This is a genomic window from Rubripirellula obstinata, assembly GCF_001642955.1.
GTDB classification, from domain to species: domain Bacteria; phylum Planctomycetota; class Planctomycetia; order Pirellulales; family Pirellulaceae; genus Rubripirellula; species Rubripirellula obstinata.
This window is the reverse complement of the sequence record NZ_LWSK01000025.1, coordinates 1-57,671: the sequence shown is the minus strand read 5'-3', so window position 1 is coordinate 57,671 and position 57,671 is coordinate 1. Positions and strand designations below refer to the sequence as shown.

24 protein-coding genes (1 of these 24 running past the window's edge) are annotated in these 57,671 nt (G+C 55.3%); 11 read left to right on the top strand and 13 right to left on the bottom strand.

Features of this window, described 5'->3' with window-relative positions; all coding sequences use genetic code 11:
• The 5 genes from RC85_RS09200 to RC85_RS09180 form a co-directional block, all read right to left on the bottom strand.
• Nucleotides 1–1,204 carry the 5' end (the start) of a type I restriction endonuclease subunit R gene (locus tag RC85_RS09200; RefSeq protein WP_068261533.1) on the bottom strand. It extends 2,084 nt beyond the left edge of the window, so 1,204 of the gene's 3,288 nt are visible here — the first part of the coding sequence; it begins with the start codon at nucleotides 1,202–1,204; its stop codon lies beyond the left edge, outside the window.
• A 197-nt stretch (nucleotides 1,205–1,401) separates the two neighbouring features.
• Nucleotides 1,402–2,241: a DUF3800 domain-containing protein gene (locus tag RC85_RS09195; RefSeq protein WP_068261530.1), complete on the bottom strand. Its 840-nt coding sequence runs from the start codon at nucleotides 2,239–2,241 to the stop codon at nucleotides 1,402–1,404.
• Between the two features lie 349 nt (nucleotides 2,242–2,590).
• Nucleotides 2,591–3,487, bottom strand: coding sequence for a restriction endonuclease subunit S (locus RC85_RS26135; protein ID WP_068261536.1), 897 nt, complete (start codon nucleotides 3,485–3,487; stop codon nucleotides 2,591–2,593).
• 512 nt (nucleotides 3,488–3,999) lie between these two features.
• Nucleotides 4,000–4,833 carry a hypothetical protein gene (locus tag RC85_RS09185; protein WP_202907965.1) on the bottom strand — a complete coding sequence of 278 codons (834 nt, stop codon included), beginning with the start codon at nucleotides 4,831–4,833 and terminating at the stop codon, nucleotides 4,000–4,002.
• A 482-nt stretch (nucleotides 4,834–5,315) separates the two neighbouring features.
• Nucleotides 5,316–24,236 (bottom strand): PKD domain-containing protein, encoded by an 18,921-nt coding sequence (locus tag RC85_RS09180; protein WP_068261528.1) that lies wholly within the window; start codon nucleotides 24,234–24,236, stop codon nucleotides 5,316–5,318.
• A 405-nt stretch (nucleotides 24,237–24,641) separates the two neighbouring features.
• On the opposite strand from RC85_RS09180, the gene RC85_RS09175 reads away from it, so the two are divergent.
• Together RC85_RS09175 and RC85_RS09170 are read left to right on the top strand one after the other, a co-directional pair.
• A complete protein-coding gene (locus RC85_RS09175; protein WP_068261526.1) occupies nucleotides 24,642–25,247 on the top strand; it encodes an ECF-type sigma factor in 606 nt (201 codons plus the stop codon).
• Entirely contained in the window at nucleotides 25,244–29,272 is a 4,029-nt protein-coding gene (locus RC85_RS09170) for a protein kinase domain-containing protein (RefSeq protein ID WP_068261523.1), read from the top strand. Before RC85_RS09175 ends, RC85_RS09170 begins: the two co-directional genes overlap by 4 nt.
• Nucleotides 29,273–29,439: 167 nt before the next feature.
• Here RC85_RS09170 and sdhB read toward each other — a convergent pair whose 3' ends face one another.
• From sdhB to RC85_RS09140, 6 genes are all read right to left on the bottom strand, one after another.
• Nucleotides 29,440–30,294, bottom strand: a complete 855-nt coding sequence (gene sdhB / locus RC85_RS09165) for a succinate dehydrogenase iron-sulfur subunit (protein ID WP_068261520.1) — start codon at nucleotides 30,292–30,294, stop codon at nucleotides 29,440–29,442.
• 78 nt (nucleotides 30,295–30,372) lie between these two features.
• Nucleotides 30,373–32,367 carry a succinate dehydrogenase flavoprotein subunit gene (gene sdhA, locus RC85_RS09160; RefSeq protein ID WP_068261517.1) on the bottom strand — a complete coding sequence of 665 codons (1,995 nt, stop codon included), beginning with the start codon at nucleotides 32,365–32,367 and terminating at the stop codon, nucleotides 30,373–30,375.
• A gap of 62 nt (nucleotides 32,368–32,429) precedes the next feature.
• On the bottom strand, nucleotides 32,430–33,266 hold the full coding sequence (locus RC85_RS09155; protein ID WP_068261513.1) for a succinate dehydrogenase cytochrome b558 subunit: 837 nt from the start codon (nucleotides 33,264–33,266) through the stop codon (nucleotides 32,430–32,432).
• A gap of 188 nt (nucleotides 33,267–33,454) precedes the next feature.
• Nucleotides 33,455–33,712, bottom strand: a complete 258-nt coding sequence (locus RC85_RS09150; protein ID WP_068261510.1) for a DUF4404 family protein — start codon at nucleotides 33,710–33,712, stop codon at nucleotides 33,455–33,457.
• A 496-nt stretch (nucleotides 33,713–34,208) separates the two neighbouring features.
• A complete protein-coding gene (locus tag RC85_RS09145; protein ID WP_068261505.1) occupies nucleotides 34,209–35,279 on the bottom strand; it encodes a ferrochelatase in 1,071 nt (356 codons plus the stop codon).
• 432 nt (nucleotides 35,280–35,711) lie between these two features.
• Complete coding sequence (locus RC85_RS09140; protein WP_068261502.1) at nucleotides 35,712–36,905, bottom strand: hypothetical protein; 1,194 nt, start codon at nucleotides 36,903–36,905, stop codon at nucleotides 35,712–35,714.
• Nucleotides 36,906–36,992: 87 nt separating this feature from the next.
• Between RC85_RS09140 and RC85_RS09135 the strand changes: the two genes are divergently transcribed.
• The 9 genes from RC85_RS09135 to cysK all read left to right on the top strand — a co-directional run bounded on the left by RC85_RS09135 (nucleotide 36,993) and on the right by cysK (nucleotide 54,373).
• Entirely contained in the window at nucleotides 36,993–37,574 is a 582-nt protein-coding gene (locus RC85_RS09135) for a shikimate kinase (protein ID WP_068261499.1), read from the top strand.
• Nucleotides 37,575–37,641: 67 nt separating this feature from the next.
• Nucleotides 37,642–38,388 (top strand): sugar phosphate isomerase/epimerase family protein, encoded by a 747-nt coding sequence (locus tag RC85_RS09130; protein ID WP_068261496.1) that lies wholly within the window; start codon nucleotides 37,642–37,644, stop codon nucleotides 38,386–38,388.
• 159 nt (nucleotides 38,389–38,547) lie between these two features.
• Complete coding sequence (locus RC85_RS09125) at nucleotides 38,548–39,237, top strand: NUDIX hydrolase (protein ID WP_068261493.1); 690 nt, start codon at nucleotides 38,548–38,550, stop codon at nucleotides 39,235–39,237.
• A gap of 120 nt (nucleotides 39,238–39,357) precedes the next feature.
• A complete protein-coding gene (gene trxA, locus RC85_RS09120; RefSeq protein WP_068261490.1) occupies nucleotides 39,358–39,678 on the top strand; it encodes a thioredoxin in 321 nt (106 codons plus the stop codon).
• Between the two features lie 207 nt (nucleotides 39,679–39,885).
• Complete coding sequence (locus tag RC85_RS09115) at nucleotides 39,886–40,998, top strand: HD domain-containing protein (protein WP_068261488.1); 1,113 nt, start codon at nucleotides 39,886–39,888, stop codon at nucleotides 40,996–40,998.
• A 323-nt stretch (nucleotides 40,999–41,321) separates the two neighbouring features.
• Nucleotides 41,322–49,925, top strand: coding sequence for an Ig-like domain-containing protein (locus tag RC85_RS09110; RefSeq protein WP_068261485.1), 8,604 nt, complete (start codon nucleotides 41,322–41,324; stop codon nucleotides 49,923–49,925).
• Nucleotides 49,926–50,245: 320 nt separating this feature from the next.
• Nucleotides 50,246–52,162 carry a 2-oxoacid:acceptor oxidoreductase subunit alpha gene (locus RC85_RS09100; protein WP_068261478.1) on the top strand — a complete coding sequence of 639 codons (1,917 nt, stop codon included), beginning with the start codon at nucleotides 50,246–50,248 and terminating at the stop codon, nucleotides 52,160–52,162.
• Nucleotides 52,163–52,301: 139 nt separating this feature from the next.
• Nucleotides 52,302–53,309: a 2-oxoacid:ferredoxin oxidoreductase subunit beta gene (locus RC85_RS09095; protein WP_068261475.1), complete on the top strand. Its 1,008-nt coding sequence runs from the start codon at nucleotides 52,302–52,304 to the stop codon at nucleotides 53,307–53,309.
• Nucleotides 53,310–53,431: 122 nt separating this feature from the next.
• Nucleotides 53,432–54,373: a cysteine synthase A gene (cysK, locus tag RC85_RS09090; protein ID WP_068261472.1), complete on the top strand. Its 942-nt coding sequence runs from the start codon at nucleotides 53,432–53,434 to the stop codon at nucleotides 54,371–54,373.
• Nucleotides 54,374–54,580: 207 nt separating this feature from the next.
• Here cysK and RC85_RS09085 read toward each other — a convergent pair whose 3' ends face one another.
• Nucleotides 54,581–56,971, bottom strand: coding sequence for a glycosyltransferase family protein (locus tag RC85_RS09085; protein WP_068261469.1), 2,391 nt, complete (start codon nucleotides 56,969–56,971; stop codon nucleotides 54,581–54,583).
• A 34-nt stretch (nucleotides 56,972–57,005) separates the two neighbouring features.
• Nucleotides 57,006–57,407, bottom strand: coding sequence for a PEGA domain-containing protein (locus RC85_RS09080; protein WP_068261466.1), 402 nt, complete (start codon nucleotides 57,405–57,407; stop codon nucleotides 57,006–57,008).
• Nucleotides 57,408–57,671 lie beyond the last annotated feature (264 nt).

Below are 57,671 nucleotides of genomic sequence, written 5' to 3'. Positions count from 1 at the left end.
TCGTGTCCTGCAATTGATCGTCCAGCACGGTGCGGTCGGTGACCACGATCACGCTATGGAAAACCTTGTCGCCGGCATCGTTGTAGAGCGACGACAATTGGTGTGCCGTCCAGGCAATGCTGTTGGACTTGCCCGATCCGGCACTGTGCTGCGCCAGATACTTGTGGCCGGGGCCTTCATCGCGGCTGGACTGGATCAGTTTGCGGACCAGGTCCCATTGGTGATAGCGGGGGAAGATCAATGTTTCCGTCTTCTTTTTCCGTCCGTCCCAATCCTCATCGGTTTTGATTTCCAGGTGAATAAACCGACCGATGATCTGCAACAGATTCGCTGGTGCCAGCACTTCGTTCCACAGATAACCCGTCGCGTATTCATTGACGTCGCCGGGCGTATCATTGCCCGCACCGCCATCCTTGGTGCCTTTGTTGAAGGGCAGGAAACGGGTTTCACTTCCCGCCAACCGTGTCGTCATCGCGGCTTCGTACTGGCTAACAGCAAAATGAACCAGAGCACCACGTTTGAAGGTTAGCAGCGGTTCAGGCTTGTTGGTTTCAGGATCTTTGGGCAGCCGAGTTTTTCGGTACTGCGTGATCGCTCGATCGACCGCCTGTTTGAACTCACTTTTCAGTTCCATTGTCGCAACCGGGATGCCATTGACGAACAACACCAGGTCGATCCGCCATGCCTTGGCGACCTTCAATGAGCCGGGCTCCCCTCGCCCCGCTTCGGGGAGAGGGGCTGGGGGTGAGGGGTTTTCAGCCTCGGCTTTCGTCCACGGACTGTAAACCAACTCCGGCACCACTCGCAGAATGTTGCCTTCGTACATCGCCAGCGTGTCCGGGTTCAAACCGTGCTCGGGTTTGAACTGGCACATCTTGAACGACGCCGATTTGTCGCGCAGTTCGTGCCGCAGCACACCCAGCGTCCCGAAGGTGCGAAGTGATTTATCGCTCGCCTGCGGATCAGCCTTGGAAAGCTGCGAGGCCAGCTTGTCGATGAACGCTTGCTCGGGGCCGGCCGGGTAAAGCTTGGTGTACTTTTCCCACATCTTGGGCTGAGTCGATTTAACGTACTGCAGGCAATCATCGGTGTAGAGCGCCAGCCGGCGGTCGTACTTGGCCGGATCACCCAGCTTCCAACCGCCAGCGACCATTTGGTCGATGATGTCCTGTTGAAAAGCGGCTTCTTTGGAGTCTGCGTTCACGTTGTTTTCTCTTGTGATTTGGTGCCATTTAACTTTGACGGCATTTTTTCTTGGTCCTGAATTTCCGGTCAGACTTGACTTACCGTTGGTTCTAGCCGATCATTTTCGTAGGCCCTGTCGCTCTCGAAGGCTCAAGTTCCACTTGGGGCACGTCGCAAGACATAGTGAGCACGGGGTTTTTTTATGCAGTGACGGAATCATGGTTTGGTGCGGGTCATGTCGCGATCGTGATCCCGCGGCACCAGCTTCCAGTGTCGGTAAGGGTGCCTCCAGCGGTTCGCCAAATCACCCTGCGTGCCGGTCGACTCACCGATGTTAAAGTGCGGGTAGATCAATCGCACCCTCGCAGAGATATGCTTGTAGAGTTTTTCCTTGGCGACCGTGCGTTTGCCTCGCCTGCTTTGCCCCGCGGGCTTGACCAGGTGCAAGTTGTTCAGTCGGAACGTCATCGCCCCCAGGACAACGTCGAGGCATTGCAAAAGATCGTGGTCCTTGGAATCTACCTCCGCGATTTGCTGCTTATCGAAGTCGACATTCGCTCGACGCATTTCGGGGTTGCGCGACAAAGCCTCGATGAAGGATTTAAACTTAGCGGTTTCTTCCCGGCTGGTGGGCATTTGATCTATGTTCAACCGGACCCGCTTCGGCCCGTCGTGCTGCTCGTTTGAGAACGCCAGCCCAAAGCCATGTTTGATAAATTGGTAGTACAGTCGGTGATACTCCGACTGACGTTGTTCCGATGTCAGTCCCTGCGGAACGAAGGTGTTGTTGGTGAACATGATTCTGACCTTGGCCAAGTCAGCGGCCACCAGATCGAAGAAAGCGTCCATCACCGTCTTGTACTTGTTCAGGTAGTTCTCGGTCACCTTCGTCCACTTCAATTCACCGTGAAGGTTTAGTTCCGCCTTGCACTGTGAAAGTTGGGCGGTCACACGCAATAGATCACGCGACCGGACCAGCACGCCCCCATAGAAATTGGAGAAGTAGGCTCCATCTTTCACGGACTCATCGGTATAGATCACAAACTCGGTTGCCATCGTCAGCAGCCACCCTCGCCTAGGGCACAATCCATGGGCTCCCTACGCCCAACTTCCATTGGGTCCATGACGGCCTGCACGAAGGGTGCTTCTTCGGATTCTTTACCCACGCCCCACCAACATCTACCAGCGAAGATCGCAAGTACGGGTTGCGATGAAATAAGCAAACCCAGCCGGCGTATGGACTTACGACCGGCAGATCCCATTCGGCGGGTTTGGAATGAAATGAAAACCGATCCAGCCGCCAAACTGCCGCTGCATGCTGAACGACAATGTGCCAACATCGGTTGTTGAGTTTTGGCTGTTGAGTTTTGGCCCTGCGCCCTGCATCTCAAGTGGAAGTCAGCGTTCATGCGACCTCCATTTCGGTTTCTTTTTTGGGATCAGCGGAAGGACGCTGCCAGCCACGCACGTCGATCTTGCCGGTGACGGCGGCGGAGATAAGTGCGGTGCGGCGTTCGCGGAGAAGTTTGTTTGCGTCTTCAGCTTTTTGAATGAGATCAGCAAATTTCGTTGCGAAGTCACCAAGGTATTGCACCACCCGTTGTTGTTCGTCTGGAGGCGGAAGTGAAATCTTCGTTTTCTCAAGTTGTCCACACGTAATCGCCCCCTTGGTGCTTCCTGCTCCTTCACTTTCAAAGCGGATATGATCGTAGGCCATCTGAAAGAAGCGATGGATAAAAGGAACTGTAACTCGCTCATTCCGAGGCTGGATGTAAGTCACGTGCTGATTAATCGTGGCTTCCGTTCGGAGAATCGTAGCCATCCCTCGCGTCTTCCCTTGCCCGGTAATTCCGACCAAAACTGCTGGCGGCAATATGTGTGGCAGGTGGCACTCACGTATCGCAGCTTCCGTAACAAACTGGTCGGACTCATGCACTTCGGCTTGATTCACAACTGAACTGTTGAGCCATGGGAAATCACCTTCTTCGCCCCAGTATCGCGGCGTACTTCGATCCGGCGTCGAACCGTTTCCGATTTCTGTGACAACATTCAGGTTTACAACGTCCCAATGCGAGGGCACTTCGCCCAACCACTCGACGCCGGAATCTCGCATGGGGGCGTCGGGGTTCAAGCCTTTGGTGACCGCATGACTGATGACGGCCTGACGTTTCTCCCCGAGCAAGGCGATGAGCTGCTGCTGCTTCTCAATCAACGCATCAATCTTCGCCGTCTCGTAGTCCAGGAACTCGACGATTGATTGTTGGTCTAGCAATGAACAATAAACCAAGGATCGCTTGGCCATTGAGTTCAATGGAATCCTGGCACGTGTCGACCCGTTAGACATGGTTTTTGAATCAAACCAAGAACCTGCCGAAAGTTGGTACGCAACGAAGTGTGGTAGCACTTTGGATTGATTTAGACGAAATCGGAAACAATCTGCTTTGACCATCGCAGGAGCAATGCCATCTGGGGCGACGCAAGCTCTTCCGACTGGGTTGTTCGGGTCACCAAGCCCAGCGATGAGAACGTCACCAGGCACTACGTCATGATTCGACAAAGCGCGATGATAGTAGTCGAAGTCGATAAAAACTGGAGTCCCCGTCCTGTAACCATCAGACTTGATGTTCTGAAGCCTCACAACTTGCACCCCGGACTCGCTGTAGTGCTCTGACTTCAAACCTGAGCCAAAAGGTCCGTCACATTTGTCCAATGTCACTTTTCCCAGAGTCGTAGTAACCCATGATTGCGGGACACAATCAATCCAGCCGCAAGCAACTGTTTCGTATTCGGCATACGGTTTGAATCGTGACTCACTCACGAGTGAACCTCCTGCAGCATCTGCATGATCTCGCTGCTTAGTTCATCCAACTCGGCGTCGATCTCTTGCAGTGGCCTCGGGGGCTGGTACTCGTAGAAATGTCGGTTGAATGGGATCTCGTAGCCGACGATGCCGACCCCGCCGTCCTTGGCGTCACATTTCCCTTTGTCGATCCAGGCGTCGGGGACGTGGGGGGCGACTTCTTTGTGAAAATACGCTTCATTGACCGCGTCCACGTTTGCGCCGCGTGCGGTGCCTTCGGTTAACGGCACGTCTTCGTTGTCTCGCAAGTCGCTGTCGGGCTGGAACTGGACGATCTGGTTTTTGTACTCGAACGTTCCGTAGGTTGGATCGGGTTGGGTCGGTTTGCCATTGCTCTTGGAGCCGGGGCTAGCGCCCAAACGGCTAATGACTTTTTTGATCACCGGCTCGGCGTCGGGGTTGGTCCAACTGACGGCGGCGATGATTTGCTTTTTCTGCTTCGCGTCTAACTCGACATCGGCGTCCTTGATCGCTTGCTTCAGCGTGGCCTCGAACTCGTTGAAGTCGTCGTGCTGGTTTTCTCCGATCGCGGCTTGCAGCTTGATGGCATTGTCGAGCAGCTCTTTTTGGGCCGTCCATGTTTTGGGGTCGAGGAGATCTTTGATTTGTTTTTCTTTGAGGTCGGCAAAGTCGGCTTTGACCATGGCTCGGATTTCGGCTTCGACGGTGGAGAGATCGCCGTAGGTGGCGCTCGATGGCCCCTCACCCCCAGCCCCTCTCCCCGAAGCGGGGCGAGGGGAGCCAGAATCGGGAAAGGCTTCCGGGAATTGTTCGTAGACCTTCTGCATCGCCGCGTTGAGCTTGCCGGGTTCAAAGCGGAGCGTGGCGATTCGGACGCCTGAGAACTGGACCGAAAGACGCAGTGGTCGCTCGATCGTGATTCGCCGATAGCCGAATTCGTGACTCGCAAAGATCTTGCTGCCGAACGTTTTCTTCTCGGCTTTTTTCTTGGTTGAAGACTGACGGCCGCGACCCGATTTCTCGTCCGGTGCTTTGGCAGAAACCTAAAGGGTGGCGTTCACCGAGAAGTGCCAAAAAAACACGAAGATGGTGCGACATTTTTAACGGCATACAGCTTGCCATCGTTTTGCCCCTTCATGGTTTTGCCAAAATCTTCTCTTGATAAAAACTTTCGCCAGCCAATTCCTCGCACTGAGTTTTTGCTTGACTCTGTATCCTTCTATAACTTGAGCCGAATTCGTCCCCGACATGCTGACCGCACGCGGAAGTAAGCATCGGAACGATAATGCAGCATCATTGGCCGCATTCTCTATTGGCCCAGATCATTGGGACGCTCGTTTCCAAAGCTGCTTCGGAAGGCGGCGAAGTCGGCTAAGCCGATCGTGCCGTCGCTGTTGGCATCCAAATAGTCCAAGAAGCCCGCGTCTCGATCTGACGTCCCAAAGGCACTTCGGAACGTGGCAAAGTCGGAAAGTCCCACCCTGCCGTCGCCATCGGTGTCGGCGTACAACGAGAAGAAACCGTCGCTGGCGATTTCACCGAAGACGAAATCGTCACCCGTGTTTCCGTCACCATCGCCGTCCAACTGGACTCGGTTGCCATCGCGGCGAAGCGTGGTGGCGTCGATCAACAAACGATAGTTGCCGTCAACGAGTGATACCGATTCACCGGGATCCGATTCGTTGACAAAGGTAATCGTGACGACCGTATCACCATCGACGGTTCGCGAACTGACAACCGTTTCCACTGTTCCCGCCGATGCTCCGATTCGTTCCACCTTGAATGCACCGGGCGACAATTGCACCTCGCCATCAATCACGACTTCGACTTGGTCAATCCTGGACCGCTGAGCGCTGCCTTGGGAGCCCGCTGTTCCGATGCGAACATCTTTGACGTAGTTGGCATCGTTGACTTCGATTTCCAACGCCTGTTCCAAAACATTGCCTGCCGAATCCGTCACGCGAACGCGAACTTGGTACGATGGTGTGGTTTCGGAGTCCACGGTTTCGTCACCGATCCAAAAGATCGAACCGTTTTGGATTTCAAACAGATCGTTGTTGGTCGAACCTTCGCCCGCGATCAATTCAAAGACATGCCGATCGTCATCGGTCCTGTCATCGACATCCAAACGCGACACAAACACCGCTCCCTGCGAAGCGTCAGCACTCTCGTTGATCCGTCCCGCCGCATTGACCATCGTCGGCGCGAACGGATCGTAAGCCACGCGGAAAGTCCGCGAGGTCTTCCCGCCGTCCTGGTCGTCAACCGTCACCGACACCCGATAGACACCGGGCTGATCAAATTCGTGTTCAATCGAAAACGTCTTGTCCTCTTCCAAAACCACAGGCCGCCGATTCCCATCCCCAAAATCCGCCGTCGCCAACCAAACATCATCCCCAGGATCGGTAAAGCTGCCCGAGAAAGTCAGCGGCGAATCTCCGAGTACCGAAGGCGTGGCAGGCAGGGACAGTACCGGTGCAACATTGTCTACGGCAATCGGCAGCGGCGAGGAGGTGGTTTGGCTGGTTCCGTTAGTGACCGTCAACGTAACTTCGTATTCTCCATCGTCGCCGATGGTCAATTCCCAATCCGGCACAAGGCTTGATCCGGACTGTTGGTCGACCGTGTTTCCTGCCGAATCGATCAACGTCCACTGATAGTCAACCGCTGTGTTTTCGAGTCCCATAGCTGATAGATCCGCGAAAATTGTGAACGATTCGCCTTCGTGAATACCAGTATTGAAACTGGCCAGCGGTGCGGAACCCTGATTGGGCGAAAGCGAGATCAGAGGTTGAGCTGGTGTGTCAGATGCTCGCACCAAAATCTGGTCGGAGTACAACGTTCCGCCCGGCGTCGTGGCCGTCACACCGATCACGATGTCACCTTCGACCGCAGGCGTGAAGTTCAGCGACGTATTATCCGACGCCGGTTCGGCTGCGATGCCATCGATCGTCCAGGTCCAGTTAAGACCCGCGATTTCGGATTGCACGTTGATGACTTGCGGCGTTCCAGTGGACACGATTCGGTCGTCACCGATACGAACCGGCTGACTCAGTCCAAAATTTATTTCCGCAGTCTCGGGTAAGAACGCACCGCGGGTGAATCGCAAATAATCGACAGCGGTCGTGCCAGAGATCGTGCTGCTGCCATCGCCGAGATAGATTTGGGCTTCTGTTATGTTCTGAACACCCGATGAAAGCGGCAGTCCACCTGGATTGAGCAGGACATTATCGCGCCACACGTAAAACTCATCCGCCCCGGGTGTCTGAACGATGCGGTAAACGTGTTGTTGATCCTGATCATCAAAGACGCCAAGCGCTGCTGGATCATTTCGCCAGCCGACCGAATTCTCAGACAACAACAGTGCGGCACTTGTCGAAGTTCCACCGGCCGAGACCACCACCTGGAAGGCACCTCGTCTAGCACTGGGTCCGGTTCCTTGCGAAAGAACCGCAGCGGAAAGCTCAACCGTGAATCCGGTCTCCAGCGTCGGTGCATAGGTTTGCCATGAAGTGGTCTCACGAAGATTGGCGGTCAAGGTTTCACCGGGATCGGTCGTCAGCAGACCTTCGCTAACCGTCAGGGAACCGCTGGGATTGGCGTCCCAGTCATTGCTGCCATTCTCATCCAAATCCACGCTCGTTGGGTTGACATCGAATTCGTACTGGAAGTCAAAATCGGTGGACTGCAAAACGGGAAGCACCGGTTCAAGTTGCAACGCGATCGAGCTCGCCGTGGTCAGCGACCAGTTATCCGGTGCAAGGACCTCGACTCGGCGGACGTCCAATGCTGGGGTGCCAATCAAACGGTAAAACCCGGATGAATCTGTGATGCTGCTAGCGATCACATTGTTGGATTGATCGCGAAGAATGACCGTTGTGCCGGGCAGCCCCACTTCGCTTGGCTGCTGCTGGCCATCGTCGTTGGCGTCATCGAAAACCTGACCGTGGTGATAGGAAGAAGATAGCGACTTGGCTCGTTGGCTGAAGCGAACATTGTCAAGGCCGACGAAGACCGTACCCGGTTCAAAAACAAGAGTCAGCTCATCGCCAAAAACTGTTTGCGGAAAATTGAGATCCTGGTGGGCTACGTTTGTACCGCTAATTTGACGATTTGATTGAAGCCACAGACTTGTGTCATCTTGATTGAAGACTTCCAACCGCGGAATGGTAAACGAAAAGTTAGCCGCGTTCCCCAACTCCAGCCCGTGTAAAGCGACCTCGTAACCTGGATCCGCCTTGAACGTGATTTCGACGATGTCCTGAGATTCCACACCCCTCTGGACAACTAGCACGTCTTCCAGGCCGGAAAAGGAAAAACCGCTAATCGATGCATTGCTTGAAAAATCCAGCTCGACATTGGGTGTTTGCTGTAGCCGATCGCCGTAAGTGTTGAAGAAGGATTGCAAACTGCCATTACGGGTAAACGTCAGCTCACTCGCCTGATCAGGATCAAAAGCTCCACTGGCAGAAGTATCGACGTGCAAGTTGAACCCGGTGCGTGTTTGTTGTCCGTCAATTCCAAATGCTGCGACCGTAATCACCGAATCATCGGTTTGGTCGGCGCGGTATTCCAACTGCAATTGATTGCCGGCCACGTTGGTGATGACGTCCGGATTGGAACTGTTGGCGGTGTAGTAGTCAGCACCGGTGGTTAGATCGACATTCAAAACTGAATGAACGGGAGCCGATGAAGATCGCGTCGGCGCATTTCGCTGGTCGCCAGCGCCGCCGGTCGGATCTCCCAAGACAGCATCGCGCCCATTGATCGAAGCATCGACTGCAAAGACGGTGGATTGATCGTCAAAGCGATACGCGGCACGAAGTCCGGGTGAATCGCGCGGCACCGTGCGATGGCGGTTGGCCGCCAAGTGTTCCTGGATCGTCGGCCCGCCGGTCTCCCAAAACGGATCCCAGAATCTCAGTTCGTCGATCTTACCGATCGCTGCCGTGCCGGAAACGTATCCACCGTTGACTGCGGTTTGTTCTTGCCCGATGACCAGGGCGCGATCGCCCACATCAAGGTTGCCAATCGAAAAAATTGAGAATCGATCTGTTGGTATCAAAGTACCATCGACATAGACGTTGATTTGAAAGTCACCAACGTTCCGCTCAATCGCATAATGATGCCATGTGCCGGGCTGGACGCTGGCCGGAAGGCTGTATTGACGATCGGTGGACTCAACATCGACCAACAGCGATTGACCGAAATCGGTAAACTGGATCAGCAAATCGTCGTTTCCGAATTGGTTCACCGATGAAACCACCGTCTGGTCACTCGCCTGATCGATTTGGTACCAAAATTCGATCAAGAACGAACCGGCACCATCAAGAACCGAAGCGGGCAACACCGCAACTTGATCGTCCAGCGCTAGACTGCCATGCCTGACGAGTTGATCGGCAATGGGCTCAATCACGAAATCGGCAGTTGGCGCGGAAACCGTCACCGCGATGCCAGCAAACTCGACGATGGGAATCAATGCTTGACGTGAAAGATCATCCAGCGGATTGTCTTCCAAGTTCAACGTCGTCAGGTTCGCCGTCGCGGGCGTGCCTGCAATCAACATCACTGCATCGGCGACGACTATCCCGTTGGTGGCCGATAGCTGTAGCCGCGCAGAATCGGTCTCAAAGGTGAATTGGCCGAGCGAAAGCCATCCCGGAACACCTCCCGAATCATCGGGGGCAATCGTCTGCAAAACGGGAATGGTCGCAATCAAGTTGTCACCGTCATAGACGCTGAAAGCCGCATCGGTTGCGGCGTTCTCGCCAAGGATCGGCCAAGTCGCCAGCAATTCGACGCTCTCGCCAAGTGGAACATTTAGCTCGAAATCCGCGACTCCACCGTCGGTGTCGGTAAATCGGTAGCCACCCAAGTTGGCATCATCGCTGATTCGCACCTGACTTTGCCAAACACCGGACACTTCGCTGAAACCAGCATCGATATTGTCGACGACGCTGGCGCCGGCAATTTCATACAGGTCGGTGATCCGGTTGCTACTGAGTGTTAATGTTTGCAGGTAGGGATAGTCTTCGACCGATGGCAAGTCCGTGATTTCATTGTCGCTAAGGTCCAACACACGCAAGTTGATGGCAAATTCTAAACCGCTGAGATCAGCGATCTGCATACCCGACAAATCCAACCGCTCCAATTGAGCCATCTCGCTGGCGAGAATCGGCTCCCTGGCGACTTCGACTCCGTCTGGACGCATTGTGATGACGTGCCCAAGCGCACGTGCGATGCCGACTCGTAAATGGTGGTCGATCGACGGTCCATCCAAGACCACCTGATCGGATCCGACAATGATTTCGTTGCTGCGGATTGGGTCGATTGTGAACGACTCGCCATCGGCACGATCCAGATCAAAAATCTCAATCGTTTCGGCTTGGAATCGGTCCCGGCCATCATCGCCAAACAGCACGTCCAATCCCGCGCCGCCGATCAATTGATCCTTGCCCGGTCCGCCATCGATCCGATCGCGATCGGTGGATGGATGTGAATTGCCCAACGTGGGTGCATCGAACTGAATTTGAAATTCAAGTTCGGTTCTTGGACTGAACTGGTTCCTACGATGAACGCGAAAGAAATAGGTTCCGGCTTTTAGATTTCTTAGATCGGTAATCCGCTGATTCTGGCTGATCACTTCACCATCGGCCGTGATCAAATCGCCAAGAATCGGACTGTTGTTTCGATCCGCTTCGCCCGACAACATTTCAATTCGAATGTGGTCGGCTTGGTTCGACGATGCCCCACCATCGCCCGCTGTCGTAAACTGGAACCAAGAAGAACGACCGACGCGCAGGAAGTAGGGATCGTCCTGGCTGCCAGACGAGCCGAATACTTCTGGCATATCAGAGCCACGATCGATCATTCGACCGCCATCGTTTTCCAGTACGGTGATTTCAGTCGACAGATTTGGCAAAAACGACGGTGGCTGACCCGGGATAAAGTAGACGCGTCCCGCATCGACCTGAACCCCGTCTCGTAGACCATCGAAGCCGGCGGCACCGATGAACAAGTCCGGCAAACCATCACCATTAAGATCCGAAAGTGGTCCGCGAGCGATGGACCCAGCCAAATCTGACGACGTGGAACCCGTCAGTGGAGTCAACTGCACGTCCAAGGGTATCGGACCTGCACCCGTAATGCTGTAAAAACGCCCCACCCCGTGGATATCATCGATGATTCCAACTTGGCCACGTCGATCCATTTGAAGCACAACGCCGGAGGTTAGATTCAAAGTCGATTGACTCGGAATGCCCACAACGAGATCGGCACGCCGCGCCCCGAAGAAGTCGCCCGCGGCGGCGAAGATGGGACCCGTGAGCGCGGTTCCGGCTGCCAAGTCGCTGACTCCCTGGCGCGACACTCGGTAAGCCGCATCATCGTAGGAATCGGTTAACTCAATGGGCGGTGCTGGGTCGGCAACAAAGTCGGCCGTGCCGTGATAGATCAGCAGGCCGCCTTCCAATTCTCCGGTGCCTTCCAGCGTGCGAGAAATGGCAAAGTCGTCGTAGCCGTCTCGGTTGATGTCACCAAGCGGAAAGATGTCTTGCCCCAGTGCCGTGCCGCTGATGACGACGCCACTATCGATGGTCGCATTGATGTTGGGCGAAGAGGGATTGCTAATATCAACCGTTCCTCCCAGAACGACAAAGGTTTGACCGATCGGCATTCCGTCCGAGTTGCGAGTGAACAAGTGGGGCGAAACCAAAGCGATGTCGTCTTTTCCGTCGCCGTTGACATCGCCAATCAGCCGAGTTGTCACTGGTGCGTCAGGATTGACGGTCGTGCCAACGGGCGCTGTCAATTCGTCGGTCCGCAATGAAAGCAGTTTCACGCTGGCGATCAGTTCTTCGGACTCGCTCGCGTCCGGGTCAAAGCCCACGATGTAGCCGCGAAAACCTAACCATTCGGGGTCGAACGAAACCAACAGCTCAGAAAGCCCGTCGCCATCCCAGTCGATTAACTCAATGTTCGCTGCGTCATCGTTCTCACCGTTGAGCGCCGTTTGGTAAATGGCAGAGTTGACGTCCAGTTCGCGATCGACCCCAAAGCCCCCACTGTAGATCTCCATGACGGGCGCATTTGGATTTGCTTCATCAAACCCGCGCCGAATCAACACGAGGTCATCGACGCCGTCGCCGGTCAAGTCGCCGCTGCCGCCGGCCACCGTGCGACCGCGAATGATCAGGTTCGCAAACTGCTCGACCGACTGGATGCCATCCAAGTCGAACGGGCCAAAGTAGACGTAACTGGCCGAAACGCCTTCGATCACAACGTCTTCAATGCCGTCACCATTGACGTCGCCAATCGATCTTGCACCGCTAAGCCGGTCGCCCTCCGCAGTGCCTTCGATCGTGACCGCATCCCGCAAGCGTGTCGGAGAACGCAGATCCAAACCGGGCGGATCGGTGCTGGGTGGTGAAGGCACGACCGGAGTGGCCAATCGGGCAGCCGCGAACTGGCGATCCACGCTACTGTCATCGCCGGGGTCAACCACTTCGTCTCCCGCGCCTCCATCGGCCAACGTGAACGGTTCCAGTAGCTCAACTCGGTATTGCCGCGAAGCGGTTTGTAGTTTGCTTTCACTTTCCAGTTGGTTGTCAACGCGAATCAAGAAGTTCTGCGGATTGGCAATCGGGTCTTCGACCGGCACCAGCAACAACTCATCGCCAATGCCAGTCACTTCGGCATCGAACAAAGTGAAACGCACGTCTTCGCCATTGTCCACGTCCACAACACGAATCATGTCAGCGGTCACCGGCGCGATTGGCCGGTCGTCAAACTGTGGCAGCGTTCCCGGCGAAACGGCGTACCAGTCGACGGTGTCGCCCTGATGAAAATTCAAATGCTGAGGAATGCCAATCTGTAACAGCGGCGTCAGTTCGGCGGAAAACACATACGTGTCGTTGACGCTAGCACCAAACGATCGCGACACAAATTCCAAGTCATCCGGCGCGATGCCTGATCCACCCAACAACACATCGTCGCCCTCACCGCCAGCGATTTGGTCGTCGCCGAGTCCGCCAGAGATGAAGTCCGACCCGGTGCCGCCATCGAACCGTTCCGAAACACTGCCGCCAAACAGTTGATCATTGCCCGCGCCGCCCAACACCTCGATCTGATCGAAAATGCGAGCACCTGATTGAACATCGCCTTCATTGATACCCCAAGTCGCACCCGTTTGATCGCCGGGAAAAACATAAGACGACTCACCGTCCGCATGCCACGTGTCATCTCCAGCACCCAGATCAACCTGCATCTGATCAACGCCCAACGCGGTAAAGAAATGATACCCGCGAAGAAGGCTGGTTGTTGAATCTGGATCATCCGACGCAGCGAACGACTGTCCCGCGGTGTCCCAAACCAAAGTTGAAATTTCATAGCGCTGCAACAATCGATTGAACCGCACCGCCGCTAAGTCGTTGATGGGTTGCTGGTCATTGTCCAGGTCGCCACCGAGGAATACGACACGATCATCGCCTTCCCCACCCGCGAAACGATCACTCTGCGTTGGCAAATAGGTTGTGGTAGTTCCTGTAAGCGTTGGCAAGAAATCGGGAATCGTTTGAAAGGTGTCATCGCCGTCTTCGCCGAACAACAAATCACTGGCTCCTCGGTCGCTGCCGCCAGTCAGCACGTCGTTTCCAGCACCGCCAAAGATGAAATCTTCACCGGGACCGCCTTGCAAGACATCATTGCCGTCACCACCAAAGATGACGTCACGTCGTTCAAATTCAATTTTCGTTGCATAATCCACCGGCAAGGCCGCGCTACCTGCGGCCAAGTCGATCGTCAGATCGTAGACGGTCGGCGTCGCATCCGATGCGACTCGTATGACGTAAGTCGTGTCGGCGAGCAGCGAATAGCTTCCCTGTGCCGCATCAATCGGGTCGACGGGTTCTGATTCACCTTCGACGAACACGGCCAACGTCATTCCATCGTCGCGTCTCAGACTGTCGACCAAAATGATCGATTCAATATTCGGGTCACCAATCGCTGTCGAAGTGGTGAAGCGATAGAAGTCGATATCCGACGGATTGTCAATTGTCAGCCCGGTGTATCGGACCGACGACGACAAAATCGATGAGACGCTGGCCGACGCGTTGCTGGGTAACTTCCATTGGGTGACGGCAGGGTCTTCGGGGTGGGCGTTGATTGCCAACCGCGACGTGGGATCAGCCGTCATTCCCGAGAGCACAATGATGTCTCCTGAAACGCTTGCGACTGCCAAACCTTCTGCACCAGCCTGACGCAATGCCAGGTTGATGTCCGCGGCCAGATCCAGCAACGATTCATTCTCGATCGTCGTGCCGGAATCGACCGTCACCGTGATGTGCTGTTCCAACTGATCAACGATCAGCGTGAACGTTGCGTCTTCTTGCAGAACGTAATCGGAAATGTCTACTTCTTCACCGGAGATCGCCGCTGGTGAAGCCAGATCAAAAGGATGATCGATTGAGTTGTTGCGGGATCCGATCAAGTCGGTTTGGTCAATCAGGATCGCATTGCCTGACGAGATCAACACCGTATCATCACCGGCACCCGCGTCGACCCAAACAGTCTTTTGCACCGTGGGACCGACGTTGATCACGTCGTCGCCATCGAGTGCGTCGATGATGATGGCGCGGAAGTCATCTTCGGGTGGCAACAATCGGCTCAGCGCCTCGGCGTCGCTGAAGGTGGTGTTGAGTGCTTCGGCGCGAGCAATCGGATCATCGTCTTGGATCAAACGGTTGTCCGCGAAGACGTCATCGGGATCCCAGATCAAAACCCCGTTGTTGTCGGTGGCAGCAAAATCCAATCGAACACTTGCCGATAGTGTAAAGAACTCGTCCGGCGTACCGTTATCTGACACGTTGCGGGTCAACCGCGTGATCAAGTGGTGGTCTTGGGCAAAACCGATTTCGGTCACGTATTCCAAGTTGATTTGGTCGTCGCGATTGCTGCCGCCGACGTACCAAACCTGGTCGTTCTGGCGAGCGTAATCTTTCCAGTCAACGTCGCCGGCACCCGCGTCCAGATCTTCCATCTTCGATCCGGTTCGTGAATAGAGCGTATTGTCACCTTCACCACCGTAGAGCAAATCCAGTCCCGTGCCGCCGTACAGGTGGTCCTCGCCAGGACCGCCGATGATGCGATTTAGGCCTGTGTCTTCGAGTTGGCCGTTGTTGTTGAAGATGCCAAACGGCGCTGAGGCTGTGGGATCGCTCGACCACGCGTACAATCGATTCGTTCCCTGTCCGCCCAGCACGTCATCGTTGCCTTGTCCCGCGTAGATCGTGTCGACGTCATTGCTGCTGCCGTCGCCGGGGCCTTGGTCGCCCCACAGTCGGTCATCGCCTCCGTTGCCGAAGATGGTGTCGCTGCCGCGTCCGCCGTCAATGCGATCTCTTGCACCGGAGCCGATGATCGTGTCGTTGCCCGGGCCGGCTTCGACGACGGTGACGAAGTCACGGCTGCGTTCGGAAAGTTCTGATAGGTCCAGGGATGGATCGAAGGTGATGGTGTCATTGCCGTTGCCGGTGGAGACGCGGAATTGTTCGATCAGCGGGCCGTCGGTGGATTGCCAGGTGGCGTTGATCGTTTGAGTGTGGTTTGGGGTGTCAAAGATGACTCGCAAACCCTCTCCCGGGCCTGAGAGCCCGACCTCTCCCGCAAGCGGGAGAGGTGTTGCGCTGAGGGTGATCGTGTCGTTGCCCTTTGTGCCGTTGACCAGCAACACGTCGGTCGCGTTGTCATCGGGCGTGCCGTCGCCGTGGCCGTCGAAACTTTCTTGATCGCCGCTGGCGTGTTGTGCGCCGACATCCAGAATCAAGAAGTCGATGCCGCCGCCGCCGACAAGCGTGTCGCTGCCGAGTTGGCCTTCCAGCCAGTCTCCGTCCGCGCCGCCGCGTAGTTCGTCATCGCCTTCACCGCCGTAAAGTTGGTCCTGGCCTCCGCCGCCATCGAGCACATCGTCGCCGAGACCACCGACCAAGTAGTCAGGCCCGGATTCGCCGAATAGGAATGCGTTGGCACCTGCACCGTACAAGAAGTCGCCACCCGCACCGCCGAACAGGGCTTCTCCGGTGCTTCCACTTGTCGCGTCGTTCCACGCGTATAACGTGTCCACGTCATCGCCGCCGAACAGACGTTGGCCCGCGCCGCCAGAATCGCCTCGCAACAAATCCCGGCCCGCATCGCCGTAGATTTGATCGATCCCGGTACCGCCGCGAATGACGTCCGCGCCGCTGCCACCGCGGATGACGTCATCGCCGGCATCGCCAAATAGGTTTCCGTCGTCGCCTGATCCGCCGTCGATGTAATCGGCATCTTCGCCACCGAAAATCGTGTCAGCATCGCTGCCGCCGAACAGGAAATCCGTCCCCGCACCGCCATCGATCAAGTCATCGCCATCAGGCACATTGCCCGGCACACTAAAGCCCGAAACCACTCTGGGAGTGACCAGGATGGTCGGGCTGTAGTCGCTGTTGTCCAGGTTCGACGCTTCTACAAACCTCGGTGGCAACTCAAACAAATTTGGATTGCTGATGTCAAAGTTCGACGACGCGTACGCGGCCAAGCCGCCCCAAATCAAATCGCTGCCGTCCAAGCCGTGAAGTTCGTCGTCCCCCAATCCGCCGACGATCACGTCGTCGCCAAAAGAACCATAGACAACATCATTGCCAGCTCCCGCGTCGATGAATCCGCCGATGGTTTCGTTGCCGCTTGCATCATCGACGGCGTAGATAAGATCGTCACCGTCGTCGCCGAACAGATCATCACGACCGACGCCACCGCGTAGCAAATCGTCACCCGATCCACCCCGGATTTCATCATCGCCGCTGCCGCCATCGATTTCATCATCGCCCTCGCCGCCGCGGAGCACATCGTTTCGCTCACCGCCGCGAACACGATCGGATCCGTCACCGCCATCGATGAAGTCACTACCTTCATCACCGTCGAGTTCATCGCTGCCTAGCCCACCTTCGATCGAGTCATCCCCGCGACCGCCCGAGACACGGTCGTCGCCCGCGCCGCCGCGGATCACGTCACCGCCGCGTCCGCCTTCGATCACATCATCGCCCGCGTCGCCATCGATGACATCGGCATCGAATCCGCCAAAGAGTTGATCGTTGCCGTCTCCCCCACTGATCAAGTCAGCGCCGCGACCACCATCGATGTAGTCATCACCCGCACCGCCTGAAAGCTGGTCGACGCCTGCGCCGCCAATGATCACGTCGTTGCCATCGCCACCATCTAAATTGTCTTCGCCAAGTCCGCCCGTCAGTCGGTCGTCGCCGGTGCCACCGTTAAACGCGGTCGGTCCGCCGCCGGCGCTGAGTTGGTCGTTGCCCGCACCACCGGAGATGGTGACCGGCACAAAGATCTTTGGCGAGATCGTGACGATGTCATCGCCGGATCCCGAGTTACCAACGATGCTGGTGACGTTCAGGAATTCGCCTGATTGTCGGCCTTGCCCTTGCACGATGATCGAACCGGCGGTTTGTCCCGGGATGATCGAATAGTCGTCATCGCCGCTGGTGAACGGGATCGTCAGTTCGCCGCCGGCGGACTGGGTCGCCAGTGCCGGAAGTTCAGCACCGGTGGGGCGAGCGATGTCAAAGTTCAGCAGATTCACTCGAGCGATTTCAAACTCGTCTTCAAAGAACAGGACGCGGTAAAAGCCATTCACTCCCGCGTCGACTCGGCCATCGACATCGAACACGTGAATCGGACCCAACGCAAAATTCTCTGCGATCTCGCCCGCACGGACTCGACCATCTCGATCGGGGTCATTCAGATTGAAATCAACCTCGGCAAAGATGCCTCCGCGAACGCCTGCGGCCGCGATCAACACATCGATCTTTCCACCCGCGGTCAAACTGCCACGCAAGTAGGCTTCGGCCACATCCGCACCGGTGCCATCGGGGTTGGCACGATCGCTGACGAAAAACCCGTCGAAGATGTCGGGAAGGAATCCAGTTTCCGAAAACTGTGAGATTCCGGACGTATCAAAGCCGAATGCAAAATCGGCGACCGCGGCAATGCGTCCGCCGATCTCCGCAAACAATCCAGGAATCGGTGTTGGAAAACTTTGGTTGTACGAGAAGTCGATGCCAAGGGCCGGTGCGTCGTACAAGAACAAGTCGACGTCACGTCCGATCAGCAAATTGAAGGCAGTGGTTGGGCTTTCAAGCAGAGGGAACGACAATTCGCCTTTCGCGCCCGCCAAATTGTTTTTGAAGCCTCCGCCAGGAGTCGATCCGGTTCCGACTTGCCCCAAGATGTCTTGTGGATTCGGGATTTCTGGGAGCTTCAATTCCTTGATCATCACAGGGGCATCGGGATCGGCGGCCGGATCAAACCCGCCCAAAGCACTGGCGTCGACGGCAAATCCACCCAGTGATACCCAGGTGTTGGTTTCATCGAAACTGCTGGGGTCCGGCAAACTATTGATCAGGTCGTTGACATCGACGATCGATTGCAGGAAGTCTGCCACATCGGCGCGGCCAAACATTCTGGCTAGATCCACCAGCGTCACATCGGACCCACCAAAATCACTGATCACGGGCAGGCGAGTGGTCAGCACATCGATCACTGGCTGAACCGGTTCAAGTACGTCCTGGACTCGGCCCAAGACATCGCCAGCAAACCCAGCGAAGAACTCGCCAATGTTCATTTCAACTTCGGTGAATTCAACGCTAAGCGGAGTCCCAGAATCGATGCCATCACCGAATCCCCAATCAACGATTAGGTCCGTGCGGATACTGGGTAAGACATCAGGGTTGCCGATCGATGCCACCAAATGCAAGTTGGCTTGCGCGTTGGCATTGAGTTGATGTTGCACGACATCGGAGAGATCGCTGGCAAACATTTCGCTTAGCGTCAAACGCTTGGCATCAGCACTATTGGGTGCGGCAGTTGGATCGTTCAGCGTGACGTCGAACGCCCCGCTGAATCGCGTTTGGGGGAGTCCATCGTCACCGATACCACTGGTCGCCTGAACCCCAAGGAAAGCCAACTGACCGGACGCGTCAAGGTTGGGCACCGCAGCGTCGAAGGACACCACCAGATTTGTGTCGTCGGTATCAAAGTAAAAGCCTTCGTCCAGGCTGACGCCAAATCCAAGATCAAATGCAAATCCGAAATCCAGAACCACGTCTGCGTCCAGGTCAAAATTCAATCCGGGCAGCCCCAAATCAAAGTCGGGGTTCACTTCGATCGGCTCGGCTGCTTTTGCGATACGAATGTCAAAATCGACGCTTCCCGAATCACTGGTGTCCGCCAACACGTAGTGCTGGGCCAGCGTGCCGTCGCCGGTCAAAACATCCAGCAAGTCCAAGCCGCCCGGCCCGAGCGCGTTGAAAATCTCGGTCTGAACGATCGAGACGCCCAGCGTTTCAAAACTCTGAAGGTTGTCCAGCACCGACTGTTTGATCTCTTGCAGGAAGTCCGCTTCGTCGGCCAGCGCTTCGCCGATGATCGGCAGCGGCACGCCCAGCACGTCGCCTCGCATGGCATCGGTCAGCAGATCGAACGCACCTTCCCAACCACCGACCAGCGCCAGCAGGTTGCCGGAGATGTCATCGCCGAAGCTATCGATCTGGTTTTGAAGTGCCGTCTGCACGTCAGCAAAGTTGGACGTGATCGCAAAGCCGTCTCGAAGCTGCTGGGCCGTCTGCGCATCAAAATCGACGGACAAGTCTAAGGTTTCGAGCGCCGAACCTGTTGGAAATTCAATCGGCAGGCTGGCCGAAAGTTGTCCGTCGGCCGTGATGCCGAAGTCAATCGTGTTATCGAACAAATACCGACCATCACCCGGAGTGCCATCGTCCAGCGACACGATGAACGATGCATCCTGCGCCGTATCATTCCCGGTCACGCCCGCAACGCCATCCACGATCGCGATCCCCAGCGGTCCGACCGACGCCTCGAAGTCGATGTCATCGGCGACGGCACCCGCGGTCAATGTCAGCGCCGTTCCATCGGCCCCTGTGTACAAGAAAGGCGTCACGGTGACCGATTCGCCCGACGCAATTTCCAAACCCAGGGCCAAGTTGGCCGCGACACCGGCGCTAAGCCGCACGCTGGCCGAACCGCCGACGTCGATCAGATCGCCCACGCCAGGAATGTCAACGCCAAGATCCGCCAAGTCGATGTTGATCGGATAGTTGGCTTCAATCATGTCGGACAGATTCAAATCGAAACGAACTTCGACCGCGCTCGTCGAACTGGCATTGGGATTGTCCGTGACGATCTGCAGCGTCACACCTTCCTCACCCAATCCGATCGCTTCTTCCAGTTTGGCTTCCAGTCCCTGCAAGCTGCCCGGCCCGGACAGTTGCAATTGATCTAGAATCGTGACGACACCGTCCAAGAAGACGCCGAATTCTTCCGGCGGGATTTCCACATCGGGAAGATCGACTTCAAAGTCAAACAGGTCTCGGATCAGTGATTCAAAGTCCGGCAGCGAGAACGTGTCGCCAGAACCTTCCTCCGGTGCCATCTCTTGTGCGTGATCGAAGAACCCGAACAGATCGGGCAGCGAAATCTCGATCTCGGGGAAATCGATTTCTGGCCGCGCCGGATCCAGGTTGGCGAGTCGTTGAATGCCATCGGACAGCACGTCCAACGTCGCCGAACCAATCGTGTCGATCGCGGCGGTCACATCGGCTAACAGAGTTTGCAAGCCCGCGGCATCGGGCAATTCGATGTTCAGGATCGGCAGTTTCAGACCATCAAAGTTCAACAGGTCCGTAAGGCCGTCCTTCAAGCCGTCCAGAATTTCACCGGCATCGATTTCGCCTAGCTGTGCCAGCACCGAATCGATATCCCCGGAAACATCGGCCACCAAGTCGTCACCGAACTCGTTGATCGTGGCAACGAATGCGGCGTCATCCACTGACTGCGAGTTGCCAACATTCAAAAAGCTGGTCGGAAATTCGACTTGGATGGATCCAGTGAAGTCGGCGACCACCTTGGTCGCTTCGTCAACGTTGTCGCGCAGAGAGTCGAACAACTCCGCCACGGTCATTCTTGGCTTGGGCAATCCGACGTCCGCTTGCACGAAGCTTGGCACGTCGCCCAGACCCGCTGCTGCGGCGGCACCCAGGATGCTCGCGCCGGTGATCTCGACTTCGGTGATGCCCAGATTCGCGGTTGCCGAAAACTCGCCGCTAGTCAGTTCGATCTTTCCACCAGCGATGGGCCGGCCGGCGATCTCTTCGACGAACAAGTGGTGGGCAGGCGTGTCACCGTGCAGCGCGCCGCCATTGATCGTCGCGCGGCCGTCATCAACGTTGGTATCATCGGTTTCCCCCAAAATCCCCAGCCCGAACCCGGCCAGCGAACCGTCAACGCCATCGACGGCAAACACCGTGTCGCCAACGCTGTTGTCGGTCAGCCGGATGCCGGTGACGATCCCGTTTTGATCCCCGTTTTGATCATAGAGCGCCGCGGTCAGCGCGACCGGAGTGGCGACATTGATCGCTGCAATCACATCGTCCACGGTCGTCACGCCATCAAACGTGATGACGTGGCTGGTACCGTCTCGCTGCGTGATCACGATGTCGGGATTGTTGTCATTGATATCCTGGACGCCCATCCCGTCATTCAATTCCGACAACAGCGTGGATCCATCGATGTCAATCGCTTCGCTGCCCGCGCCGATCGGAGTCAAGTCGATGCCCAGCACGAATTCGCCGAATACCGACGGCGACAGCGTGAAGGAACCGTCGGCGGTCAGTGCTTTGAAATCGCCGATCTCAAAATCAAAGTCAAACTCGGGGCTCAGGATTTCCAGATCAGCGAACTCCGGCACGCCATCGAACGAAACAGTAAACGTCAGTTCGTTGCTGGCCTGGTCATAGTTCGGGTTTGAAATGAAATCCGTCAGCGCATCAAGTTCCTGAATCGTTCCAAAGTTCAGTTGGCCTTCGTCATTGCTTAGCAGCGATGCGATCTGACTTTCAAACACGCCACGCAGATCTAGCAATTCGGACACCTGTCGCGCCGCAGCCAACGGCATGTCGCGGGTCAGCTTCGCTTCGGCAAAGTCGCCCAACCAACGCCCGATTTGCGAAACGCCACCCGACAGTTCGTTGGCGGTGAAGTTGACGAAGTCCTCGACTTGGCCGAAGTCGACCGCTTGCAGTTCCGACTGTCCACCAAACACCGCGCCCGGCGACAAGCCCATTGTCGCGGTGAAGGGAACGCCGCTCAGCGTCGCCGCGAGCGTCAGGTCCAAATCGAGTTGGCCCGTCTCGCTGGTCGCCACGAGCGTAGCGATCGGTTGGTTGATCAATTGTGCCGCCGTCACCGACTGACCATTGTCAATGGTCGCCGACAACGTCGCATCCATCGCCGGCGTGCCGGTCGCAGTCACACCCAGCAGCCCCACGTTTGCGTCAAAGCTAATCGTGCCCGTTGTGACTTCCGCCCCGTGATCGGCACGATCGAACACGACCACAAAGGCTTCCAGCGGCGACTGTTCGCCAGAGCGATCGACGGTCACTTCAAAGGCCCAATTGCTGGTGGTTTGCAGGGTCAGTTCCGGACGCTGGTCTTCGGTTGCCGCAAAGCCATCGTCTTCGGCTGCGTCGCCGTTGGTCAATCGCGTTTGGGTGGTGTCCGTCTGCTGAAGTCCAATGTCAAACGAGGCAGCGTCGCCGGTCTCGTCGACTTCCGAAACGGTCAGCCCTTGATTTTGCAAGGCAGCACGAACATCTTCCCAGCTCGGGCGATCGTTGACGGCAAGCAGATCCTCGACCGTGGTTTGCAGCTTGCTTCGCAGCAGAGCGTCCAGGTCGGTCGCGCCCGCGAAGCTGATGTCGAGCGCCGGCAAGACGTTGCCCAGTCCTGTTTCAGTTTCCAATCGCTCGCCGAATTGCGTGATCGCTGCGAAGCCGTCTCGCAGCGTTTGGCTAACGCGATCATGCAGACGGTCCAATTCGTCAAAACCATCGGGTGTCACGGCCAATGGCCCGGCACTGAACAGACGCGCGATGCTGGCTCGCGCCGTGGGGTTGCCAGCGACGATTGTGCCGCTGGACGGCTGAAGCCTGGATTCCAGCGAACCGCCACGTCGTGCCTGGGTGGTCAGGACAGGTGCGGCGTTGAGTTCGTCGGCGCTTAGCCTCGAATCGCCACCATCGTCGGCAAAGACATCCATCACGCCGGTGATGGCGATACCGGCGTCGTCGCTATCGAGTGCGATTAAGCCATAGTCGAAGGTCGGGTTGAAGTTTGATGAAGACGATTGGCCGTCGGCAAACCCCAACGCGGCCAATCCGCCTGCATCGACGAGCGCAAAACTGCGAACGTCGGCGGAGATCGCTCGCAGAGCAAGCCGTCCAGAATCATCCGAACCAACGATTGCATCGGAGAATCCGGCGTCGGCCAGTGGAGTCGCCAAGGCCGCCGTGATTCGCTCGGGCAGCGGCGTCAGGTTGCCAGCCGTGTTGGCGGGGACAGTCGCGGTGATCGTGGTGTCATCATTGATCAGCAAGCTAAACGTGACGTCTTCTGTCAACGTTTCCAACTCTGGCATGGGCGAACCAGCGACCAACTGAGTCGTGTCGGTCACGGACGTTTGCAGCGACTCGATGCGGGTAAAGAATTCGCCGTCCGTTCCCGCTTCGACACCGAACTGAAGCTCAAACTTCAGCGAAAACTCGGCCGTGCGAGTCTCGACGTCGCTCAGTGACAGTCCCAGGTTGTCACCGTTCACACCCAGATCGACGTCGTACTGAACGCTGCGAGTCGCGTACAACGTCGTCGCAAATGTCAACTCGCCGTCATCAACGATTTCCACGGGAGCAAAACTGACAACCAAGTCACCGGCCTGGGATCCTTGTAGCAGTCCCGCGACATCGTCGGACGACTGCGACTGCCCCGGAACGATGAACGTCGTCAACGGTTCGACCAACGAACTTTGCACAACATCAGAGATGTCCAAGTGTTCATTGAACGAAGTTCCCAAAAACGCCAGCGGCCGATTCAGCTCCGCACGATCATCGACATGATCGGCAAACGACGTCAGCGACGAAAGCTGCGTGTCGAGCTGCGTTTGTTGACGCGGGGTCAGCGGATTGGCGCTGAGCAGTTGTCGGCTTTCAAGCTGCTCCATCAGCATGCGGCGTTTGGTCCAACCGCGATTGTTAAAAACACTTCGGGCGTCAGAGCTGCGTCCGGCGTCTGAAATGCGGTTCCGTCGTAGACGCGTGCTGTTGTGGACTGACATAAGAGTGACGTTTTGGAGACAAGGAACTGAGCCGCATAGCGGGTTTTTGAAAGACCACGTGCTATCTATGACGTGACAAATCCCGCCCCGCGCCCGCCAATGACAACCGCGAACTTAAAGAAAAACAGAAAGGATTTCAGAAGTTTCTGCGTTTATTGACACCGAATCGCTTAACTTCGCAGGGAAGCGTGTTCCCCTGTTCATGGGTTCGGGCCAATCGATAGGCGATGGCTAAAGCTTGCATCGTTTTTGAAGATGATTGGCGGGCCAACGAACCGCTTGGCCACAGCGGTGTGAGGCGGGCTTAATTTTTGACGATGATTTTGATGATGGACCTTCGACGTTTCATCATGCGGATGAGATATACTCGGAAACCTCTTTCGTTCCCGTGGGTCTCTACACCGCATGACAAGTCGTTCCAATTCCGACAATCAAGTCAGTCGCTGCATTCGTGCAGTAGAGGAAGGAGACGAGCGCGCGACGACGGAACTTTGGCAGTACGTTTATCCACGCTTGTTAGCCTATTCCCGTCAAAAACTTCCCCGTCAACTCCGCCGTGTTTTGGACGAAGAAGATGTTGCGCTCAGTGCTTTCAAGAGTTTTTGCGCCGGTGCGGTGCGCGGTTCACTCGGCGACATCGCCGGTGACGATGAACTGTGGCGGCTTTTGTTCTGCATTTCTTCAAGAAAAGCGCGGGGTTACATCCGAGCGGAAACGAATCAGAAACGTGGCGGTGGAAAAGTCAGCGGCGAATCCGTTTTCGGTGATGTTTCGACGTCTGGTATCGATCAAGTCGCTGATCCCGGCGGGCCGCTGGAACAGTTTTCGATGGACTGCCAGCATCTCATGAACTCGCTGGACGACGATATCTTGCAAACCATTGCGATGCTGCGAATTGAAGGGTACGGCGTGGACGAAATCGCGGAACGAATCGAATTGTCAAAACGCAGCGTTGAACGACGCCTGAGTTTGATTCGGCAGATTTGGACCGCCGAGGGCATCGATCCATGACGGCAACGCAAGCATCCGGAATCCCCAAAACCATCGGTCGATTTGAAGTCCACCGTCGTGTGGGTCAGGGTGCGTTTGGGTCGGTTTTTCAAGCGTTTGATCCTGTCGGTCAACGCCAGGTCGCCATCAAAGTGCCGCGAGTCGATGGCAATCAGCAACGCGACATCTTGAATGAAGCCCTATCGCTTGGCCAACTTTCGCATGCTGGAATTGTGTCCATTTTGGATGCCGGGCAAATCGGCGACGACTGCTACATCGTTTCGGAATTCCTGGACGGCCCCAGCTTGAAATCATGGATGCAACATCATCGGCCGACAGTTCGCGAAGCAATTCAGATCACGATCGCATTGGCCGACGCACTCGCCCACGCTCATGCTCATCGTGTGGTCCATCGCGATTTGAAGCCGGACAACATCATCATGGTCGGCGGTCGCTCGCCCGTGATTATCGACTTTGATCTGGCCATCAATGATGTCCTGCATCCGAACCAGACTCGCCAAAAAGGCATCGTCGCTGGCACGCCTGCGTACATGGCTCCTGAACAGGTGATCGGCGAAGGACATCGCATCGACGGACGCACCGATCTGTATGCGCTGGGCGTCATCTTTTACCAGATGTTGACCGGGCAGTTGCCATTTCGATCGGACGATTCAAGCGTCCTGATGAACCAGATCCGAGAAGATGATCCGCAACCGCCGAGACAATTGGTGCGTGACCTACCGCCGCTGTTGGAGGCGATTTGCATGAAGGCGATGGCGAAGGATTTTCCTGATCGCTTCACCACGGCTGATGACTTTGCAACGAATCTGCGCCGTGCACTTCGGGATCCCAATCAAAAGCTGGAAGACACCGATGAACCGGCCGAACCGCCCGCAACGGTTCCAATCCGCGCTGATTCATCAATTCGTAGATCACGTCGATCCGCTCGGCGGCGAGTAACGGTTGTCCAGATGACCTGCGATGTGTTTGATTCCGAAAAGATCTCTAGTTCGCTGGACATCGAACAGCAGTGTCAAGTCTTAGAAGATTTCCAGGACCTTTGTCGCCGCGTTGTTTCGCTTCACTCGGGCAAAGTCGTGCAGTTGACCGATCAAGGCTTGTTGGCCTGTTTTGGTTTCCCCATCGCCGTGGAAGATGCCACCCAAAGAGCGGTCGGAATGGCGATCGAGTTTCAACAGAAGCTCGCTGACCTGAGCGCGAAGCTGTACCGAACCAGAAATATCCGGCTTGGTGCGTCGGTGGCGATTCATACCGACGAAGCGGTGTTGCGAATGGACGAAGACGAAACGGTTTCGTTGTCCGGTCGCGTGCGAACGGTGGTCCGACAGCTTGCGGTCAATGCGCAGGTTATCGATTCGCAGGTTACTGATTTACAGGGTGGAGCGATCGTATTGACCGAGGGCACCAATCGATTAGTGCGAGACTATTTTGATACCAAGGCCGCCAAGCCTGTACGACTGCGAGATGGCCGGGTTATCAAACCGTACATCGTGTTGTCGCAGCGGATCCGAGGAAGGTTCGAGGTCGCTAGGGCCGGTGGCAAGCTGACGCGATTGGTTGGGCGAGACTCGGAGGTTGCCACACTGGCTGAGTGCTGGTCCCGCGTCGCGACTTGCCCAGAGCGGGCCGAAGACCCCGTAGTGGATCTTGTTAAAGATCCTGCGCTGGACGGATCTTTAACAAGATCCACTACGGGCTGTGCTCGGGGGCAAGCGGTGGTCATTCACGGGGAAGCAGGAATCGGAAAATCTCGCCTGCTTCACGAGTTGCGTCAGCATGTGCAACGAGAATCCGCCGCAGTCAAAATTTCTAGTCCGATGATCGTCGATTGGCAAGCCGATCCACAACGTCAAGCCAGTAGTTTACAGCCAGCCATCGATTCGCTGCAGACCGCCCTTGGTTTTGATGACGACCTGCCCCCGATCAAACGACTCAGCAAACTTGTTCGGCATCTGGATGACCTGGGCATCGAAGGTGACGAGGAAGTCGCGCTGATGGCATCGTTGCTGTCGCTGCCGCTTGCTGGTTGTTACCCACCGCTGGAATTGTCGCCTCAACAACAGAAAGAAAAGACGTTCAAACTGTTGTTGAAATGGTTTTCGTGTTGTGCAAAACGACAACAAGTTTTGTTTGCCGTCGAAGACCTGCACTGGATTGACCCATCAAGCCTAGAACTGATTGATCGGTTGATCCAAACGGGTTTAGATGATCGGATTCTGGTCGTCGCAACCTACCGTCCTGAATTTCAATCGCAGTTCCAATCTCGCTGGCAAGAAGATCGCAATGTCACTTCGATCGAACTGGAACGGCTGACCGGACCGCACATCGGCGAAATGATCCTTGAATGTTCGGCGCTGGAAACTGTTCCGATCGAAATGGAACGACTGATCGCCGACCGGACCGATGGGGTGCCATTATTTGTCGAGGAGTTCGCGTCGGTGATCGAGTCCAGCGAATTGGTCGCGGGCGAAGTTCCCGCGACGCTGCAAGAATTGTTGCTATCGCGGCTCGATCGCGTCGAAAGTGATCTCACCGTGGTTCAGTTGGGCTCAGCGATTGGCGGCGATTTTCGATTTGACGTCGCCGCTGCCGTGACAGAATTGTCTGAACCCGATCTGAAGAAACAACTCGGCTTACTGCTCAATTCCGACTTGGTTTACCAATACGGTCATGGCCAGAAATCTCTGTACACGTTCAAGCACGCGCTAATCCGAGATACCGCGTACAAGACGATGGTTGAAACGGATCGCTTAAACATTCATCGTCGAATCGCAACGGTGATTGAAAAGGAATTTCCCGACCTCTGTGCGCGAAGCCCCGAATTGGTCGCGTATCACTTCACGCAGTCACGGTGCTGGAACGAATCACTGGACTACTGGCAACGGGCGGCCGAGCACGCGACCCGCCGGGCCGCCAACGAGGAAGCGAAACGACATTTGATTTCTGCCTTGCAAAGTTTGAACGAAATTGAAGACAGCAATTCACGCAGGCAACGCGAAGTCGAGATACGCGGCTTGCTTGGCGTTCACCTGCAGTCGATTCATGGCTACATCGCTCCTGAAGTGACCGAAAACTACGAGCGTGCCGCCGAGTTGTGCCGCAAGATGAAGGCAACCGTCGAAGCCTTTCCGGTGCTCTACGGATTGCTTCGTTATCACATGCTGCAATCAAACCTATGCGAAGCAACGGAGCTGTCGCATCAATTACTGGAACTTGCTTCCCAGACTTCCGACGCCAGCCAGACCGTGCTCGCGCATCGCGCGATGGGGTCCACGTCGGTTTACAAGGGCGAATTGCAGTCTGCTAGCGAGCATTTTGAAAAAGTCTTGGCGATTGAGCCGACATCGGAACTGCGAGCGGAGGTGGCAACGATGGCAGTCGTCGACCCTTGGGTGACATCTCGTTCCTATTGGTCACTTGCACTGTGGTTGATGGGCGACACCGATCGAGCGCTGGCCGAGAGCGAGCGTTCGCTTGCTGAAGGACTGCAGCTAAAACATCCGACCGCCTACATCTTGCCCGTCGGTTTTTCACAGTGGTTGCACCAGTTTCGTGGCGACGTTGATCGCACGGAAAAGACCTGTGATCTGTCGGACCGACTTGGTAAGGAATATGGTTTTCCATTCTGGAATGCCTGGACGCTGGCGATCCGAGGCTGGGTGCAGGACCAACGCGGCGATCCGTTGACGGCGATGAAAACGATCCAAGATGGAATCGATAATTGGTGTGCCGCGGGCAGTGCGGCCGGTTGCCATTATCTTTACACGCTGCTTGCCCAAGCCTGCATCAACGCAGACAAACAAGATGATACAGAAAAAGCTCTGACTGAGGCTCAGCAGTTCGCCGACAAAACGGGCGAGCGATTTTACGAATCTGAAATCGCGAGACTGCGGGGAGAGTTAGCCTTTCGCCGCGGAGCTGCCGATTCGGAAGTGAAAGCGTGGTACCGAAAGGCTATCGCGATCGCCAAAAAACAGGGCGCGAAGTCACTCGAATTGCGTGCCACGAAGAGCCTGCACGGATGAACTTCAGATGCGGTACGGCGGATCGGCGAACGTTTTTGTAGGCCGTAGCGAGCCATAGCGAGTTACGGCGGTGTGCAAACTGCCGTAACTCGCTATGGCTCGCTACGGCCTACATTTGTTCTGCCGCGTTGGAACTTAGTTTGTTCCGTTCTATGTATGCGTTGAACCTACTTCTCGAACCACTTCTTGATCGCGTGGATCGTGGTTGATCGGCCGGCTTTGGCGATCGACGTGGTGAGCGGGATTTCCTTGGGGCAGACCGAGACGCAGTTTTGTGCGTTTCCGCAAGCCGCGATTCCACCTGGTCCCATCAAGGCGTCCAAGCGTTCGCCCGCGAGTGATTTACCGGTCGGGTGATTGTTGAACAAGACTGCCTGCGAGATCGCGTTGGCTCCGACGAAGGCCTCGTCGTGAGCCTTATTTTGTCGCTCTTCAAACGCTTCGTCGCTTTCGCCTTCTTCGCGAACCAATTCGACCTTGGTGTATTGCGGACAAGCTTCCAGGCAGCAACCGCAGCTCATGCATTGGCTGAGCGGGTAATTCTGTTCCTGGTCGTCCATCAAAATCCGTTCGCCTGCACCCATGTTGTAATAACTGTCAACGGGCACCCAAGCTTTGACCTTTTGCAGACCACGGAACAATCGCTTTCGATCGACCATCAAGTCGCGGATCACCGGAAACTTGCTCATCGGTTCCAGCACGAGTTCGTCAGGATCTTCCTTCATCAGCGTATCGACCAAGGCACTACAGCTTTGGCGAACCTTCCCGTTGATCACCATCGTGCATGATCCGCAAACCTCTTCTAGGCAACCGCAATCCCATGTCACTGGGTTGACTTTTTTGCCATCCGAAGTGGTCGCCTGCGCAGCGATGCGTTGCAAAATCGTGATCACGTTGAGTTCAGGCTCATACGCAATCTTGTGCAGTTCCCAGTAGGGTTCTTGTCCCGGAGCGTCTTGGCGACGCACACGTACGTTGATCCACTCGGGTCGATTTTTTACGTTGGGGTCCAGGGCGATCATGCGACGATCCTGATATGAAAACTTGGTCTGAAACTGATGAAAGTATGCGTCCGTGGACGCGTCTTAGGATTGTAGGAACTAGGCCATTGCTGGTTCGTTTTGCTTCGCTGCGTTCTGCTTCGCTTCGGTTCGCTCTTTCCAAACCTGTTCGATGGTTTCGCCACCGACCAGTCCGTAAAGTCGAGGCCGCGGAGCAAGCAACGACGTGTCAACGTCTTCGTAAGTAATCTCGGGCTGCATCGTGTCGTTGTTCCAAGTCGCAATCGTGCTCTTGAGATACTTGCTATTGTTCTTCTCGAACTCATCACACCATGCTTCGGCTTGCTGGCGTCGTTCGGCTGGATCCTCCGACGTCAGCGATGGTTTCTCGAATTCAGGTTTGTAGTGAGCACCGCGGCATTCGTCACGTTGCAACGCACCCTTCAACAGAGTTTTCGCCAGCGGGAACATGTCCTGAACCGCCTTGGTGAAAATCACATTCTGGTTTGACCAAGATCCCGTGTCAGAAAGCCCGGCTCGCAGCACTCGTTGGTGCAAGTCGTCGACTTTGCCCATCGCATCGGTCAATTGATCGTTCTTGCGAACCACCGTTGCGACCCGAGTCATAATGTCGCCGAGTTCCTGGTGAATCAGGTAAGGGTTTTCGTCGTTTGAATCAGAACCGCTAAGCAGATCGTCGTGACGTTTTTGATGCAGTCCAACGGCACCTTCGATCAGCGAAGACGGCACGTCCGCATGACCACTGGATTGATCGGCAGCGTAATTGACGATCGACGACCCGGTGAACAGGCCAGTAAAGATGCATGACAACAGCGAGTTCGCACCGAGACGGTTGGCACCGTGATAGTGGTAATCGCATTCACCGATCGCGTACAAACCAGGAATGTTGGTCATATGGTTTTGTGGTGCTCCGGCAACCAATCCACCGGTGGTTTCATCCTTAACGTAGTCGGCCCAAAGTCCACCCATGCTGTAGTGAACCGCGGGGAAAATCCGCATCGGTTCAACGCGAGGATCAACGCCTTGGAACTTCTCGTAAATTTCCAGGATGCCGCCTAACTTGCGATCCAATTCCGCCTTGGGAATGTGGGTCAGGTCCAGGTAGACCGACATTCTTTCGGCATCGATACTGAGTCCTTCATTGACGCAGATATCGAAAATCTCGCGAGTCGCGATGTCACGTGGCACCAAGTTGCCGTACTTGGGATAGCGTTCTTCGAGGAAATAATACCGCTCGTTCTGTGGAATGTCGCCTGCAGCACGCGGATCTTGCGGCTTCCTTGGAACCCAAACTCGCCCGCCTTCACCGCGAGCCGATTCGCTCATCAAACGCAACTTGTCGCTGCCCGGAATTGCTGTCGGGTGAACCTGAATGAACTCACCGTTGCCGTACTTTGCACCGGCTTGGAAACAGCGACTCGCTGCACCGCCGTTGCAGAACACGCTCATCGTGCTGCGGCCGTAAACCAACCCGCAACCACCGGTCGCAACGACGACTGCATCGGCGGGGAAGGCACGAATTTCCATCGAAACCATGTCTTGCGCGATCGCACCACGGCAGCGACCCGAATCGTCCAACATCGGCCCCAGGAAATCCCAGAACTCGTACTTCTTGACCAAACCTTCGCTCTCGCGGCGACGAACTTGTTCGTCCAGGCCGTAAAGCAATTGCTGACCGGTCGTGGCACCGGCAAACGCCGTTCGTTTGTACAGTGTTCCGCCGAAACGACGACGATCCAAGAAGCCTTCGCCAGTCCGGTTGAACGGCACACCCAATCGGTCCATCAAATCGATGACCTTCGGTGCCCAATCCGTCATTTCCTTTACGGGCGGTTGGTGATTCAGAAAGTCACCCCCGTAGACCGTATCGTCAAAGTGTTTCCACTCGCTGTCACCAAGTTGCCTTGTCTGATCGTTGCAACTGTTGATGCCTCCCTGAGCACAAACACTGTGCGATCGTTTGACCGGGGTCAGCGAAAGCAAATCGACCGAAGTGCCTAATTCAGCAAGCTTCATGGCGGACGCTAGGCCAGCTAGGCCACCACCAATGACGACGACGCGTTGTTGAGACATATTGAAGGCGTTCCAGGTTTAGGGTTCTTGAGTCGGGTTCTTGAAACTAAAAATCGGCCGGATTACTCCGAGTCCGAATTCTCGGTGCGTTTGTGAGGATTTGGCGAAACGAGGCCCGCTTCGACCGAAGCCTCGTACATGCGATCTTCGATGGCATCATATTCGGCAATTTCGGCTTCACCGGGTGCAACGGCGGCATACCAAGCGCTCGTACCTACAACCGCAAGACCGATGCCGATCGCCACACAAACTTTTGTGGCACGTTCCTGGGCGGTGGGAGAAATCCACAAACCCCAGGTGATTCCGGCGGTCCAGAGGCCGTTGGCCAGGTGGTAAACGCATGCCCAGACGCCAATCAGGTAGAACGCAGGCCAAAAATAGCCCTGCATCGCGGCGACCAGGGTACTGGCGGCGTTGTAGGGCTTAAACTGCCCGAACCCCACCGGTTGGATGACGGCCAAGTACAAATCGGCGTGGAACCAACCGTGCAGGTGCAGAATGTGGAAGAACAGATAGACCATTGCGATCACGCCGGTCCAACGCTGCCAAACGTACCGCTTGTTGTTGACAAATTTGTAGTGGCCGTCGTTGTAGTTCGCTGTCTTCGCGATCCAAACGCCGATCACCGCATGAAAAATCAGCGGCAGGAAAATGAACGCCCATTCGATCAGCGGCAACAGTTTGCCGGGGCTATGGATCAGAAAGACCGCTCGTTGGAATGTCTCGCTACCGTTCAGCAGGCTGGCGTTGGTCGTCAAGTGAACGACCATGTACAAGCCCAACGGGACAAGCCCCAACAGTGAATGAACTCGCCGAATCGCGAATTCGTGTTGGGTAAAGAAAGCTGTACCTGCGGAGACCGAAGTACCGGAAGCCGAGGAAGTCGTAGCCGCACTCATATTGGTTTAGTTATTGCATTGGGCAAGAAACATTGATGTCTTTCGACACTGGTCCGCCAAGGTTACCGCATTATTGATTCGGATGGGAGACAGACACAGGCATCTTCTGGATTACTTCGTCGAACTTTCGCACCGTCACGACCACGCCGATACAAAATGGACCGAAACCATGTGCCAAAAAGTCACACCTAGATCCCCATCTGCGACAACATGTCCGCAACACGCCCCAGGTTCTCAGTCAACTTTGGATGAGTATCACTAAACGACTGGGTTGCCGTTTGCAATCCAGTCGCAAGCGAATGCGAATTGACCTCGCTCTCATCCAAGCTGGATTTGATCTTGGCGATCGTCTCGCGAAGCTGTTCCCGTTCGTCTTCGTCAAGTTCGCTGACGTCCTGCAGTTGCAGATGCAATTGGTCCAGCGTCTTTTCAAGTTCAGTTCTCATGGCCTGGTTTCCGGCGGTGTTATTTTGGGCGGAGCAATCCAAGCATTTTAACGTAGCTGATCCCGCCAGGGTTCAGTCAGCATAAACGAATCCAGCAAAGTAGGCCGTAGCGAGCGGAGCGAGTTACGGCATTGCACGACTAAGGAACTGTCCCGAAATAACTTCCCGGTTTTCTCGTAGCTGGGCCCGCCGGGGTTCTGTACAACGCTTGTTTAGCCGCGTGGGCATCGCCCCGCGCGTTTTGTTCCGGGTGGACGCGCGGGGCGATGCCCACGCGGTTAAACAACTTAGAAACTGTTCACGGCGTTGGGTTCTGTACCTGTTCAGTCCATCATTCGCTATACCCGACTGAACAAAGTAGGCCGTAGCGAGCGGAGCGAGTTACGGCATTGCACGACTAAAGGCACAACTGAATGCGTCATGCGCGAGTGCCGTAACTCGCTCCGCTCGCTACGGCCTACTGGGAAACGGCCTAAATGGGACCATGGAAGAACTGTTACGCTCCGGGGCGTCCGCCGCCAACACCTGCGGGGCGTCTTGGTGTGTACTGGCAACAATCCGCTGGGCATACGTCATGCCACGGGCCGAGTTCGCCGACCGCTTCTTTGTTGACGGGCTGGTCTGAACTTTCGGCAGTCAATCGTTCCTGGACCAACTTGCGAATCATTTGCACGAACGACTTTGACGTTCCCGCCGTCGCGGCTCGTGCCATTGGGATTCCGTGTTCCTTGCACAGCACCGCAGCTTCTTCGTCCAAGTCATACATCACTTCCATGTGGTCGCTGACGAAACCGATCGGCAAGATCACCAGCTTTTCAAGTTCGCCGGCTTCGTGCATCGTCGTAATTTCATCGCACACATCGGGTTCCAACCATGGTTGCGACGGCGGACCGCTGCGACTTTGGAAAACCAGTTTCCAATGGTCGGCTCCGCTAGCCTCCGCGACCAAGCGGCATGTTTCTTTCAATTGTTTTTCGTAATCGCAATTGTCCGCCATCGACATCGGGATGCTGTGAGCGGTAAAGAAAACGGTCACGTCGTTGGGTCCAGATTCCAATTCAGCGAAGGCGGCTGCCAGCGAATCCGCCATGGAATTGACAAAGTCAGGATGGTTGAAACCCATTCGCACTTTTTCGACGATCGGTGCGTCCTCGCCAACTTCCTTGCGAGCTTCGATGATGTTTTCGCGGTATTGCCGACACCCGCTGTAGCAACTGAACATGCTGGTGAAAAACGCCAACGTCCGTTTGCAACCATCGTCCCGCATTTGACGCAGCGTGTCGGCAAACATCGGATTCCAATTTCGATTGCCCCAGTACATTGGCAAATCAACACCGGACGACGCGAACTCAGCCTTGATCGCCTTCATCAGTTCGCGATTCTGCTCGTTGATCGGGCTGACGCCATCGTAATGTCGATAGTGTTCGCACACTTCCAACATTCGCTCGCGAGGAACATTTTTGCCACGCAGAACGTTTTCCAGGAAAGGCATGACATCGTCCATGCCTTCGGGACCACCAAATGAAACAAGCAGGAAAGAGTCGTAGGGCGGCAGTTCTTGTGACATCGATTTAATCGTTTAGGGGAGACAAAAGCAAAGGTCGAGCGACAAACGAGCATACGGTAGCGACAAGCGGTTTTCCAGCAACGCAGCAACGTAGGCCGAAACAAGCTCAGCGCAGTTCCGGCAATTAATTGCATTGTTTTCCCGTAGCTGATCCCGCCAGGGTTCAGTTGGATACCGATCCAAGCATGAACCGAACCCACCGCCGTGAAGGGTTTCTAAACCGTTTAACCGCGTGGGCATCGCCCCGCGCGTCGTGCGGCACCCAACGCGCCAGGCGATGCCTAGCCTGATGAAAATGTGTCGTTGTCAACTTGTCACGACCCTTGAAAGTAGGCCGTAGCGAGCCAAAGCGAGTTACGGCAATTCGCGCACCGCCGTAACTCGCTAAGGCTCGCTACGGCCTACTTTCAATTGTATTTCGGGGCCAGTCTCTCAAGCAAACTCGACGCTGCGGTCGGTCTCCACTGCCGCTTCCGCCTTATCCTGTTCGATGCCCATTCGTGTTAACAGCTTCACCAGTTCGGCGTCGCTGTAACGGCGACTGAATTTTAATTGAGTCACCTGCTGGCCGTCTTTCAATTCGATCGTGTGCATCACCCAACCACGTCGCACGATCGGTTTGCAATCTGCTGAAAACAAATGCGACTTTTCAGGCGACCACCAATTTGCCTGATTCAATGAAATTCCATCGCCAGTCGAAAACAGCCTCAAACGACTCTTGGCAGGAAACGGCCCGCAATCGTCTTGAGGAAACACGATCAGTTCGGGACGCCGCGGTGTGCCAAAGCCTGTCCACAACTTTGCCAAAATCGGATCCAGAATCATCGTTCGGTAAAAACGAACTCGGCGGCTGATCCAACGCAACATCAGCGCCGCAATCCCCAGCAGCACCAGGTTGATTGCCGTCGCCACCGTGGGACTGTACGCGTAGATCCCCATCAGCAACGCGCAAAGTGATTTGTTGCAGAGTTCAAAAACCGCGTCCAGAAACGGAACCGGCGTTAGCCAGACCATGAATTCAAAAAAGAACTTGACGCTGTTGATCACCAAGATGTTGACGATCATCGCGATCGACAAAAGCGTGTCCAACGTCAAGCTGATAACGCCAAACTGCATCACGGGAACCTGCAACGCGGCGACGGATTCCTGGTCAGGGGAATCCATCGACATCACGAATTTGATCGCCAGCAAAATGACAATCACAGCGTAAGTTTCCAGGCGATCGACGGCCTGTGCAAACGGCTTGCTCACCTTGGTCAATCGCGGCAAGCTGGTCAGCAACGTCAGCACCAAAAAAATTCCAAACAACCATTCGTTACCCAGCGGCCCCGCCGCTCCAAGAACTGCGTTGTCCGAAATCCAGCTCGGCCCCCACAACGCCAAGCCCGAAAGACAGGTGACGCCAAAGAACGGTGACAGCGCGACCGGTGCCAACGGCCCCAACCAATCCGTGATCCCCGATGCCGTTGCCCAGCTACTGGCGGCCGCGATATCGTCGGCATCGATCGGTCCATCCAGGTTTCGTTGAATCGATTCAGGGCTGAGTGGTTTTTCAGCCGACGCAAATTGAAAGATCGGCGGCGACACAAAGACGAGAAAGAACAGGAAGACGGTTAGCTTTTTCATTTCATCATTCCGTGGGTCGTTCCGTTGACCCCGGAGTTGTGACCAGCCATCGTTGTTGATTCGAATCCGGGGAGTTACCGTTCTATTATGTCAGATCCAAGCATCACCACGACCACCCAGCGGCCACAACACCTCGATCGCGGGCAAATTTATTTGACCGGCTATCGCGGCAGCGGAAAAACCTCGGTCGCCCACGCCTTGTCGATTTTGATTGATCGTCCGGTCGTGGACCTCGATGCCGTGATCGTTTCGACGGCAGGCAAAACGGTCGCCGAGATCTTTCGTGACGCTGGCGAGAAAGCGTTTCGGGACTTGGAAACACAGTGTTTGATCGGTGCGTCATCCCAATCGCCCACCATCATCTCACTGGGTGGCGGAGCGGTGCTGCGCGAGCAGAATCGAGCTGTGATTTCGCAGTCCGGCGTTTGCGTGTGGCTGGATGCCGATCCGAATGAGATTGTTGCTCGTTTGACGGCAGACAATGTTACTGAATCGCAGCGGCCGGGTTTGACTGATTTGCCGATGGCGGAAGAGGTCGAAAAATTGATGCTGGAAAGACGTCCGATCTATGAAGCGGTGTCGGATGTTCGCGTGGACACCAGCGGGCGGACGATCGACGAAGTGGCAGGGCAAATTGCGAATTGGCTGACGTTGCCAAACAAAGGGTAAACAAGGTAACCTAGGCCGGTTAAGATTTCTGCAGCCATGACGTAACGGATAACGGAAGGAACGCACAGTGTTTGTATCGGCATCAACGGAATGCTGGCCCGAGCTTGAATTGCTTGAGGCCGTCGAGATTCTCTCGGACCTGGAATTTGTAGCGGTCGAGATCGCCATCCACGAATCGGGAAAGACCAAGCCAAGCGAATTGCTGGAGGATTTCGACCGCGGCGTACAGCTTCTTCGCCACACGCACCGCCTGGATATTTCCGGCTACAGCGTTGAATTGGCCAGCACCGGCGATCAGCACTACGCCGATTTTGGCATGCTTTGCAAAATGGCGAAGACGACCAAAGTGGTCAACATGACCGTGCCGTCGGGCGAACATGGCACGCCGTTTAACGAAGAAGTCGAGCGACTAAAGAAGCTGGTTGAAATTGGCGAAGCCGAAGGAGTTCGCGTCAGCGTTCGCAGCCAATTGGGTTGCCTGAGCGACGATCCCGACACATTGATGGTGCTGTGCAATAACGTTGACGGCCTTGGCATCACGCTGGACCCAAGCGTCTACATTGCTGGCCCGGCGAAGAACAAGAGCCTGGACAAGATTCTAAAGTACGTCTGTAACACCCACCTGCGTGATTCGCGGCCCGACGATTTTCAGGTCAGCGTCGGTCAGGGCGAAGTCGATTACGGCAAGCTGGTGACTCAGTTGAATCGCGAGAAGTACGATCGAGCGATGACGGTTCACATGTCGCCGATCGAAGGTTTTGATCATCGCGTGGAGCTGCGGAAACTACGTCGCCTGCTTGAAACTTTGATTTAAGACTTTTGAATCAAGGAATTGCCCCGAAACAATGTCCCAATTTCGCAACCCGAACGCGTAAGCGAGGAATTCCGGTTAACTCGTAAATCCCTCGCTTACGCGTTCGGGTTGGGATTTGGTGGGATCCAAGTTCATGACGTTATTTTGGGTAAGGCCTGAGTGAAACCGAACGCAACCGAATTACTGCAGTGGTCGCAGGCCGAACTGGCTGACCACCTGACCCGTCGGTTGTTGGCGAGACGTATCAAACCGGGCCGTTCGTTTGCACCACAGCTTGCCTATGGACGTCATCGCGGCCCGGCACGTCGGTCATCGCGAATCGCAGCGGTCGCCATCACGCTGTTTCAGCACGACCAACTCGGCTGGACGATCCCACTGACGCTGCGTCCAACAACGCTGATGCATCACGGCGGACAAATCTGTTTTCCCGGCGGGCGAGCCGAACGTGGCGAGACCATGTTGCAGGCGGCTACTCGTGAATACACCGAAGAATTAGGCGTGCGGCCGCGCGTGCATCGGGCGTGTGGCGAACTTGCCAGCTACTACGTCTACGCCAGCGACAATCAAGTCCATCCAATGGTGATCGTCACGGATCCGCCGGAACAAGCTTGGCAGCCGGACCCGGTCGAAGTCGCCAAAGTGATCCTGTTGCCCGTTTCCCAGTTGATTGATCCGGATCGACGCCAGCGGACTTCGCACCGCCGGTTGGTGGTATCCGAAAACGGCAGTCATGTTGGCGAAGTCAAGTTCAGCGCACCGGCGATTGAAGTCCGAAATCGCGATCAGGTTCACCGCGTTTGGGGTGCAACAGCGATGATGTTGCATCAATTGGCCCAGTTATTGCTTTAACTGAGCGAAACTTGGACAGCGGGCTGCCATTTTAGGAAATCGAGCATACAATCTGCCGACGAAGACGCCCGTTTTCACTTTCACGACCATAACACTTTCGGATCTACCGAGGACTCAGCCATGGCTTCAGACGCCGTAAAAGAATTTACTGAAGACAACTTCGACAGCGAAGTTTTGAAATCCGACACGCCTGTGTTGGTCGATTTCTGGGCACCCTGGTGTGGTCCTTGCCGCCAAATCGCCCCCATGATTGATGAGCTTGCTTCAGAAAATCCGGCTGTGAAGATCGGCAAAGTAAACATCGACGATCACCCTGGTGTCGCACAAAAGTTCGGCATCAGCAGCATCCCAACTCTGTTGGTGTTCAAGGCTGGCGAAGTCTCCGAAAGTTTCGTAGGCGTGCGTCCGAAGTCAGCGCTTCAAGAAGCACTCGACGCATAGTTTCGGATTGATTGTTTAACCGCGTGGGCAACGCCCCGCGCGATTCCCCAACTGTTTAACCGCGTGGGCATCGCCCCGCGCGTGCAGCCTCCAGCGTCCAGCGTGCAGCGTCCCCCGGACGCGCGGGGCGATGCCCAACGCGGTTAAACGATTCTGTGAAGATTCCCCACTCGTTCTATCAGGGCTTAGCATCGTCTAGCCCACTGCATGACCCCGTCGAAACTACGCCGTCAAATTGCTTTTGAGGCGGCACGTCTGATGTACTCGCGCGACGTCGCGGAGTACTACGCGGCAAAGCAAAAAGCCGCCTCGCGTTTGTACAAAGGTTGGATCAAGCCAGCCGATCTGCCATCGAACGCTGAAATTCGCGACCAAGTTCAAGTGCTGGCTCGAATGCACGAAGGCCCCGATCGGCATCAACAGCGGTTGTTGCAAATGCGAGTGCGAGCGGCTTGGTGGCTGGAAAAACTGGCGGGCTTCCATCCAAAACTAATCGGCAGTGTGCTGACCGGTTCGATTCGCAACGGATCCGACATCGATATCCATGTCTTCGCCGCCAATCCACATTCAATCACCACAGAATTGGAAGATCTAAATCTGTTCTATCAGTTGGAACGGAAACAGATTGTCAAAGACGGACAGCAGCGAGTCTTCACGCACATTCATGTCCGCGATGAATTCGAGATCGAGCTAACCGTTTATCATCCGTCTCAGTTGGGATACCGATTTCGCAGTTCGATCACCAACAAGCCGATCGAAAGCGCTGGGCTGAACGAACTGAACCGATTGATCGCACTTGAACACGAAGTGACACCCGAAACGATCGAGGCGAAAGTGAACGAGCTTACGCTGACACCCGATCGCATCACCGTGTTTCAATCGTTGTTGGTGCCGCTGGAATCGGTCCATCAAAACTTGAAGTATCACCCCGAAGGCGACGCGCTCTATCACAGTTTGCAAGTCTTTGACTTGGCCAGGGATTGCAAACCGTACGACGAAGAATTCCTGCTGGCAGCTTTGTTGCACGACGTCGGCAAAGCGATCGATCGGCGTGACCACGTCGCCGCTGGGATGGAAGCATTGGAAGGATTCGTCAGCGAGCGAACGATGTGGTTGATCGAACATCACATGGACACTCACGCGATCGCCGATGGCACGATCGGTGCCAGGGCAAAGCGACGACTCGCCGAAAGTCCGTGGTACGAAGACCTAATCGAACTGGGCGAGTGCGACCGAGGTGGCCGGGTCGCCGGTGCGGAGGCACCCGAATTGGAAGAGGCGTTGGACTACATCGAGAACATCGAAGACATGTTCGGGTAGCAACGCGACGGCTTTTTCTCTGATCAACCTTTCTGATCAACCTTTCTGATCAACCTTTTCCCCATGATTGAACTCCGAAAGAAGAGGCCCAGGAAACGATTTCGGCTTTCTAGCCCAAGAATCGCCCGTGCAGCGTGGTCATGACCAATTGCGGTGCCTGAAGTCCGCTATACTCCGCTGCCATACCAACGCCCCCAGACCGCCCATCCTAAGGATCGGCCGTGATGGTCACAGTGGCAATAGTCACAGTGGCAATAGTCTCGGGCGCTCGTTCATTTTAGAAGCCGTTTTTATTCCTAATCCTCTCAAAGCAGATCAGTCACATGGCAATCTCAAAACGTCGAGTTCGTGCAGAAGAATCACGCAGCCGCCGACGACAACGGACTCGTCAATTCAATTTTGAGAACCTAGAAGAACGACGCCTGTTAGCCTTCATTCCTCCTACGCCCGAATTGGGAATTTTTGTCGAACAGGGCGGCTCGCCAACCAGCAACGGTCAGGTCACCAACATCGAACCCAACAATCGGGTCAACGGTGCAATCGAATCCGTGCTGGCTCACCCGACCAACGCGGATGTCGTGTTCGTGGGCAGCATCAACGGCGGGATTTGGCGAACCGATAATGCGAATGATCCAAACCCAACTTGGGTTGCCAAGACCGAGGACTTGCCATCGCTAACGATCGGTGCGGTGGAGTTCGATACAGACGATTCGTTCTTCCCTAATCCAGCCGGACTTCCGTTTCAAACTTTGGTTGCCGGGACAGGAAATTTCAGCAGCTTTGGTGGCGAAGGCGGTTCGATCGGAAACGTTTACGTCAGTCAGGATGGTGGCGACACTTGGGTTGATCCCGGAAGCAACGGAATCAGTGGCGTTCGAATTTCTGGAATCGCGTCGAAAGAGTTTGCCAGCACGATTGTGATCTCGGGTGACAACGATGGGATCTATCGCAGCACCGATGGTGGAGCCAATTTCGATCTCATCACGACCGGTTTGGATGGTTTCGGTTTCAACGATCTTTTCGCTGACCTAAGCACCCACGATCGGTTGTACACATCCAGTTCCACCGGCATCTTTCGGTCGGATGATTTCGGTTTGACTTGGGAAAACATTTCGCAGTCCAGTCCCGAACTTCAGGAACTTCTCGATGGCGGCGATATCGTCAACACCGAGATAGTCGTTCATCCAGAGAGCGGGCGTTTGTTTGTTGGGATTGTCCAAGGCGGCCAACCGGCGGGCCTGTTCCACACCAATTCCGGTGACACGGCGACACCGACCTGGGTTGAAATGGATGTTCCCATTTTGCCCATCGCGCCTTCGATTCCCATCACCGGTGCAACCAACACAGCTCCGATCGAAATCACGGCGGATGGACACGGGCTGGCCGACGGAGACTTGGTGTTGGTCAACGGAGTGCGAGCGACTGACCTTGCCAACGGGCAATGGACCGTCACCGTCATCGACGACGATACGTTAAGCCTCGATCTTTCCGATGGCACCGCAGCGGGCGAGTACGTTGCAAATTCCGGACAGATTACGCCCATCACAAACCCAAGCCCCACGTTCAAAGACACATCGATCCCCGGCGGCCAAGGTCGAATTCACTTTTCGATCGGCATCGATCCCAACGACGAGGACATTGTCTACATCGGTGGTGATCGGCAAGAAGCCCCTTTCCCCAATGCGATTGGCGCGACCGACTTTTCAGCTTCGATCTTCCGTGGCGACATCAAAATCCGGCGAAATCCGTTGGTGACGCCTTCACCGCAATGGGATCACTTGACCGACGATTCCAACGCTTTTGATCCCAACGGCGGAACCGCCAATGGCAGCGCGCCGCATGCCGATTCGCGTGACATTGCGTTCGACGCCAACGGTAACTTGTTGGAGGTAAACGATGGTGGCGTCTTTCGTCTATCAAGCCCGCAAGACAACACCGGCACGTGGGTATCGATCAACGGTTCGATCAGTGTTTTTGAGTATCACGATGTTGTTTACGACACAAACTCCAACGTGATTTTGGCAGGCAGTCAGGATAACGGGACACAATTTCAACTCAGCGAAGGCAGCTTGGAATGGAGTCTTCTGTCCGGCGGTGACGGAGGCGACGTGGTGGTTGATAACATCACGCTGGCTGACCAAAATCAATCGATTCGTTACAGCAGTTTTCAAAACCTTGGCGGTTTTCAGTCAACCGTTTGGGACGCTGACAACAATCGAATCAGTTCAACGGCGCGTCGTTTGATCGTTACCGAGGGTGAACCGTTTGAGGCGACCTTTGATACCTCGGTGGTTCTTAACGCCGTGGACCCGACTCGCTTGCTGGTTGGCGGAAGTAATGGTGTTTACGAATCATCAACCCAGGGTGATTCTGCGGTTCAGACATCAACGTTTTCGGTCCCCGGCAGTGTCGCGAACCCGCTGGCCTATGGCGGCCGGTCCGAAGTCAATAATGACAATCCGTCAGTGATCTACGCGGGTGATACGTTGGGAAATGTTCACGTGAGAACCGAGGCAGCCGGGACGTATGTGACGAATATCAACCTTGGTGGTGGACCGATTCGCGACGTGCGAATGAATCCCAACGAATGGTTCGAGGCGATCGCGATCGATTCCAACACCGTCGTCCGAACGACCGACGCGGGTGATACTTGGGACATGATCACGGGCAATCTTTCGTCGATTGGTGCTTCGGTATTTCGATCGTTGGAATACGTATCGCAAACCGTGGGCACGACCTTGATCGAAGCCGTCGTGTTGGGAACCAATACGGGCGTCTATGCGATGACGATGGATGCCGTGGGAACATGGTTCCAATTAGGCAGCAACCTGCCCAACGTGCCTGTGTTCGACATGGACTATGACTTGGCTGACGATGTTCTTGTTCTGGGAACGCTTGGTCGCGGTGCTTGGAAACTGGCAGACGCCAGCAGCTTTCTAGAACCCAGCGTCACGCTTTCGGTTGACCAGACAATCATTCCCGAAGACGGCGTTTCGCAAGCGATCGTGACGGCAAATCTTTCGCGTGCCGTCAATTATGAAACCACGATTAATCTGACGTATTCGGGAACCGCCACGCTGATCGCCTCCGCAACCAATTCGCCCGATTACCAAACCACCGCCGACGTTTCTGTCGTCATTCCCGCCGGAACGACTTCGGGGACATTCACTCTTTTGTCACGCAACGATGACCTCGACGAAGATGACGAAACCATCATCGTTGATATCGATTCCATCTTCATCCCCGCGTTGGATGATTCAGGTGTCGCGATCACCAATCCAGTGGTTGAACTTGGCGAACAACAGGTCACCGTAACGATCACCGATGATCCAAACGATCTGCCACCGAATGTGACTTTGGTCCTAGCGGCCGCCTCCGACACGATCAGCGAACCGGATCCGGATGTCGCCGCAGGTACCACGACCGTTCGAGCTGAATTGTCGCAGGTGACCAGCCATGACGTGACGGTAACGCTGCTTTCGGGTGGCGATGCGGTTCTGAATACAGACTACGCATTGTCCGCCGATCCGATTTCCTCGCAAATGCTCGAAATCGTGATCCCCGCAGGCATGTTGTTCGCCGAAAAAACGATCAACGTCATCGACGATTCGATTGATGAGTTTGATGAATCGTTGACGCTGACGATCGACAGTGCAACCTTTGCCACGCCGACGGCCGGCAACCAAGTTGATTACACGATCATCGATGACGACGCAGCACCGACCGTGCTGCTAACCGCAACGGAAACGATTGACGAATCGGCTGGCATTGGAACCTACACGGCAACACTGAGCGCCCTTTCAGAAAAAGACGTGTCGGTGACGTTGGAAATCGACGTGTCCAGCACCGCGACTTTGGTCGACGATTACGCCGCACCAGCCACCTTGGAAATCACGATTCCGGCGGGCAGTCTTTCCGGGATATTAACGATCGATGCAGAAGAAGATTCGCTGGACGAAGTCGATGAAACCGTCGTGATGAGCGTCATTGACACCGTCAATGCGGATCCGGTTCCCGTTGTTGCGACGGACCACGTTGCGACCACCACCATCATTGACGATGACCTTGCCCCGACCGTTTCCTTGTCGTTCGATTCGCTGGTCATTCCAGAAACTGGCGGCCAAGTTGACTTGCAGCTAACGTTGTCTGCCCCTTCGAGCCAAGAGATCACGGTCACGCTGAATACTTTCGGCACCGCGACTGGTGGCGATGTTGATTACACCGGCGTCCCACCGACCGTCACGTTTCTTGCCGGACAGGTTACCGCTTTGGCGACCGTCATTGCGGTAGACGATGCGATCAATGAGTCGGACGAAACGCTGATTGTCGCAATCGATTCGGTCATCAATGCCGATCCGGGACCGACCGCGACAGCAACGCTAACGATCGAAGACGACGACGTTGCGACGCCTCCTGAATTAGGTGACATCGCCGGTTTTTCATTCGATGAAGACGAGCTAGATGCCGTAAACCGAACGGTCGCCTTGACTGGGATCAACGCGGGCAACGGCGAAAACGAGCTGATTCGCGTCTCGGCAACAACCAGCGATCCGACTCTGTTTGCAAATCCAGCCGTGACCTACGCGTCAGCCGATTCGACAGGATCGCTTGTCATCGCCCCCGTCGCAGACCGCTACGGAAGTGCGACTGTTTCAGTCACGGTTGAAAAGTCCGGGCCAGACAACAATTTTGCGACGTTGGACGACAATCTTTCGGTGACAAAAACGTTCGTCGTCACGATCAACCCGGTCAACGACACGCTTTCAACCACCGACAAGTCGTTTTCAACCGACGAAGAAACACCGCTAAGAATTTCAGCCAGCGAACTGATCGCAGGCTCGTTGGGTGATGCCGATCCGCAGGCTGCCGCGCCGCAGGATGAGTCGAATCAATTGTTCCTGATCACTGCCATCAATGCGGATGGATTGTTGGTAAACCGTGACAATGCACCGGAGGCACCTTTTGCAACCGATCATGGTCAGATTACCGAAGTCAACTTTGACGCCAACGGTCATTTGATTGACCTGGTTTACTTGCCCAACACGAATTTCAATTCGGTAGACCCCGCCGCTGGTTCCACTCAAACTCTTGATTCGTTTGGATTCACCGTCATCGATGACGGACGGTTGATCGACGCCGACGGCGGACCCGATATCCGCGCGTTACCGACCAGCACTAATGCAACGGCCAGTCTTTTCGTTGCGGCGATCAATGATCAACCGACCTTGGCCCTGATTTTGGATCAGTTCACCGTCGAAGATTCCGGAACACAGACCGTTGGCTTGACTGGGATTTCCGCCGGCGGCACAGAAGCCCAGCAATTGCGAGTGACCGCGACCAGCAGTGACACGACGCTGTTTGGAAACCCATCAGTCAGCTTTGCAAATGGCAGTTCGGTTGGCTCGATCACGTTCACTCCGCTTGCCGACCGATACGGAACCGGGACGATCACGGTCACGGTGGAGGATGCGGGGCTGGACAGAATCCTCAGCACCGTTGCTGACAATTCGTCAGTATCGCGAACGTTTGACGTCATCATTGAACCGGTGAATGACGTTCCGTCGGCGACTGCGAAATCATTCACGACCAGCGAAGAAACTTCGTTGACGATCACTGCCGAAGCATTATTGGCAGGCTCGATCGCTGACGCGGTTCCATCTGCCGCCGCGCCGCAAGACGAGTCAAATCAAACGCTGGGAATTGTTGCAATTGATGCCGGTGTGATTCCCTTGACCGCAGCAAACGTTGCTTCCACCGTGTTCCCCGTTGACACGACGCATGGGAAAATTGATGCCATTTCGTTCGACGCAAACGATCGGCTGATCGATTTGGTTTACACACCCGGCACCGATTTTGTTTCTGAAGATCTGGACGGGAATACTGTCTTGGATTCGTTTGGATTCACGGTCGCGGATGACGGGTTGGTGATTCCCGCAATTGATGGCCCTGATTTGCAACTAGCGCCACAGTTGGCAAGTGAAGTCGCGAGCATTCTGGTCACGCCAATCAATGACGAGCCCACGCTGACTGAAATTGCTGATCTGGAAATCCAAGAAGACAGTCCGCAACAAACGATTGTGCTTTCGGGAATCGCCGCCGGTGGTGGTGAGCAACAAGATTTGCGCATCACCGCGACCAGCAGTGACGCGACTCTGTTCGCAGATCCAATCGTGACCTACACGTTGGGTGATGCTGTTGGAACCATCGACTTTACGCCCGTTGCTGACCGTTACGGCACATCGACGGTGACCGTCGCGATCGAAGACGCAGGCCTGGACAATGATTTCGATACGACCGACGACAATGTATCATCGTCGCGAACTTTCGTTGTCACGCTTACGCCTCAGAACGATGTTCCCGACACGACCGACAAGTCGTTTGAAACTGGCGAAGATTTATCGCTGACGATCTCTGCGGCTGAATTGGTTGCCGATTCCGTCGGCGACGCCGATCCGCTGGCTCTGTCGCCGCAAGATGAATCGAATCAGTTGTTCAGGATTACGTCGATTGAAACTGATTCCGGTTCCGTGACATTCGCAAACGCCGATTCTGGTTCGCTGGTGACAACGCACGGCCAGATTGACAGCGTTCGTTTTGATTCGGAAGGATTTCTGATTGATCTGGTTTACACGCCCGCCGCCGAATTCAATTCGACCGAATTCAATTCGGCTGAATCAGATAGCGAATCAATCGATCCCGTTCTGGACACCTTCCAATTCACGTTGCAGGACGACGGCTTAGCGATCAGTCCTATCGGCGGTCCCGACATTGTGACGCCGCCTGAAAGTGTCCTTGGTTCCGCGTCGATCCTGGTCACTGCGACCAATGATCAGCCGGAAATCAACGACATCGCGGACGCGGTGATTGATGAAGGCAGTGGCGAGCAAACCGTTGTCCTGGACGGAATCAATTCTGGTGGCGGTGGAATCGAAACGCAGGTTCTGCGAATCACGGCGACCAGCAATAACCCGACGTTAATAGAAGATCCAACCGTGACATACGCGCAAGGCGATACCGAAGCCACGCTGCGATTCACGCCGGAACCAAACCAGTTTGGCTCGGCGACGATTACCGTCACGCTGACCGATGGCGGACCGGATAATAACTTGGCGACCGCTAGCGATAACGCTTCGATTGTGAAGACGTTTGATGTCACGGTTCAATCAGTCAACGCATCGCCGTCATTCGCACCCCTGTTCGCCCGCAGACTCAACGAAGGCGGTCCGGCTCAGGTCGTTTCCTTGACCGCGATTGACGCAGGTGCAAACGAAGTTCAGGAAATGTTCATTTCAGCGCAAAGCGACAACCCAACCCTGATTGCCGATCCCACGATTAGCTATGACGGCATCGGCAGCACAGGAACGTTAAGCTTTGTGCCGCTGCCCAACCAGTTTGGTTCGGCAACGATCACCGTGACGCTGACTGATTCAGGCGATGACAATGACTTATCAACTGCGGATGACAATGCTTCGTTTGACCGAACGTTTGTGATTGAGGTTTTGCCGATCGATGATCCCCCAACGATTTCACCGATCGATGATTTCGTCATCAACGAGAATTCCGCCGAAGTCACCATCGACCTGAACGGCATTTCATCAGGCGTCAACGAATCGCAAGACATTCGTGTCACTGCGGTCAGTTCCGACACGACGCTGATCGCCGACCCGATCGTTTCGTACGTCAGTCCCGCTGCGCAGGGCCAGCTTTTCCTGACGCCGGTTGCTGATCAAATCGGTTCGGCGACAATTACGGTGACGGTCGAAGACGGTGGCGAAGATGGCGACCTGGAAACCACGCTGGACAACCAAACCACCAGCGAGACGTTTACCGTTAATGTTGCCGATGTTAACAGCATTCCAATCGCACGAAACGATACTGTGATTTCCAGAAGGAACACGAACTCAACGTCCATCTTGCCACTGTTGAATGACGAAGATTCCGATGGGACGCTCGATGCAAGCTCATTTGCCATCACCGATGCACCCGACTTTGGAACGATCACTCAGCAGACGAACCAATCCGGTCAGCTTGAACTGATTTTCACTCCGTTGGACTCGTTCCTTGGTTCCGATTCGTTTGAGTACACGATTTCGGATGACGCCGGTGCAACGAGCCTGCCCGCGACCGTACAGATCGTTCCCGATGTGTCGCCGGTTGTCGGCGATGATTTTGGCGGAGGCGTAGCAGCAGACGACATCAACATCGATGTGCTGAGCAATGACGTTGCCGTTTCGGGTCAGTTGGACCTAGCCACATTGACGATTGTCGAAGAGCCAACCAACGGCACGACAACGATCGAAGCCGATGGCACGATCACTTATGTGCCGTCCGACGGATACGTTGGCCCGGACAGTTTCACGTACACGATCACTGACACCGATGGCAACGTTAGCGCTCCGGTCACGGTGAACATGAATCTGGTCGCCAGCGGTCTGAACAATCCAAGAAACCGCTTCGACGTTAACGCATCGGGCGAGGTCACGGCGCTGGATGCGTTGTTGATTCTGAACCGCATTCAACTGTCTGGATCGACTGAAATTCCGGTGGACCCGGCTGAACGCGGCCCCAACTTCTTTGACGTCAACGACAACCAAACGATCTCGAGCCTGGATGCGTTTTTGGTGATCGGTGAAATCGAAGGAAACGATCCGAGGTTCGAGAGCGAGTCGGTTGCCGCGTCTGCCGCGGTAGTGATTGCGCCGAATTCGATCGAGTCTGTTGACGACGAAAAGACCGAGACGGTTGCGGATTCTGTTTCGCCTCAAACGACGGTTTCCCGATCCAAGTTGGCTGATGACGACTTGCCAAGCGATCATCCTACCGATGAAGGGATCGTGAGCCTGCTTGCGAACGATTCCACCAGAAACGATTCAGAGGTGGAAGACATCGAGGCTTTGACCGATTTGGCGATTGCGAGTCTGGTCTAAATCCGGTTCTTGAAAGATTCCCGATTTGCCCACGATTCTTGATTCGCCCCAGATTGGTGGCGATCGAGACGTCATGGGCGTTTTGGGCGGCAATTTGAGTGTTCCTAGCGGATTTGAAGCGGTTGTGGGCGGTTTTCTGATGAATTCTCGCTCTACTGATCAGCACGGGCAGTTACCAAATCCACTCAAATTCATAGAATTTCGGTAACCTTGGCCGGCCGATTGATCGATACAACCGGTAAAGTCTGTCCCGCCTCCTTCCTTTGAACTGATGTTCTGGATAGCTCAACGTTCACAATAACTCGCGTTTAAAAATACTCATGGCCCAATCCGACCCTGCTGTCTCCTCCTCCGTGGCATCATCAAAGTCCGTTCAGACAGTTTCCGGCATCACCGTTCGCTTGTGCGGTGATTCGGGCGACGGCATGCAATTGCTGGGCACACAGTTGACCAACACCAGTGCGCTTGCTGGAAACGATGTCGCAACCTTCCCCGACTTCCCCGCCGAAATCCGCGCCCCGCGTGGAACTCGGGCCGGTGTTTCCGGATTCCAGGTCCAATTCGCCAGCGAAGAAATCTTTACGCCCGGCGATACGCTCGACGCGTTGGTGGTAATGAACCCCGCCGCGATGGTGACCAACCTGGGTGACCTGCGGAAAGGCGGCATCCTGATCGCCAACGAAGACGGATTTGTCGAAAAAGAATTCAAACTGGCCAAGGTCGAAGCCAACCCGCTGGAAGCCAGCGTGATCGAAGAAACCTATCGCGTGATCAAGGTTTCGATGACCAAGTTGACCCGCGACGCCGTGTCCGAATTCGGGCTTGGAAACAAGATTGCCGATCGCTGCAAAAACTTCTTTGCGATGGGAATGGTGTACTGGTTGTTTGGTCGTTCGCTTGAACCGACCGAGCGATTCATCGAAGACAAGTTCGGCAAAAAACCAGACGTTGCGGCAGCCAACTTGGCGGCCTTGAAAGCGGGCTGGGCGTTTGGTGAAACCACCGAAGCGTTCGGCGAAAGCTACCAGGTCGAAGCGGCCGAATTGAAACCGGGCAAGTATCGCAACATCATGGGCAACCAGGCGTTGGCACTCGGATTGGTCGCAGCATCAAAGTGCAGCGGCAAGGAAATGTTCTACGGAACTTATCCGATCACGCCCGCCAGCGATATTTTGCACGAACTGACCAAGTACAAAAACTTTGGCGTGCGGACGTTTCAAGCGGAAGATGAAATCTCAGCAATCTGTTCCACGATCGGCGCGGCATTCGGCGGAACGATGGCGGTCACCGCATCCAGCGGCCCCGGCATCGCGCTTAAAGGCGAAGCGATGGGCTTGGGCATGATGCTGGAAATTCCCATGATCGTGATCAACGTTCAACGCGGCGGTCCCAGCACTGGTTTGCCGACCAAAACGGAACAGAGCGATTTGCTGCAAGCGATGTACGGTCGCAACGGCGAAGCACCGTTGCCGATTCTGGCTCCGCGTTCGCCCGGCGATTGCTTTGACATCGCGGTCGAAGCCTGGCGGATTGCGACCGAGTGCATGGTGCCCGTCATCATCTTGTCCGACGGTTACATCGCTAACGGCAGCGAACCTTGGAAAATCCCGAAGGTCAGCGAGCTGCCGGAAATCAAAATTCAGCACCCCGAAGGAACTGACGGCAGCGAGGCCTACAAGCCGTATTCTCGCGACGAATTCCTGGCCCGCCCCTGGGCGATCCCGGGCACCGAAGGCTTGATGCACCGCGTCGGTGGTTTGGAAAAAGAAGACGTCACCGGCAACGTTAGCTACGATCCGGCCAACCACCAACACATGACCGACACGCGTGCCGCAAAGGTTGCCAAGATTGCCGAACGGGTTCCTGAACAGGACGTGTTCGGTGAACCTTCGGGCGACATTTTGGTCGTATCCTGGGGCGGCACTTACGGTTCATGCCACACCGCGGTTTCTCAGTTGCAGAAACAGGGACACAAGGTCAGCCACATTCATCTGCGGTACATCTTCCCGATGCCATCGAACATCGGCGAGTTGCTACGTTCGTTTAAGAAAGTGATCGTTCCAGAATTGAACATGGGCCAACTACGAATGTTGCTCCGCAGCGAACACTTGGTCGATTGCATCGGCATCAACAAGGTTCAAGGCAAACCGTTCTCGGTTACCGAATTGGTGGAACAAGTCAGCGAGCATCTTCCCGCCAGCAGCGCTGGCAAAAAGGCTGGCAAGAAAGCCGGTTAAAGATCAAGCATTAACGTAGTTGGGTCGGCCACGATTCAGACCCAACACACCTCAGGTTTAACTGAACCCTGGCGGGATCAGCTACGAAAAAACCTTCACCACATTTCAAACTTCACCCTTCACACTTCGAACTTCACTCATGTCATTGCCCGTACTGAAGCCTGCCGATTTTGCCTCGGACCAAGACGTCCGCTGGTGCCCCGGTTGCGGTGATTATTCGATCCTCGCACAAATGAAGAAGGTACTGCCCGACTTGGGCGTGCCGCGTGAAAAGATTGTCTTCGTCAGCGGCATCGGCTGCAGCAGTCGTTTTCCGTACTACATGAACACCTACGGAATGCACAGCATCCACGGTCGTGCGCCAACGTTTGCGACCGGCCTAAAATCGACTCGTCCCGACTTGATGGTCTGGGTGATCACCGGTGACGGGGATGCTCTGTCGATCGGTGGCAATCACTTCATCCACGCGCTGCGTCGAAACTTGGACGTCAACATCGTCCTGTTCAACAACCGGATCTACGGTTTGACCAAGGGCCAATACAGCCCTACCAGCCTGGAAGGTCACGTCACCAAAAGCACGCCGATGGGATCGATTGACCATCCGCTCAGCCCGCTATCGGTCGCACTTGCCGCCGAAGCAACCTTCGTCGCACGCAGCATCGACGCGCACGTCAAGCACTTAGGCGAAACGCTCAAACGTGCGGCCCAACACAAGGGCACGTCGTTGGTCGAGGTTTATCAAAACTGCAACGTGTTCAATGACGGCGCGATGGCTTACGCTCAGGAAAAGAAGCAACGTGATCAAAACGTTGTTGAGCTTCAGCACGGAAAACCGTTGGTCTTTGACGGTGGCAAGAAAGGCGTTCGCTTGGTCGGCAACCATTTGGAAGTCGTCAATACCGACGACGTTCCTCAAGACGACCTACTGATCCATGATGAAAAAGATCCTAACCCTTCGATCCACATGATGCTGGCTCGGATGTCATACCCAGTCATGCCGGAACCGATCGGTGTCTTACGCGCCGTCGAAGGCATCCCAACGTACGACGATCAAATCAACGATCAAGTCGAACTTGCGAAAAAGCAAAAGGGTGAAGGCGACTTGGATGCCCTGTTCAACAGCGGCGACACCTGGGTAGTCGGTTAGCCAACCGTAGGCCGTAGCGAGCGATAGCAAGTTACGGCATTTTGATTGTTGAGAATGCCGTAACTTGCTATCGCTCGCTACGGCCTACCTGTTTCGCACCACCGCTAACTAGAGAAAAGATTATGGCCCGAGGCAACTCATTCAGCGACGTCACCAAAGCAATTGGCGACACCCCCATGATCCAAATCAACCGTTTGGTACCCGCAGGTGGTGCGACGGTGTTTGCCAAGTGCGAATTTTTTCAGCCGCTAAACAGTGTCAAGGATCGTATCGGTGCCGCGATGATCGAAGCGGGGGAACGCGACGGAAAAATCGTCGAGGGAACTCACGTGATCGAGCCCACCAGCGGCAACACCGGCATTGCACTGGCGTTCGTTTGTGCGGCAAAGGGATACAAGCTAACCCTGACCATGCCCGAATCAATGTCGGTCGAACGTCGGGCGCTTCTGCGAGCGATGGGCGCGACCTTGGTTCTGACTCCGGCGGGCGACGGAATGAAAGGAGCGATCAACAGGGCCGCTGAATTGGTGGACAGCACACCGAACTCGTTTATGCCCCAGCAGTTTGAAAACCCGGCCAACCCCGCCATTCACGAAGCAACCACTGGCCCAGAAATCTGGGAAGACAGCGGCCACAACATCGATGCCATCGTCGCGGGCGTTGGAACGGGCGGAACGATCACCGGCGTTGCAAAGTTCCTAAAGTCCAAGAACCCGAACTTCAAAGCCTTCGCGGTCGAGCCTAAACATTCACCGGTGATCAGCGGTGGCGATCCTGGCAAACACCGCATCCAGGGCATCGGTGCCGGGTTCATTCCCAAGAACTTGGATGTCTCATTGGTCGATGAAGTCGTCCAGGTCGATGACGAAGACGCGTTTGAATGGGGCCGACGACTGGCAAAAGAAGAAGGCATCGTCGGCGGCATCAGCAGCGGTGCCAACATGTGGGCGTCCGCACAAGTGGCAGCCCGACCCGACATGAAAGGCAAACGCATCGTCACGATCATGTGCAGCCTCGGCGAACGCTACCTCAGCACGCCACTTTTCGGCGACCTGGGTCTGTAAGCACAAGGCTATCTCCGCTGTGATGTTGTGATGCTGTGATGTAGGCCGTAGCGAGCCATAGCGAGTTACGGCAATTTGCGCACCGCCGTAACTCGCTATGGCTCGCTACGGCCTACTTTCAAGGGTCGCTAGAAGTTGACAACGACACATTTGCATCTATTCGTTCGACTTCCCTCGGGATGAGTGACGACACCAATCCGGCAGTAATTAAGACGACGTCCCCTGCGAAAGGCGACGCTTATTCCCCGCTCGTCCCTTAGTGAAAATCAAACTCGCCGCGATTGCCCAGCCAATCCCGGCTAGGCCAATCGACGGCATCCACCACCAAGGTCGATAGGCGAAGCGAACTTCCCATCGGCCGGGCGGCACGATGGTGCCTTGCTTTAAGAAATCGACTTGCCCGACGTCGGACATTTGCCAAGTTGCGTTCGCTGTTTCCAATGATCGCCGCTCAGCGATCCAGTGTCCGTCTTGGTAAACCGGACGCACCAACAAGACCGGCTGATTGCTGGAAATTTCGACCAGCATACCTTCCGGTGATTGATCCTTTACAACCGCGACTTGCTCTACCGTTTCGATCTTCGGATTAATTTTTAGATCGCACGTTCCCGCCAACCAAGCTGGCGATTGCTTGCCGCTGCCGATTTGTTTGATTCGATCGCGAAAGTCTGCTTCGTCGATTTCATCGGGATGATGACAAATCCAGCTTGAAAACACTTCGATCGCATCAGGTCGTGGCTCTGTAGGACGCCAAAAGAGTTGCCCCTTCGATTGAATCACCGCTTGATCGATCGCCAGCCATTTTTGAATCGCGTTCCAATCGATTGTTGCTTTGTCCTGTTCCAGCTTCGCGATCGCTCTCCAAAACATCGCATGGTTTCGACTTCGGATGGAAACAAAATTGTTCACAACGGAATGCTCACCCATCAAATGCCAGCGTCCGAACAGGCTGGCACGTTGGTGTGATTCGACTTCAAGCATTCGGTCATCGCTCGAGGACGTTTTCCAATCCTCCGGCCACGCCGAATCAGTCTGCATTCTCAACAAACGTTCAGGCTTCTTTGTGTCGTCGTTCATTAATCCTTGCATGACTTTCTGTTCCCCATCAACGGAAACCAACTGCACCTGATTCGACGCTGACCAAGAAAGTTCCATCATTAATAGAACGACGATCGATCCAGCGATCCATTTCGGCTTTGAAGACCGGAACTTCCAAAACACAATCAAGAACACCAGCAAACTGGCGAGAGAAAACACCAGCGATAGCATGATCGAGTGTCTCGCGCCGTCCAAATCGAGCGGTCCCCAAAACTCGTCGGTTGGAATCGATCCAGGTTTTAGCGGCAGCCAGTAAACGGCAATGATCGCAAGCGCTAAAATTGTTCCGGCCAACACAAATGCTCTTCGCGCATCCAAAAACGAGCGGTCATCCATCCAACCGGCCAGCGCCATGGACACACCAATCGCAAAGAACGGCAACCACTTCGCCGGGTAGCGTAGCGTGCTGTAGCCGGGGAAGAATTCATGCAACCACGATGAAACCCCGAAGTGCCCCATCGCCAAAACAGCGGCCAGCATCGCAACCACCAACCAAACATCGTGCCGCGTTCGCCGCCAACGCAAGAGACGGTCCAATAACATGACCGCCGGCAACAAACCCATGAAAAGCGTCGGAGTCCACATCTGACCGTCGCCCGGAATCAACGCGCTGATTCGCTGATTTATCGGAAACAGGTTACCGAACAAACTCGGTGTGAACAGTTCCGCAAAATGCCAAGGTGCAACGCTGTACTGCATCGCCTCGCTTTGACTGATTCCAAAATACGCTCGATCGCTTTGCGCTGTCCAGGAAATGCTTGCGGCGATTTGTGGGCCAGTCATGGCGACAGCAAGTACAGCAGCGGCAATCAGGATACCGATCTCGCTTGCAAGATGGTCAAGCGGTTTCCACCTCTCCCGCAAGCGGGAAAGGTGAAAGACTGGGAAGGCTTTCTGCATTCCGTTGAGTGTGAATCGGACACCGATCACGAAACAGCACAGCATCACAACATGCAGCGCCGTTTGCGGATCGCCAGCAAGCAGCATCATGGAAAGCGCGAAGGCTGAAGCAGCGATCCGTCTTCCGGCACTCGTGCTGCCTGACGTGATCAGCATCGACATCACCAGCGGCAACCAGGCTGCGCCGACCAAGAATGGCGGATTGCAGTACAGAAAAAAGACGCTGCCCGACAACGGATACGTCAAACCCACGACCATCCTTCCCCAACGACCACAGCCCATCCTCGCTGCCGCAACGCGAGCCAGCAGTGACGCCAAGATCAAATGCAACGCGACGTACCAAGCGATTTGGCACTCGGCCGACACCGGCAAGCATCCGATCGCATATCGCGCCGGATACAGGACCGCGGTGGTGGTTTCGCCAAGCAGCGGCATGCCGGTTTGACAGCGATCATTCCAAACCGGAATCCATTGCTGCGACGTTCGCTCGGCAACGTAATGATACAGCGGCGTATAAAAATGGCTGACGTCGCGAAACGCTAACCGGTCGCGTCCCAGCAGCGCTGAACTGAACAACAACAGCACCAAGATGGGCAACACGCATGCGTCGGCCAGGTATCTCCCTAGCAGGCATTTACCGAACAGGTGGCGCGGTGACGACTCCGACGCGGGATTGAGTTCGCAGGCTGTCGGCGCGTTCAATCAAATTCTCGGTCGGCTCTAGTGTTTTAGGAACAAGCTGCACGTCGATAATTCGCTCGTCGCGAATCTCGCCAGGCCACAGAGTTTCGGCGACAAAATCGATGCCGGGCATTTGGTACCACGGTGCCTTGATCTTCTTGCGAATCGTTTCCGTGCGGTATCCGTCTTTCTCGATACGAAACTCTCGCGTCCCATAGTAGACGAAACTGGTCGCAGCGGGACTGGTGCCCACCACTTGGTTGTCCACCGAAACCGTGGCCCCGGGCGGATTGGTCCGAACCGTCATCCGACGACGCACGCAGCCCATCGGCAACAAAGCGATTCCAGCAAACATCGTAGCGATGATTACTCGGCTAGCAGCACGATTCGAATTGCTTCGCGACACAATAAACCTGCGAAAAGTTTGGTTGGACAGAACGAAAGTTAGCTGTAACACCTTTTCGATGGACCTGACCACCCCGTTTTTTCCGAGGCATCGCCTGGGCTGATGAAAATGCGGTGGGTGATGTTATTCGCGAACCAGTCGAACATTGCAAATTGCAAAATGAACATTGCAAATTGAAAATTCTTGGGAAGCGGTATTTGCTGGTCAATTTAC

What these genes read in the sequence shown, in the direction of transcription:
- RC85_RS09195 (WP_068261530.1), bottom strand. Translation starts at nt 2,241, where the DNA reads ATGGCAACCGAGTTTGTGATCTATACCGATGAGTCCGTGAAAGATGGA.
- RC85_RS26135 (WP_068261536.1), bottom strand. Translation starts at nt 3,487, where the DNA reads ATGGCCAAGCGATCCTTGGTTTATTGTTCATTGCTAGACCAACAATCA.
- RC85_RS09185 (WP_202907965.1), bottom strand. Translation starts at nt 4,833, where the DNA reads ATGCAGAAGGTCTACGAACAATTCCCGGAAGCCTTTCCCGATTCTGGC.
- RC85_RS09180 (WP_068261528.1), bottom strand. Translation starts at nt 24,236, where the DNA reads ATGTCAGTCCACAACAGCACGCGTCTACGACGGAACCGCATTTCAGAC.
- RC85_RS09175 (WP_068261526.1), top strand. Translation starts at nt 24,642, where the DNA reads ATGACAAGTCGTTCCAATTCCGACAATCAAGTCAGTCGCTGCATTCGT.
- RC85_RS09170 (WP_068261523.1), top strand. Translation starts at nt 25,244, where the DNA reads ATGACGGCAACGCAAGCATCCGGAATCCCCAAAACCATCGGTCGATTT.
- sdhB (WP_068261520.1), bottom strand. Translation starts at nt 30,294, where the DNA reads ATGATCGCCCTGGACCCCAACGTAAAAAATCGACCCGAGTGGATCAAC.
- sdhA (WP_068261517.1), bottom strand. Translation starts at nt 32,367, where the DNA reads ATGTCTCAACAACGCGTCGTCGTCATTGGTGGTGGCCTAGCTGGCCTA.
- RC85_RS09155 (WP_068261513.1), bottom strand. Translation starts at nt 33,266, where the DNA reads ATGAGTGCGGCTACGACTTCCTCGGCTTCCGGTACTTCGGTCTCCGCA.
- RC85_RS09150 (WP_068261510.1), bottom strand. Translation starts at nt 33,712, where the DNA reads ATGAGAACTGAACTTGAAAAGACGCTGGACCAATTGCATCTGCAACTG.
- RC85_RS09145 (WP_068261505.1), bottom strand. Translation starts at nt 35,279, where the DNA reads ATGTCACAAGAACTGCCGCCCTACGACTCTTTCCTGCTTGTTTCATTT.
- RC85_RS09140 (WP_068261502.1), bottom strand. Translation starts at nt 36,905, where the DNA reads ATGAAAAAGCTAACCGTCTTCCTGTTCTTTCTCGTCTTTGTGTCGCCG.
- RC85_RS09135 (WP_068261499.1), top strand. Translation starts at nt 36,993, where the DNA reads ATGTCAGATCCAAGCATCACCACGACCACCCAGCGGCCACAACACCTC.
- trxA (WP_068261490.1), top strand. Translation starts at nt 39,358, where the DNA reads ATGGCTTCAGACGCCGTAAAAGAATTTACTGAAGACAACTTCGACAGC.
- RC85_RS09115 (WP_068261488.1), top strand. Translation starts at nt 39,886, where the DNA reads ATGACCCCGTCGAAACTACGCCGTCAAATTGCTTTTGAGGCGGCACGT.
- RC85_RS09110 (WP_068261485.1), top strand. Translation starts at nt 41,322, where the DNA reads ATGGCAATCTCAAAACGTCGAGTTCGTGCAGAAGAATCACGCAGCCGC.
- RC85_RS09100 (WP_068261478.1), top strand. Translation starts at nt 50,246, where the DNA reads ATGGCCCAATCCGACCCTGCTGTCTCCTCCTCCGTGGCATCATCAAAG.
- RC85_RS09095 (WP_068261475.1), top strand. Translation starts at nt 52,302, where the DNA reads ATGTCATTGCCCGTACTGAAGCCTGCCGATTTTGCCTCGGACCAAGAC.
- cysK (WP_068261472.1), top strand. Translation starts at nt 53,432, where the DNA reads ATGGCCCGAGGCAACTCATTCAGCGACGTCACCAAAGCAATTGGCGAC.
- RC85_RS09080 (WP_068261466.1), bottom strand. Translation starts at nt 57,407, where the DNA reads ATGTTTGCTGGAATCGCTTTGTTGCCGATGGGCTGCGTGCGTCGTCGG.